This window comes from Paraburkholderia sp. 2C (genome assembly GCF_054589215.1).
In genome coordinates this window covers 173,015-217,166 of record NZ_BAAILL010000032.1, presented here as the reverse complement: position 1 = coordinate 217,166, position 44,152 = coordinate 173,015, and the positions used below count along the sequence as shown (strand labels likewise).

Below are 44,152 nucleotides of genomic sequence, written 5' to 3'. Positions count from 1 at the left end.
CGCCAGGACAGCGACCGGCTCGAGCGACTCTACCGGGAAGACGAGGGCACCGTCTCGCTGCGGCGCCTCGAAGTCGCGCGCGCGACTTACGAGCAGGCGCAGAGCCAGGTGGCGGCGGCGCGTGCGGAAGTCGAGCGCGCGCGCGAACAGCAAGGCGGCAGCGAAACGGAGAATGCGCAGCTGCGCAGCGCCGCCGCTTCGCTCGAAAAGGCACAACTCGATCTCGCCAACACGCGGATACGCGCGCGCTCGGCAGGCGTAATCACGGACCTGCGCACCGAAGTCGGCCAGTTCGCCGCGGCGGGTAGCCCGCTCATGACGCTGATCGCGATTCATGATGTGTGGGTCAGCGCGGACATGACCGAGAACAACCTCGGGCGCCTCGCGCCCGGCACGCCGGTCGCCATCGTTCTGGACGCATTGCCCGGCCAGATCTTCGAAGGGCATATCCGCAGCATCGGATATGGGGTAAACGTGGGGCAGAGCACGCCGCCCGGCACGCTGCCGACGGTGCAGAACAGCCGCGACTGGCTGCGCCCGGCGCAGCGCTTTCCGGTGATTGTCGAATTCACGAAGGACGAACGCGCGAAACTGCACGATATTCGCGTCGGCGGCCAGGCTGAGGTGATGGCGTTCCCCAGTCCCGGCAACCCGCTCAATCCGCTCGGCAGAGTGTTTTTGCGCCTGATGAGCTGGCTGTCGTACGTTTACTGATGATACGGATGCCTATGCAAAATAGCGTTCGACAACGCGGCCGGCGCGTGCTCCGGATGGCGACAGGCACCGCGTTCAGCCTCGCGATCAGTTTTGCGTTGGACTTGCCGATTCCCGTGATCGCGCCGGTATTTGCCGTTTTTCTGCTCGCCACGCGGACCCGGCCGCTGACGTTCAAGGCGTCGCTCGGTCTCGCGCTGGTCGTCGCGGTGACGACCGGCAGCGGCTTGCTGCTCGTTCCGCTGCTTCGCTACTATCCCGCCGCTGGCGTGCTGATGGTCGGCCTCGGGCTGTTTCTGGCGTTTCGCTACGGCCTTCGCGGCGGCAACAATCTCGTCGCCACTTTCCTCGCGGCCGGCTTGACCATGATCTCCGCGGCCGGCGCGGCCGACATGCAACTGGCCGTGACAGTCGTGGGCGCACTGGTGAAAGGGCTGCTCGTGGCGCTAGTCGTTTCGGCATTGAGTCACGCGATATTTCCGGAACCTGCGATCGAGCGATCGCAGCCGCCGCAAGCTCGCATTGCGCGGGACGATCGGACCGTGCGGATCGCGCTGCGAGCCGCACTGGTGGTCATGCCCGCGTGGCTGCTGGCGATGAGCGATCCGGCTGCCTATATGCCGATCATCATGAAGTCGGTCAGTCTCGGCCGTCAAAGCTGCACGACATCCGCACGCGATGCGGCACGCGAACTGCTCGGGTCCACCTTGCTCGGGGGACTGCTCGCCATCGTTTTCTGGTTTGCGCTCAGGCTTTTCGTCAATCTCTGGATGTTTTATCTGTGGATGCTGCTGTTCGGCCTGCTGGCAGGGCGCAAGCTTTATCGACTGAGTCCGACACGGCAATCGCCGGGGTTCTGGCTGAACAGCCTCGTTACGCTGATTATCCTGCTCGGTCAGTCCGTGCAGGACAGCGTGGCGGGCAAGGACGTCTACACCGCGTTCGCCGTGCGTATGGGGCTGTTCATGGCAGTCACGGTCTATGCGTGTTTTGTGCTCCAGCTTTTCGAGCGATACGGCAGAGCGCGCTGAAAACTGCGCAGACGATACCGATGCCTCCGCGATTCGCAACGCGTGCTGCGGCACTCATCGCAACGCCTAGATTTTGAGCGGCGTCACCTTCGTACCGGCGAGCGAGACGTCCGCCATCAAGCCCGAATTCGTCATGACGATGACCTCGACAGGCGCCGTGGCCGTCGTCGTGTCGATCGCTCCATTTGCGCCTATTTTCACCAGTGCCACGGAGGCATCGCCGGCAACTGTCCAGCCCTTTGAGTTCCGGAACTGATCGAGCGCGTCGGACGTCATGAAAAGAAAGATGATCGCCTTTGACTGCGCCCCCACGGTCAGGCCGAGCGAGCCCGATGTCGTGCTGTAGTAGCCGACGGTGCCGCCGCGTATTCGCAGCGCGCCGTCGCCGTGCTGGCCGCCGATGATAAATCCGGCCTGGAGTACGTTCGGGAAGACCAGAACGCCTTGCGCCTTCGATACGAGTTCGCGCGATCCTTTGACGGAGGTAAAGAGGCGCGACAGCGTGCCATCGACGCTTGCGTCGATGGACTGGCGCTGTGCCATATCTGTTGCTGCGCTTTCGCCACTGCTGGAAGTCGTGGTGCATCCGGTGTATAGGGCCGGGACAGCCGCTGCAATCGCGCTCATCAGGAAATCTCGCCGCCGCATGGTCATCCTCCATGTCGGGTTGATACATAATTCATTTAATGCCTATATCCGGTTTTTAAAAAGCATTTTTTATTAAATAGAATTGCGAATTATAGTCGCCTCTTTTAATGAGTTGAGAATGAGATTGAGTGCCGGCAGGAATGTGTGAAAAAGGGATCGCGATTCGCGAAGCGGCTACATGCAAACGCTTTGAATGACTAATTGGACCAAGGTCCAATATCGTTCGCTCAATGCTGTGAGTAGGCTGAAGCAGGATTCGCCGGCGCTGAAGTTCAGCACGAAGCAATGTTCGCAGGTGGACCTCACGAACTCTCCGAGGAGCGCAAAGATGAAGGTCGGAAACTTGCTGCTGGCAGCCACCCTCGTCGTGGTGGCGCATTTGGCTTTCGCTCAACCGCAAACGTCGGTCGACGTGACAAAAGGAACGGGCAATGCGACGGTGGCGGCTACCTCGACAGTGACGGCCACGGTCGTGGCGATTGCGCCGGCCACCCGGACCGTGACTCTGAAGGAGAAGAGCGGCCGGGTGTTCGAGGTTCAGGTCGGCGAAGAAGCGCGCAATTTCGATCAGCTTAAGGTTGGCGATATCGTCACGATGGAATACAGGAAAGCGATTTCGTTAAGCCTCGAAAAAACCAGCGGCCCGCGCTCCGCAACGCAGCAGATCATAGAAAAACGGGCGGCTCCGGGGGAAAAGCCCGGTGGCACCATTGGCAGGGAAGTGACGGTAATGGCGGACGTCATTTCCGTGAATGCCAAGACGAAGACCGTCGTGCTGAAGGGGCCTGAAGGCAATACCGTGGACGTGATCGTGGAGGACCCGGAGCAGATGAAAAATATCCGGAAGGGCGATCAGGTGAAGGTTGTGTACACCGAAGCAATTGCCATATCGGTGACGCCAGGAGCCAGCCAGTAAGGCAATAGTGCCAAGCAGCAGGGCCAAGCAGCAGGGCAATAGCGCGAGCGCGCTAGAAATCGTGCCGGAGAGACACGGCTGCTCCAATCTCGTGGATATGGGTAGCGTTAATGAGCGGATTGGCCATAAAGCGCCAGTTGTCGTCCGGCGCTTCCGGACGCACCGACGAAGCTGGTGTTGCCGGCGCACCATATTGCGTCGAGTTTCGCTTCAGAATCTGGCTCTCGACTGTTGTGCCCGCGTAGCTGGACGCGCCGATGTTCGGCGGCGGCGAAAACGGGACGTTGGCGTTCCCGTACGCAAACTGGTATTGGCTCAGTGCTGCACTGTAATTCTGCTCGGGTTGCTTCGCCGTTTGCGTGGTTGTCTGCTTGGGCGTTGCCTTCGCCGAAGCCGCGTGCTCCGTTCCACGAGCATGCGCGTGCCGTGGCGGCCGCTCAGGCGAGGGGTGCGCGGAAGCGGTAACTGCAGCGGGCCTTTCAGGTAATGTTCCAGCGGCCCCGGCGACGGCGGCACTGGTGAGGCCCCAAAAGAACGCGCCGGCGATCCAATATCCTCGGTTGCGCTTCTTCATGAAAACAACCCCATTGATCGACTGCAAAATCGACATTCAAGAACCTTCTGTTTCGTACACGCGCCTCGATCGCCGAATGCTGTATGGCTGCTTTGCGCGGTAATTCATGCTTGCATGCCCATGAAACAGGCAGCGTAATCATAGAGCACGTTCAATGGACTAAACAGTTCGAGATTTCCCTCGAAATCATGATTTCGAGGCCGAAATACAACAGGGGTTTTCACGGAGTCGCCGCGCGCGTGGCCACGTATTCGCGCGGCGCCATTCCGTAGCGGTCCTTCAACGCGACTGCCCGACACGACGAATCAATCAGGCGATGCTTTCCGGTTGCCGCAATTGCCGCAGAGCCGTCACGAGGTCGCTCGGGTCGGGCCGCTTTGTGTAGTCGGGGCTGACCTCGGCATAGGCAACCGTACCGTCTTGCGCGATCACGTAGCGAGCCGGCATCGGCAGCGTCCAGCTCGGTTCGCCGTTAATGACGGGCAAATCCACATCGAATCCCTTGTACGCTTCGATCAGTTCATCCTGCAGCCGGAAACGGATTCCAAACGTGTCCGCGGTCTTGCCGCCTTCGTCGACGAGAATCGGATAGCTGAGCTTGTTCTGCCGTTGCGACTTCAGGCTGTTCGTTGCGGTTTGCATCGAGACCGAAACGAGATGCGCGCCGAGCGAGCGGATCTCCTGCGCGACTGCTTCGATGGCCTGCAAGTCGATATTGCAGTACGGGCACCAGACGCCGCGATAAAACGTCACGACGAGCGGCCCGTGTTCGAGCAGCGCCGTCGACGAGACGACCTCGCCCTCGGCGGTCTTGAGCGTGAACGCAGGCGCGACATCGCCCACCTTGAGCGACCGCTCGGCCTGACCGGTTGCGATCAACTCGTCTGTGGTCCTGTGAAAGAGTTCGACTACATGGGGCGGCGCCACCTTGCTCTCGAAGTGCGATTTGAAGGCATCCAGTTTCTCTTGCAGTTTCATTTCCGACTCCTTGTGTGCTCGCCGGTATGGCGTGAAGTCATGGTGATTCATTTGCCGGATGGCCGGTAGAATGGCAAAACGACTTTCAGTTATTCGCCATTCAAATGAATGACAAGTTATCTGTACTGCGGCTTTTCACGCGTGTCGCCCGTACGTCGAGCTTTACGCGGGCCGGGCGCGAGCTCGGCATCAGTCAGCCATCGGTGTCGAGGCAGATCTCCGAACTCGAAGTGGACGTCGGCGCCGTGCTGTTCGTCAGAAGCACGCGCGCGGTGAAACTGACCGAGGCGGGCGTCGACTATCTGATGCGCGTCGAAGCGATTCTCGAAGCGCTGGAGGAGGCCGACCTCGTCGCTCGCGGTACCTCCGAGCTGCGGGGTCACCTGCGCGTGGCGCTATCGACGAGCTTCGGCGTTCGCGAGGTGATTCCGCGTATCGGACGCTTCATGGCGCTGCATTCCGCGTTGCACATCGACTTGCTGATGTCGGACGAGCGGCAGGATCTGATCGCCGAGGGCGTCGACGTCGCGATCCGGTTCGGTGCGCTACCCGATTCGACCGCGAGATCGAGGCTGCTCGGACGTTCGCCGCGAATGCTCGTGGCTTCGCCGGACTATCTGGCGCGCGCGGGGCGCCCTGTCGACCCATCCGATCTGAGCGAGCACGCGTTCGTGCTCGGACCGTCGAGCGCGGCTTCATTGGGTTGGACGCTTCGAAAAGACGGGCGCGAATTTGTCTTGCGCGGGCAAGGACCGGCACAGGGCCAGGGGCAAGGCCAGGGACGCCTGACCACTACCGTCAACGAAGGCGCAACGGCTGCGGCGATTGCCGGGCTGGGCATCCTGACCATCGGCTTGTGGGGATGCAGAAGCGAGCTTGCGGATGGCCGCCTTGTACAGATACTCGAAGACTGGCAGCTCGATCCGGTCGAGATTCATGCCGTCTTTCCGCCGGGTCGAGCCGCGCGTCCCGCAGCCCGCGCGCTGATCGACTATCTCGTGGGCGAGATATAACTTCGCGCATGCTTTGGCAGTGCGTCTGATACATGCACCCACGACAGCTTCTGCGAGGTCCATGTGTGATGCCGCGGGGGAACCTGCTCGGGCGTATCGAGGCTGCATGTCGAAACATCGATCTCGCCGGGAAAATCATGGTGTTGGTAAGTCAGGTGTGTGCCGCAGTCCGCACAGAACATGCGCATGACCGACGTGCTGCTGGCCAGGGCCTTGGGTCGGCCGGATACGAATCGAAACGCTGACTGCCTGACGCTGAACCACGCAACGAACGACGCGCCCGATACGCGGCGACAGTCCACGCAGTGACAGATCGTCGAATCGGAAGGCGTACTCAGGATCTCGTAACGAACCTTCCTGCAGAAGCAGCCGCCTTTGAGCATGGTTCCCTCCCTGGCGCGGCGAGCGGATCGGTCGACCGATGTTGTGCGAGGTGCAGTCGGCCTGTTCACCGCGATCAATCCGTCCTGATGAAGTCGATAAACGCACGCAGCGGCGCGGGCACGAGGCGCCGGCCGGGATAGTAAAGGAATGGCCCGGAGAACGGCCGCCACCACGGCTCGAGGATGGGTTCGAGCGCACCGCGTTCCAGATGCGGGCGCAACCATTCTTCGAACAGGTAGACGACGCCGGTACCGGCAATGGCCGCGTCGACGACGAGATCCACGGCGCCGCCGAGCTGAACCAGCAGCGGACCGGACGGTTCGATCCGCACCACTTCTCCGTCGCGCTCGAATTCCCACGGCGGCATCGAACCGCTCGGGAAGCGGCCGCGCAGACATGCATGGTCGAGCAGCTCGCGCGGGTGCGCGGGCCGGCCGCGCCGTGCAAGATAAGCAGGAGACGCAGCGGTTGCGAAGCGCTGGATTCGCGGACCGATCGGCACCGCGATCATGTCCTGTTCGAGCCGCTCGTCGTAGCGAATGCCGGCATCGCATCCGGCTGCGAGCACATCGACGAAATTTTCGTCCGCGACGATTTCGAGCCGTATATCGGGGTAGGCGTCGAGAAATCGCGGCACGATGGACGGCAGGATCAGACGCGCCGCGCTGAGCGGTACATTGAGCCGCAGCGTGCCCGCGGGCCTGTCGCGAAAGCCATTGACGACATCGAGCGCCGCTTCGATTTCGGTCAGTGCGGGGCCGAGCCGCGCAAGCAGGCGCTCGCCCGCTTCGGTGGGCACGACGCTGCGCGTGGTCCGGTGCAGCAACCGCACACCGAGCCGCGCTTCGAGCCGGCGGACCGCTTCGCTGAGCCCCGAGGCGCTCACGCCGGCAAGGCGGGCGCCATCGCGAAAGCCTTTGGCGCGCGCGACGGCCACAAATGCGGTCAAGTCCGAAAGATCGATTTCCATCGTTTGCTTGGTTATGCAGCGTGTTTGAACTACAGGCGCTTTTCGCCCTGCCTCGCGACCGGCGAGATTTCAGGTGCTTCCTCGCAGTCTGCAAGAATTTTGCGGAACTCGTCAAAGACGTCGATCCGTTTCGCGTGCCGCGCGCTGCCAGCCGGTCGTACGCTTCCGCCGGGCGCGGCGGATCGAAAGTGGAATAATCTGCGCAGACGCGCGTTCAATGGATGCGCGACGACCCGTTTCATTCGGCGACGGCGTTCGGCAACGTCGGGAGCATAAGTTGACTGATATCGAGCCTGACCGCTTCGACGCGCATCTCCATTGGTATCCGGTCGCGGCCTCGCGCGAGGTCGGCGAGGGGCGTATTGTGCAGTCCTTTCTCGATGGCCGGGAACTCGCGCTGTGGCGCTCCGCGGACGGCGCAGCGCACGCATGGGAAAACCGTTGTCCGCACCGCGGAACGCGCTTTACTCTGGGATGGGTTGCCGGCGACACGCTCAGTTGTGCATACCACGGCTGGCGCTTCGCAAAAAACGGCGCCTGCACTGACATTCCGGCAAAGCCGAACCTCTCGCCGCCGCGCAGCGCATGCGCGAAAACCTATTCTGTACGCGAAGACGGCGGACTGATCTGGGCGACGCTCGGCGACGCGTCGTGGAGCGGTATCGGCGATTTACAGATGCCGAATGCGTTTTGCCGCAGCTTCGTCGTCTATCGATCGCCGCATGTCACGCGCCTGTTCCTGCACGACCACTTCGCCGCAGCGCGCAGGGGCGGCAGCGCGATGGAGCGGCGTGACGCGTCGGGTACGCGCCATGTGCTTTTTTTGCAGCCGATGGGCGGCGAACGGACCGTCGTCTATCTCTGGATCGATACCGAAGACAAAGCGGGTGGCGCGGCGCGCCATGAGGCGATGTCGCGTGCCGCGCATGCCTTCAAGGCGCTTCGCGCGCGGCTCGAAGCCGACGTGCGGCACGCACCGGCCGGGAGCGGACGATGAGCGAGGCGCATTATCAGGCAGCACGGGATAACCCACCCGTCGATGAATGGTTCGTCGTCTCGGCCGCCACGCGCATCGGCGCGACGCCGCTACGCACACGCCTGCTCGGCCGGCCGCTTGTCGTGTGGCGCGACGCGCTGACAGGCGAGCCCGTCGCCGCGCCCGACGTCGGCGTACAAGATCGTTACCACGCAATCGACCGCTACGGCTGCACGTGGGTCGCACTCGCGGCGCCCCGGCATGCGCTTTTCGCCTTGCCGCAATATGACCAGCCGGGTCGCCGCATTGTCGATTGCGGCGCGTTCGGGGTGCATACGTCGGGGCCGCGTGTCATCGAAAACTTCCTCGACATGGGGCATTTCCCCTATGTGCACACGGGCATCCTCGGCGAGGAACCGCATACCGAAGTGAAGGACTACAAGGTGCACGAGGACGAACACGGCGAACTCTGGGCCACAGGCTGCGCGTTCTGGCAACCGCGCGCCGCGGCAGCCGCGGCCGCAGGCATGGAGGTCGACTACACGTACCGCGTGCCGCAGCCGTTCTGTGCGCTGCTCTATAAGACGAGTCCGCGCCTGCCGGCGGAACGCGATGTGATCGCGTTGTTCGTACAGCCGCTCAGCGAAGTGGAAAGCCGCGCGCATCTGCTGATGCTGCTCTTCGACGACGAACACGACAATACGGCGCTCGTGAGCTTCCAGCAAACCATCTTCGGGCAGGACAAGCCGATCCTCGAAAGCCAGTTGCCGAAGCGCTTGCCGCTCGACGCGCGGGCCGAAGTGTCGACTCGCGCGGATGCGATGTCGATGGCTTACCGCCGATGGTTGAAGGCCAAGGGCCTTGGTTATGGCGTGGAACTTAAACCTCGCCTTGAAGGAGAGAGCACTCCATGATCAGACTCTACCACTACGCGCTCTCGGGAAACTGCTACAAGCTGCGGCTCTTCATGCATCTGCTGGGTATCGGGTATGAGACGGTTGCCGTCGACTTTCATCCGGGGCGAGAGCATGAGTCGGTGGAATTCGCCGCGACCGATCTCTGGGCGCCCTTACCGGTTCTCGAAGACCGCGGCTCGCGATTGCGCGATAGCGAGGCGATTCTCGTCTATCTCGCGAGCCGCTACGACGCGGGTGGCACGTGGTTTCCCGCCGAGCCCGTGGCGCGCGCGCAAGTTGCCGCATGGTTCTCGGTCGCGCGCGATATCACGCGCACGGCGTCGGCAGCCCGGCTGCACGACGTGTTCGGCTACGAACTCGACGTCCAACGCGCCCGCCGCGAGGCGCGCACGCTTTTCAGGCTGATCGACGACCATCTTGCCGAAGGCGAGATCGAAGGCCGGTATTGGCTGGTCGGCGAAACGCCGACGCTTGCCGACATAGCCTGCTTTCCCGACATCGCGTTGTCGCACGAAGGCGGTATCGACCGCGACGATTTCCCGGCGATCCGCCGTTGGGTGGACGGCGTGCGGCACCTCGATGGTTTTGTCGCGATGCCGGGTATCGTGGCGCCGCTTCGTTTGACAATAAATAGATGACCGGTTATCTTGTTATCCGTCGACGCTAACGGGAGATCAACGAAGATGCCGCGTCCCCCCAATCCTGAAGTGCGCTCGCGACTGCTGACGGTCGGGCGCGACGTCGTTCACGACCGCGGTTTCAATGGCTGCGGCGTGCAGGACATCACGGCGGCAGCCGGTGTGCCGAAGGGGTCGTTCTACAACTACTTCGACAGCAAAGAGGCGTTTGCAGCCGAAATTCTCGAAGACTACTGGCAGTCCATCGAAGACCGCCATGGTCCGATTCTGTACGACGCGCGCATCAAGCCGCTCGTGCGCATCCGGAAGTTTTTCCGCGCACTGACGGACGATCACGGCAAGAACGATTTCGCATTGGGTTGCCTGATCGGCAATCTGTCGCTGGAGCTGTCGAATGGCAGCGAAGAGGCGCGCGCCAAGCTTCTCGCGCTGCTTGCGCGCTGGCAGGGGGCCATTGCGGCGTGCCTGCGCGAGGCGCAGGAACGCAATGAACTCGACCGCAAGGAAAACACGCAAGAGCTTGCGGCGATCGTGATCGAGGCTTACGAAGGAGCTGTCATGCGCGGCAAGATCGAACAGAGCGGCGAGGCGTATGACCGCTTCGAGAAGCTCGTGTTGCCGAGGTTGATTCGCTGATTTTTTTTGCCCTTTAATAAAGCGACTGGTCATCTATATTTTGAGTTGGGGCAGCCGTTGTGATCCGGTCGTCCCTGTTTTCCGATGTACTTTCAAGAAGGTGGAGAATTTCATGAGTCAGGCAAACGAGGCAGGGCAGCAGAACATCAACCCGTATGCGGACCCGGCCGATCCAGCATTGCCGCAAACGGGATTCAAGCTGGACCGTTCGAAATCGGCGCTTGTCGTGATCGATCCGCAAAACGACTTCCTGAGTCCTTCAGGCGCGAGCTGGTCGGTGTTCGGGCAGAGCATCACCGAAAACAACACGGTCGAGAATCTGGGCCGATTGTTCAGGATCGCAAAGGAGGTCGGCATTACCGTGGCGGTCTCGCCGCACTACTACTACCCATGCGACCACGAGTGGCATTTCGGCGGGCCGCTGGAGAAGGTCATGCACAACAGCCGCATGTTCGATCGCAAAGGACCGACCACGCTCGAGGGTTTCGAAGGGTCCGGTGCGGATTTTCTTGAAGCGTATAAACAGTACATCCTCGATGGCAAAACCATCATCGCGTCACCGCATAAGGTGTATGGCCCGGAGACGAACGATCTGGCGCTGCAGCTTCGAAAGAAAGGCGTGTCGCAAATCATCCTTGCGGGCATGGCGGCAAACCTTTGTATCGAATCGCATCTGCGCGAACTTATCGAACAGGGGTTCGAGGTCGTAGTCGTGCGCGACGCCACGGCGGGCCCGCGGCTGCCGGATGGCGACGGTTATCTCGCGGCGCTGATCAACTACCGCTATCTGGCTCACGCTTTGTGGACCACGGCGAAGACTGTCGAGGAACTCGCGCGCTGATATGAGCGCGACTTGAGCCGCCGACGTCGCTTCAAGACCCGAAGCCGCGCCCCGGAATCGTTTGACATGCCGCATCTCCCGTTGCGGGAGGCGATGTCGGGTAAGTCTCCTTGCCGAGAATGTACGTTCGGCTCGTCGCGATAAACCCATCGGCATACGTGGCCTCGATAAAGAACGCGCTCCAGCCCGTTGCAGGTTCGCGGATGGGCACATCGATCGTGCCGGCACCGGTCGGCGCGATCGCGGTAGCGGTATATCGAATGCCGCACGCCAGCCGGAAATCGCGTGCGAGCGGATTCGTCGCGCTCCACAAGGCTAGCGTTTGCGGCGGCTCCGACGAATCGAAGCGGATCAGCACGTCGCGGCCCTCGTGGCTTAGCGTCGTGCCGATCGACGGGAACGGCACGGCGTTTTGCAGCCTGTTGACGAACGGCGTCATCGAACGATGCGTTGCATCCTTGATGTCGTGATGCGACGCATTCGGCACCATGCGCAACGTCTTGCTGCCGCTTAGCTGGTCGTAGTAAAGGCCCGCGTTATCGGGCGCAAACAGATCGTCGCCGCTCGCATTGACGATATATTTCGGCACCTCGAGTCTGTGCGCATGGTGCGTGCCGAGATACCGGAGCGGATCGACGATTTGCATCAACGCGTTGAACGGTTCGCTGTCGATTTTCTCGTCGATATGCTCCGCAAAGTACGGAAAAAAGGCGATCGGCCACGCGCCGCCGTACGAGCGATACATATGCTTGAGCACCTCGCGTGTGTCGAGAATATCCACGGCGAATGCCATGATTGCGTCGATTCTCGTGTCGGCAATGACGGCAAGCCAGCTTGCCCATGCGCGTTTCGATATCGCCGAGATAACGAACCTGCGAATACCGAGCGCGCTCAGCTCGCGCTCGGCCAGTGACATCGCGCGAGAAATGGCCGCGACCATCGGCACGTTCAGCGGTAGTGTCGCTCGCCTGGCAGGGTTGTCAAGAAAGAGCGCCCAGCTATGCGCGACGCTGTCGTCTTCGGCGCGTGCGCGGCCGTCGTCGGTATAGACGAGGTTCTGGTTCGGCACGTCGTGGACCACCACCACGGCCGTTCGCGTTTCGCAGGCGATGGTTGCCAGCACGTCGTGCGCATAGTCATGCGGACGCGCCGCGTCTGCTTCGCTTTGATCGTGCCGTGTGCCGCCGTTGATAACGAGCAGTGCGCGCTCGCGTATCGCATCGGGCGGGACATAAAGGGTGACATCGTGTCGCCACTGCGCCGGCTGAACGAGCTGTTCAGGCGACCAGGTCTGCGAAGTCAGCAGATAGGTATGTTGCTCGACATCGGGCAAGCGATTGTGCGCGGTTTTCACATACTGCAGCGGTTGGCGCTCGATCGCATCCCGGTAAGCCGCAATGACGTCTTCGAAGGCAAGGGGCTCGCTGGGCATAGGCTTAGCGGCCGATCATCGTGACCGGCGTTTCGCCCACGCGCGCGAAACCGCGATACATCCCTTCGGTATTGAACGGCAGCGCAACGTTGCCGTTTGCGTCGACGGCAATCAGGCCGCCGCGTCCATCGATGCGCGGCAGTCGATTCGTCACGACATCGTGCGCGGCTTCGTCGAGCGATACGCCGCGGTAGGCGATCTGCGCGGCCACGTCGTAGGCGGCGACCATGCGGATAAACATTTCGCCCGTGCCGGTGGTGGACACGGCACAGGTTGCATCGTCGGCGTAGCAGCCCGCGCCGATCAGCGGCGAATCGCCGACGCGCCCCGGCTGCTTGTTCGTGATGCCGCCCGTCGACGTCGCAGCCGCGAGGTGGCCTTGCAGATCGACGGCAACGGCGCCGACCGTGCCGAATTTGCTATCCGGATCGATCGGTTCGCGCGGCGGCGTGCGGTCCTGGTTTTGCGCGGCCGGCGATTGCGCCGCGGCGAGCGTGGCGCCGTCATGGTCGAGCATCGCGCGTTGCTGACCGCGCGCGAGTTGCCACTGGCGGTGGCGGTCGTCGGTGTGATAGTACGACGGGTCGACCAGTTCGAGGCCTTGCGCCTGCGCGAACGCTTCGGCGCCATCGGCCGTAAACATCACGTGCTCGCTGCGTTCGAGCACGCGCCGCGCGGCGAGCACCGGATTGCGCACGCGCGTCACGCATGAGACGGCGCCCGCTTTCAGTGTGCGGCCGTCCATGATCGACGCATCGAGTTCGTGCCTGCCCGCCGATGTGAAAACCGCGCCGCGCCCTGCGTTGAACAGCGGACAGTCTTCAAGCAGCCGCACCGCTTCGGTCACGGCATCGAGCGCGCTGCCGCCCTCGGCGAGCACGCGCTGCGCGGCGTCGAGCACCGTGCGCAGCTCGGCGTGATAGCGCGCTTCGACATCCGGGGTCATGGACGCAAGCGAGATCGTGCCCGCACCGCCATGAATCGCGATTACTGCGTTCGAGGTCATCGTTTGTTCTTCGACGAGTTGCACGGGTGGGTATCGGTGAGCCAGGTTAGCACGAATCGCCTGGCGCGTCGAAAGTCAAAAATCCGTTTTATTCATTAAATTTCGATGTATTCGATACTTTATTCGCTCGTGCCTTTCGCTCGTCCGCAAGCATTGGCGACGGCATGGCGTTGCAGGGGGAACGCCTATCGCCGTGCGGAATAGGCGTTATGCCGTGCCCGCCGCTACCGTGCCATGACCGCCGCTCCTACATTTCCGGTCATCTGAGTCGTATTGGGAAGAAATCGTCATGCATATGAAAGCATCGATTCGAATGACACGAAAGCGTGCGCACATCGGCGCGCATGACGTGCGGTGATAGTGGTGGTAAGCGGTGGTAAGCGGTGATAAGCGGTGATAAGCGGTAACGCGCGGCTAACCAGCGCCGATAAGAATCGTTCGCATTTGAGCATAAACTGACGTAGCATGGCGGCTCGCGTTTCCATGCGGAACTGAATGCGGCGTCATGCGATGTTGAATACTCTGCTGATAAGCAATGTCTGGTTTTACGTTTTAGGCGTGCCGGCGCTTCTGCTGACAAGTCTTTCAAAAGGCGGGTTCGGGCTGGGCCTCGGTGTCGTCACGGTGCCGCTCATGGCGTTGTATTTGCCGGTGCCGGAAGTGGTGGCGATTCTCTTGCCCGTGCTTTGCCTGACCGACCTGCTCGCGTTATGGCAATACCGCGGTCAATGGAACTGGCCGTTGCTTCGGCTGGCGATACCGGCTTCGTTTATCGGCATCGGTGCCGGAACCCTGGCGATTCATCATCTTGGCGAAGTATGGCTGAGGCTCGCTGTCGGTCTGATCTCCGTCGACTTCGCGCGGCGTCGCCTACTGCGAACGCGCCGCGTCGAGACGACAGAAGCGGTGCCGCGTTTGCGGCCGGCTTCCTGCGTGTTCTGGGGGGCGACATCGGGCTTCACAAGCTTTATGGCCAACGCGGGCGAACCGGCATTGACGATGTATCTATTGCCGTTCAGATTGAGCAATCGCAGTTTTGCGGGCACCACGGCGGCATTCTTCGCCGTGGTCAATCTCACGAAGCTGATGAGCTTTTCGATGCTCGGTCTCTTCACGCGCACCACGTTGCTGACAAGCCTGTTGCTGACGCCTGTCGCGGTGCTCGGCACATACGCAGGCATTCGCCTGAACCACAGGCTCAATGCGGCGCTCTTTCATCAGCTTTCGTGCGCGATTCTGCTCGTGATCGGCGTAAGGCTCATTTATACGAGCCTCAAGATCATTGTGTAGTCTGGCGGCGTGATTCCCAAAAAGGAGCGTGACATGGCGTTGATCGACCATCTCGATCATCTGGTGCTGACGTGCGTGAACGCCGAAGCGACGAAGCACTTCTACACCGAGGTGCTGCAAATGGAACTCGAAACCTTCGGTGCCGGCCGCATGGCGTTCCGTTTCGGCAATCAGAAGATCAACCTGCATGTGCGAGGCTCGGAATTCGAGCCCAAGGCGCACCTGCCGGTGCCCGGCGCGCTGGACCTCTGCCTTATCGCCGCCGTTCCACTCGACGACGTGATCGCACATCTCGAGAAGGTCGGCTGGCCCATCATCGAAGGCCCGGTCGAGCGAACCGGCGCAACGCAACCGATTCGTTCGGTCTACTTGCGAGACCCCGATCTCAATCTGATCGAGATTTCCGAACTGCTGAAATAGCGCGATTTTGCCGATCGCGTGCACGGACAAAAGACACAAAGTGTCCTCCTGCGTGGCACAGATTGGCACCAACCCTGACGCTCCATGCAGCGCTTCTTCAACGCGCTCGCCCCTCGTTTCCGCATGCCGCGCCATAGGCATGGGAAATGCAGACCGCAGTCGAATCCTTACCCACACGCCAGCGCGGCCATGAAATCAAACAGCATCGCGTGCCGCCGGGCGGATTGCGAGGACGCAGACGATGGGCGCGCACGAGCAACTGCAGGATTGGCGCAGCTATGCGCTGAGCCTCGAACAGGAAGCGACTAAAGCCGTAATCGGCCACCACGATACCGTGCGCCTGATCAATATCGCGCTGTTCGCGCGAGGCCATGTGTTGCTCGAAGGCGGTGTCGGCGTCGGCAAAACCACGCTGTTGCGCGCCATTGCGCGAGCGATCGGCGGCGAATTCGAGCGCGTCGAAGGCACGATCGACCTGATGCCGGGCGACCTCGTTTACCACACCTATGTCGACGCGGACGGCAAGCCGCGCATCGAGCCGGGGCCGCTGCTCAAGCATGGCGAATCGTTGTCGACGTTCTTTTTCAACGAGATCAACCGCGCTCGCCCGCAGGTTCAGTCGCTGCTGCTGCGCGCGATGGCCGAGCGCTCGGTCTTCGCATTCGATCGCGAGTACAGCTTTCCGCATATGACGCTGTTCGCCGATCGCAACAAGGTCGAGAAGGAGGAAACCTTCGAGCTTGCATCGGCTGCGCGCGACCGCTTCATGTTCGAGCTCAATATGGCGACGCCCGATGACGACGACGTGCGTCGCGCCCTGGTATTCGATCCGTCGTTTCACGATATCGACGCGCTGCTCGAGCGCGTGACGCCCGAGGTGCTGCCGTGGCAGGAGTTGAACACGATGGCCGCGATCATTCAGGCCAGCGTGCATACCTCCGATGCGATCGAGCGCTACGCACTCGATATCTGGCGTGCTACCGAGTCGCCGCGGCGCTACGGCATCGAACTCGACGATGTCGATATCGACAATCTGATCCTTGCGGGCGCGAGCCCGCGTGGAATGAGCATGCTGCTGCGCGCGGCGCGCGTGGTGGCGTGGCTGGCGGGGCGCACCTACGTCGAGCCCGAAGACCTGCATGGCGTGCTGACACCGGCGCTCGGACATCGTGTGTTTTTCACGCCGATCTATGAGTTGCGTCGCACCGAGCTTGCGCAGGCGCTGACGCGGCAGATCGTCGAGCGCATTGCGGCGCCATAACGCCATGCCGCCGCAACTGAAAGAATTCCATTACAGGCTACCGGTGCGCGTCGCTGGCGCCCGGCCCGGCTCGCATCGCGGCACGAGCGTCGGCGCGGGTCAGGAATTCGTCGCGCACACGCGCCTTTTCGACTATCCGGATCCGCGGCGCATCGATATCCGCGCCAGCATTCGCGGCGGTCACGGCGAGTGGCTCGTGAGGGTTCACCGACAGCGCGTCGCGGTGCCTGTCTATGCGATCGTCGATGTGTCGGCTTCGATGCATTTCGGTCGCGATGCGAACGCGCCCACCAAGCTCGATGCCGCGGCGCAATTCGCCGAAGCGCTCGGCTACAGCGCATTTCGTCATGGCGACCGCGTGGGCATGCTCGCATTCGACGAGGGCGAACGCGAGGACCTCTTTTTGCCGGCGCGCCAGGTGCGTGGAGCCGGCACGCTGATGCGCACGACCTTGCTCGATGCACGGGTTTGCGATTCGCATGCGGCGCCGAAGTCGCGGGCAGGGGGATTGGAGCGAGCCTTTTCGCGCATTGCCGAGCGCGCGTGCCTTGCCTTTCTGGTCTCCGATTTCCAATGGCCGATCGAGACGCTGCCCGACATGCTTCGATCGATGTCGCGCGTATGGCTCGTGCCGATCGTCGTCTGGAGTTCGGCGGAAGTCGAGCCGCCCTCGACCCGCGGTTGGCTCACCACGCACGATATGGAAACCGGCGAACAGCGATCGCTCTGGATAACCGACAAGCTGCGCGATCGATGGCGTGCCGGCATGGCCGCGAGGAAGCAGCACATCATCGACGTTTTTGCAAAAGCCGGTGTGCGTCCGCTCTTCGTGACCGACACGTTCGATGCCGATGCGCTGAGCCGCTACTTCGTGGAGCAGGTCGCATGACGCCGCGACGGAACCGCGGCCGGCACGACACGCCGCAAAGCAACGGTGGCCGGCGCGTCGGCATGGCGGCTCGCGTGCATGCGTTTGCTTATGCGTTTGCGTTCACTTTCGCCATGTTATGCGGGCGCCACGCGGCGAGCGCAGCCGAAGCATCGGTTCAGCAGCCTCCGGCATACGGTCACGTCATTGCCGATGTGCTTGAACAAAAGGTGCTGCTCGAAGATCGGGGGCGTCGCGTGGATCTCGTGTCGCCGCCGTCGGCGGGCCGCATCTCGCTGTGGCTCGAACGCCGTCCTGCATCGATCGAGACCGATCGCGCCGGCCGCCGCTGGCTCGTACTGCACTATCAGATAGTCAATGCGCCGGAGCAACTCGCCGCGGTGACGATACCCGCGCTAAAGCTTCCGCTTGCGTCAGGGGCAACGCTCGATATTCCCGAGTGGTCGGTGACAGTGGCTCCTTTGACGCTGGGCGAACCGCCGAACGTGGGCCGGCTGACGCCGCTGCAAGGAGATCGCATTGTCGCGGCACCGCCTGTGGCGCCGATCCGCCGCTCGATCGCGATCTGGGGTTCTGCAACATTCGGCATCCTGATCGCATGGGGCCTGTGGTGGTTCTGGCGCGAGCAGCGCGAGCGTGCCGCGCTGCCGTTCGCGCGCACATGGCGTGCGCTGCGCGGCCGCGATGCCGCATCGATGGAAGGCGATGCGCAGACGTGGCGTCTGCTGCACGATGCGCTCAACGCGACGGCGGGCCGCGTCGTACGTTCACGTTCGTTGCCCGAACTGCTGCGCCATGCGCCGCACTTGCAGACGCTCGAGCCGCAGATCGAAGCATTCTTTCGTTGTTCGAGCGCGCGTTTCTTTCAAGGCGCGCAACCTGCGCCGCAGCGGGAGCACTTTGCGCTGCGTGAGTTCGCCCGCGCGCTTTATCGCGCGGAGCGGCGCAACCGGCGCTAGTTGAATGCCATGCTCGACTTTACCTATCCGTGGGTGCTCGCACTACTGCCGCTGGCCGCGTTGCCGCTGTTGCGCCGGCATTTCGAATCGTTGCCGTTCTCGTGCGTCGCATGGCTGCCACGCGACCGGGCGGGGCGCTTCGTCAGTATGGTGTGGCGTGTTCTTGCGACGCTGGCCATCGCCTCAATCGTTGCCGGATTGGCGGGCCCGGGCAACTCGAATCTCGAAAGACGCGTGACGGGCACCGGCGGCGAAATCATGATCCTGATGGACCGCAGCGCAAGCATGGATGCCGAACTGGGCCGCGGACTCGCGAGGTTCTCCAACACGCCGTCCACCGGCGAGTCGAAGCGGCAGGTCGCATCGCATGCATTGGCGACGTTCGTCGCGCATCGTCCTGACGATAGCTTCGCCTTCGTGCTGTTCGGTTTGCAGCCGATGCTGGCGGTGCCGTTCACGCGCGATCGCGACGTGGTCGATGCGGCGATGGAAGCGACCAACATCGGCCGCGGCATGCCGGACACGCGGCTCGATGCCGGCTTGTCGTATGCGGTGCAGCTTTTCGAAGGACGGCCGCGCACCGGAGGGCGCGCTATCGTTCTGGTCTCGGACGGCGGGGCACGGCTCGATTCGGCGGCACGGCAGAAGATCGCGGCCGCGCTGGCCAATAACGGCGTCGCGCTCTATTTCGTTTATCTGCGCAGTGGCATCTTTAGCCCCGATCTGAGCAATATCGAGCCGCGTTTCGAACATTCGGCCGAAGGCGAACTGCATCGCTTCTTCCAGTCGCTACGGACCCCGTACCATCTGTATCAGGCCAAGGATGCGGAGCAGATGGCCGCCGCCATGGCCGAAATCGGGCGCCGCGAGAGTCAGCGTTCGGTGTTCGTCGAGCGCCTGCCGCGTCAGGACAGAAGCATAGCGTGCTTTGCCGTCGGTCTTTTGTGCTGTGCCGCGTTGATCTGCATGAGCGGTGTTCAGAAGCGGAGCTTCGCATGAGACGCAAATGGATGCATCTGCTGTTCGGCGGCGCCGCGGTCTGTTGTGCGGGCGTCACCGTGTACTACGCGGTGACGCTGCAGCGGGCGGTCGACATGAGCCATGCCATCGATGCCATGCGCAGCGCGACAGTCGCGCAGCTTTCGAATTCACCTGCCGACGAGGCGCCGCGGGTGCGTCTTGCGCGCGCAGTCGCGTTGTCCGCGGCGGGGCGCGAGGCCGACGCGGGCAAGCTGCTCAATGAACTGCTGCTGGAACCCGGTCCGGTCGACGTCAAGCGGGCCGCGCTTTTCGATCTGGCAAACCTGTCGTTGCGCGAAGCGGCAGGCGACGACGCGCGCGGGCCGCTGCGATCGCTGCCGTTGCTCGAGACGGCGAAGGCACGCTACCGCGATTTGCTGCGCGACGATCCGGCCGACTGGGATGCACGCTACAACCTCGAGCGCGCGCTGCGTCTCGCACCCGAATCGGCCGAAGAGGCCGACACGGACCAGGATATCGAGCAGCGGCGCAGCGTCAGAGTACGCGGTGCGCAGCCACAGGAGCTGCCGTGAAGCCCGGCAAAAGCGGCATGACCGGCTTCACGCGCCGCTACGCGTTGCTTGGCGCGGCCGCGTTGCTGCTGATCGCAGCCGTATGGATGCCGCCGATTGCGCGTGCGAGGCTCGTATCGAGCTACATCGTCACGTTCGACATTACACAGAGCATGGATACCGAGGACGTCACGCTAAACGGGCGCCCCATCAGCCGGCTGGCGTTCGCGAAGAGGGCGATGCAGCAGGCGCTGCAGCGCCTGCCTTGCGGCTCGCGCGTCGGCTGGAGTGTCTTTACGGGCACGCGCTCATTGTTGCTCTTCGTTCCGGTGGAAGTCTGTTCGCATTACGATGCATTACTGTCGTCGCTCGATCAGATCGGCGGACAGATGCGTTGGGCCGACAGCAGCGTGATCGCGCAGGGCGGGCTTTACTCGGCCGTCCATGCGGCGTCGGATGGGCAATCGAAAGCCGCGGTGGTCTTTATCACCGACGGACAGGAAGCGCCGCCCGTTGCGCCATCGGAGACGAGCATTCGCGGCATGACGCAAGGGCAGGCCAATGGCTGGATCGTCGGGGTCGGCGGCGATCAGCCGGCGCCGATTCCGCATACGAATGCGCAAGGCGTGCGTATCGGATTCTGGCATGCCGATGAAGTGATTCAGTCGGTACCTTCGCGTGGCGGTGCGGATACCGGCGGGCACGAGGAATTGTCGGCATTGCGCGAGCCTTATCTTCGCGCGCTGGCCGCGCATGCGGGCTTTGGCTATCAGCGGCTGGACAAGTTCGGCGCGCTATCGACGGCAATGGCCGACCCCAAGCTCGGCCGACGCATGCAGGTGCCGACCGATTTCCGCTGGTGCCCGGCGGCGGTCGCACTGCTGCTGCTCGTCATCTATTTCATTTCCGGACGTAAGCCAAAAAGACCTGTTCCTTAAACCTCGAACGTCAAGGCGTGCTTGGGCGCCGAGGCTTACCTCGCGGAATGAGCCGGCCGAACGCGCTGGATCGTGGTGGGACTCGTGCCGTAATGTTTCTTGAAGACCCTGCTGAAGTGGGCTGCACTCACGAAACCGCACTGCCACGCGATGTCGCTGATACGAACGCGATCGTCGCTATTCGTCAGAAGCTTGTTGGCCCTTGCAAGCCGCTGTTGCAACAGGTAGCGCATGACGGAAGATCCATCGCGCTCGAAGAGCTTGGTCAGATAGCGCCTTGAAACACCCATTGCGGCAGCCACGAAGTCGATATCGATCTGTTCGTTCGCCACGTTGCGTTCGATAAAGCGCTTGGCCTGCTTGAGCAGGGCGTCCGAACTCGTGACGCGCTTCGGCGCCGTCAGGTCGTCGGTGACGATTTCCATCAGATCGGTCAGGTGCTCCGCAACGAGCCTCGCGCCGTACGAACTGCACTGCTCGCCGTAGGCGGCCGCACCCGCAATCAGCGACTTGAGCAATGCGACGTCCGGCGACGTGGCATCGGCCACGAACATTTCGCGGCTCGACAAGACCTTTCCTCTGGTTTCCAGCGAAGCTTTCGATACACGAAGGATCATGCCGCGCGAATCCGCGCGCGCAGTCTGCGTGTATTTGATGCTGCCGTCGAAGAGCAGCAACGAACCTTCGCCGAGCTCGACCTGGTTGCCATCCTGTTCGATCTCGATCGTCCCGCTTTCGATCAGGAACAGCAGCAGCGTGTTCTTGCGCCAGTCGTCGAGACCGGGGCCCGGCGTCCATGTCCATTGCTGACCGGACAGTTCGGCAGCCTCGAAGCGAAGATCGCCCATGTACCAGGACGCCGTCAGCAGTTCGCGCGAGACTCCTCTTTCGAACTGGCACTCCATGCTCCAGTTCGTTCTGACGAGGTCGCACCATTCGCCTTCGGTCTTGGCTGACTTGCTTCGGGTTGCCTGTTTGACGAAATGCATCATGCTACGTACCTGACAACTCAACCAAAACTGCGTTGCATAACTGCCGCATCAAGGCCTTCATGCGGTGCTTCATCTGCCACGGCGCGATGTAAAAGCCGGGTGACGGCATCGCGGCAAGCGGCTTCGGCTTGCAATTTAGACAACGCAGTCAAACAATCCGAAACCGCTTCGTTGCTCAATTGCGCGACGAGCACGCTATCCGTAAGGAGCCGCTGTGCAAGCCTGACCGCTGCCGACCGGCATGCAGGATCGTCTTCCATCTCTCCAAGAGACTTAAGGCAATTGACAACATGTTTGGCGCTAAGGCGGTTGCATATGGCAGCATCCGTCGCAAGACGACGTGCCAATTGGCTCACCGCTGTACGGCATGTTCTTTCGTTATGCAACTTTGCCAACGTGTGCAGGCACACGGCAACATGCCGTCCGTTCAGGTTGTGTCGCAACGGACCGTCTTCCACGACGCGCTTGGCGAGCCGAACCACTGCGCGCTGACAAGCAGAGTCTAAAGCCCATTCGCCTAACGCGCTGAGGCAATTTGCGAGACGTACACCATTCAACTGCTTTACGACCGTTTCATCCGTAACAATGCGCGTGGCCAAGCGCCTTCCCGCAAAGAAAACAGCCTCATTTCCAGGCCATTTACCAAGCGCATACAAAGCGTTGGCAATTGCATGACCATTCATGCGCGACAGCAGACCGTCGTTCGTCACGATCTGTCGGGCGAGATGTGCGCCGGCCTTAACGCAGGCTTCGTGATCGTGCCACTTGCTCAGCGCGTTCAGGCAGCTGCCGATCTCATGGCCGTTCAAGTCGTTCCAGAGCGGCGCATCCATCGTGATCCGTGCTGCGAGATGAATCCCCGTGGCGCGGCAGATCGGTTCCTTGTCCCATTTGCACAAGGCATTCAGACATTCGATGACCTCACGCACGTCGAGCGTTTGACGCAGTGGCTCATCGTTGGCCAGCCTCACGGACAGTCGAAGTCCCGCTCGCCGGCAAGCATCGTCTTTATGCCACTTGCCGAAGGCAGTCAGGCAATCGGCAATCTGGGGACCCGTTAAAGCATCGCAAAGCAGGCTGTCTGTTTCGAGTCGCGCCGCAAGTCTGACCGCCGCTTTCTGGAAGATCTCGTCGTCCCACTTCGCCAGTGCACTTACACATGCGGCGAAGTCCTTGTTGCTGAGCCTGTTGCGGAACGAGCCATCCAGCGCCAACGTTTCCGCAAAGCTTGCAGCGATTTTCTGACTCGCTTCGTCACGATTACGTTCGTTTAACGAAGCCAGTAATAAATGGAAATTTAAATGACCTGATGCGCGCGCGGCGAAGATATCTTTAGAGTTTTCGAAAGCATTTCTTTCGTTATCCAAAGTCTTCGATCGAAGGAGACTTTCAGCTCCTTTCATATCTATTTCTCCCTTTAGGTCCATTGGGCGAAGCTATCTTGGGCCAATGGCTAGCCGGGAGTTTGACCATGCGACGACTTTCTCTTGTCTTTGCGGGCATGCGTGCCCTTTGCTTCTCAAGCATCGTGCTCCCTTGCCGTCAACGCAGGCTAAGGTGGCCAGCAACGCGTAAATGCTTCCGCCGACGTCAATGTTGTCAACGATCAGACTACCCTTCTACGGAGTACCGCATGTCTCTTTCAATATTTAGCAATGTCCCGTCGCTGGTCGCACAGCAGAACCTGAACGCATCCGGAAGTTTGCTTGACCAGTCGATCCAGCGCCTGTCGTCGGGTAAGCGCATCAACAGCGCAGCGGACGATCCGGCTGGTCTGGCGATTGCCACCACGCTGCAAACGCAGATCAACGGCCTGAATCAGGGCATCTCTAACGCAAACGATGGCGTGTCGCTGGTGCAGACTGCCGGCACAGGTCTCTCGCAAATCGTGAATGCCCTGCAGACGATCCGTTCGCTGGCCAACGAAGCGCAGGGCGGTACGGAGACGGCGCAGAACCAGCAGTCCTCGCAAGCGGAAGTGGCGCAGGAGATCGCTGAAGTCAACCGTATTGCTTCGCAAACGACATTCAACGGTTTGAATCTGCTTACCGGCCAACTCGGTGTTGTCAATGTGCAGGTCGGCGCGAACGACGGCCAGACGGTGGCGATCAATCTGAGCCAGAGCGTCTCGGCCGGATCGCTCGGTGGCGGCATCGCCGAGTCCGGTGCGATTCTCGGGACGGTATCGGGTCTCAACCTGAATGCCGACGGCACCGAAAATACCAGCGGCAGCCCTGGCACGATCCAGTCGATCAACGTCGTCGCGAACGGCAATGGCGGCTTCACGTTCACGGACCAGAACGGCGATGCGATTTCGACGGCTGCGTCGGCGGCCTTGTTCACCACGACGACGACCAACGGCATTTCGTCGCTGTCGCTGAACAGCACGGGCGCACTCACGCCGGCGAACGAGCTGGCGGCGATTTCCGCCGCCGTTGGTGCTGGTTCGGGCGCTGCGAACAACACGGTGTTCGGCACGATTTCGGACATCGACATCGATCCGACGACCGGTCTCGATGCCACGGGGACCACGCAGAACGCGATTACCTCGATCACGGTCGAAGCGAACGGTTCCGGCGGTGTGAAGTTCGTCGACCAGAACGGCCAGGCGGTTCCGGCCGCTGCCCAGGCGGCCCTTTTCAACCTGACGACGACGGCTGGCGGCGGTGTAAGCGCCATCTCGTTTGCCACCGTGCCCAGCAGCACGATCGGGTCGACTGCAGCGGGCACGCAGCCGTCAAACAGCGTGCTCTCGTCCGTCAACGCGCTCAATACGCCGACCTCGGTGGCGGATATCGACATCAGCACCACGCAAGGAGCGAACAATGCAGTGCTGTCTATCGACAACGCACTGGCCACCATTAACAACCTCCAGGCATCGCTCGGGGCCGCGCAGACTCGCTTGACCGGCATCTCGCAATCCCAGCAGGACGAGTCGACCGACCTGTCCAGCGCGCAGTCGACGATCCAGGACGCCGACTTTGCGCAGGAAACGGCGAACCTGAGCAAGGCGCAAGTGCTGCAGCAAGCCGGTATCTCGGTGCTCGCGCAAGCGAACTCGCAGCCGCAGCAAGTGCTGAAGCTTCTGCAATAAGATTCGCCGCCGGCGGATTCGAAGGACAGTAGAAGTCAGCTTTTAGCAAGCAGCACGCAGTAACGCACGCGGATGAGCCGGCAATGCATGCAGTAAAGGCTCATCCGCGAAACGTGAACACATAAGCATTGCGACGTCCTATACCGCGAATGCGGGAGTGAGCGGCCAGACGGGCCGCATGGAGCTTTTCATATGTCGACTTCACCCGTTGCCTCGGCGGCAGCCGCTGCTGCCGCCAAGGCAGCCGCCCAGGTTCAGCAGGCCGCCCAGGCGCTGATTGACGAATCGACCGGCAGCACGGTCGATACGCAATCGCTCGTGGCGGCGCTTGTGCAAGACAAGGTCGCCGGTCAGTCCGCCGAGTTGACCACGCAGGCAGGCATAGACAAAAGCGATATCGCCGGGCTCGCTTCGCTGTCCGCTACGTTGAGCGGGCTGCAGACGGCATTGAGCCCGTTCCTGAGCGGCGATGCGCTTTCATCGTTTTCCGCGACGCTAAGCGGCGATGGGATTACCGCGAAAGCCGGCCAGGGTGCAGTGGCACAGACCTATCAGCTCGACGTGACGCAAGTCGCGCAGTCGCAGATCCTCACGTCGCAACCATTCAGCACCAGCGACGCGGCCGCGATGGGCAGCGGCACCATCACGATTTCGCTTGGCAGCGGGACGAGCGCGAAGTCGTTTCAGGTCAGTGTCGACTCGTCGGACGACAGCCTGGAGGACATCAAAAACGCGATCAACTCGGCATCGGGCAACCCAGGCATCAAGGCGAGCATCATCCAGGGCGCGAACGGCGCGTCGCTGAGCCTGCAATCGACTACACCGGGCGCGGCGAACTCGATCAATGTCAGCGTCAACCAGCAGACTCCCACCGCGCTTTCCGACCTCGATGTGACATCGGGCACCAGCACGGACCCCGGCCCTCCCGTCGGCGCGTCGGAGGTTACGGCGGGTAACAGCTTCTGGACACAAACGCAGGCTGCGCAGGACGCGCAGCTGACCGTCGACGGCCAGCTCGTCACGAGTTCGACCAACACGATTTCCGGCGCGATTTCGGGCGTGACGTTGACGCTCGATCCGACCAACTCGAAGACGGTCGGATCGCAGACGCTGACGGTCGCGCCCGACGAAAGCTCGGTCGAAGGCGACCTGTCTTCGTTCGTATCGGCGTATAACGCCGTCATCGATCAGCTGAATTCGCTTGCCGCGCCGGGCACCGCAGGCGTGCAAGGCACCGGCGGCACGCTACTCGGCGACGAAATGATCAACCAGCTGGGCGCGGCACTCGGCAGCATTGTGGGCGCAAAGGTGTCGAGCGGCGGTTTGTCCAGCACGCTCGCATCGCTGGGCATCAATTTCCAGGCCAATACGGGCGGCGAGCCGTTCGCGCAGCTGCAGATCGGTGACAACGCAGCCGGTCAGTCGCTCGACGACGTGGTGTCGAGCGATCCGGCGATTCTGAGCGCGCTCTTTAACGATACGAACGGCCTTGCGCAGCAGCTCGATTCGATTGCGGCGACGTATACGGACCCGTTCAAGGGTCTCATTACGCAGCGCACGACCGACCTGACCGCCGATATCACCAGCCTCGTGAAACAGCAGGACGATCTCGACGACTTCGCCAAGCAGTTGACCTCGCAGTTCAACGACCAGTTCACCTCGCTGAACACGATCATGGCGCAGGCTCAACAGAACCAGCGCTTCCTGACGCAGCTGTTCGGCGGCGCCAACAGTAATGGCGCGCTTGCGCAGAACAGCACCTAAGTTCTTGCGGCGGCCGACCCGGGTTATGTGTGTGTCGCCGCCGTTCCCTTTCCCTGTTCCTGTTGCGGGCCAGTCTGGCTTACTGCGCGGCCCACGACCACGTCGAAATCAGCCACTTGTCGTCGACCTTTTCAAGCGTGGCGGTAATCGTGCCGCGAATATGCGTGGACTTGTTGCGCTGTTTGAAGCGGTAGACGGCCGGCAACACAATATAAGCGTGGCCGTCGATCACTTCGATATCGCGCGGCTTGAGCAACTGCATCGCAAAGTCGCTGATGCCGTTGCGCTCGGAGTCGGCCGCATACGCTTTCGCCCATGCGCCGATTGCTTCCTCGGGCGCACCCGTGAACACGTACGGCGGGAGGTCGTCGACGAGCACGACCGATGGCGCAAAATTCTCCGCGAGCCTGGCCGGATCGATATTCTGGTTGGCTTCCTCGATGGTTTGCTGCATGCGCTTGAGCACGTCCGACTGGTCCGACGCGAAAGCGGAGTTGATGGACCACGACAAGGCGGCGACAAGCGCGCCTAGAAACGCGCCTGCAACGAGGATTTTTCGCAACATCGTGGTTCCCTTCCTGTTATGAACGATGCTGCATGATGGCCCGTATTCGCGCTTTCACGACGAGGCGCATGCGAAGCGATATCGCGCCGGCGCGAATCGCCGTGCCGCCCTCAACCCTTGCCGACAATCAGGAACAGATTGAATCCAATAAACGTCAGTGCGACGATCGCGCCGCAAACATACTCGAGTATCAGTGAAAACTTCTTGCCGCGGTTCGTCGTGATGCTCGCCGTGATCGTGACGATGGTGGCAAACACGATGTCGATGAGCACGACAATGTTGAGGCGGTCGACAATCGTCAAATGATGCTCGTGGCCGAGCACGTTCGCCACCGCGCGAAAGTTCAGCACGACAGCGAAAAGCGCGCCGGCAAGCAGCGTGACGCGCGATTCGATCAGCGGGCGTCCATCGTCCTTGTGAAGCAGGAAGCTGACGGTACACAGCAAGAACGCCGCGTATAACGGAGCGGCCAGATTGAGAAACAAGGCAAGGCTCGCGCGCCGCAACGTGATCGTCATTTCGAGCTTCGTGTAATCGGAGCCCTTGCCGCCGGCGGGATCGCCGAACTCCGTCGCATAGTGGGTTTCGCCGACGTCGATGCGCTGATCGGTGATACGCCAGCCCTGCGGGCTCGCGGTCGGCAGATAGCCGGTGTTCACGACATCGGCGTCGTACACCATGCTCGACGTATCGTCGACGCCTTCTTCGAGCGTCAAATGCAAGACCTGTTCGTCGAACGGAAAGTTGCGCAAGTCCCAGTCTTGCCTGAATTTACCGATGATTTTGACTTGCCGCCAGTACAGGTCGCCGCGCTTCGTGGAGCTTTCCAACCGCTTGGTGATGCCGTCCGAATGGACAAATTCCATCGTCTGCAGCGGGTTTTTCGTGGCGGAGCGTCCCACGCTCCAGATCCAGAAGTCCGCCGCATAGGTGCTTTCGGCGGTATCGACCGCATAGATCGCGGTGACGAACATGCCGACCTTGTAGTGTTGCGGCTCGGGCTTCGGGATGGCCTGGCCGGTTGCGACCGACGGCAGTGCGAGCATCGCAAGCAGTGCCAGCGCACCGCGAGCGAATCGCGCGAACGGACCGCACCGGCGCGCCAGGTTGATTGCAGAACGTCCCATCCTCGGTTCCTCGACGATTCACCGCGGGAAAAACGCCGCTCCAATCCCGGATGTAAAGGGATTGAGGAACCCGTGTCAACCCGGAATAATGCTTGAAGGGCGGGGCCGTTCTGCTTTGTTTTGCTTTGTTCTGTTTCTATCTGTGCCCTGGCGCACAGACAGCCGGGGCAGGGCGCTTCACCACCGGATCAACGCGGCCCCCCACGTAAAGCCCGATCCCATCGCGGGCATCAGAACCAGATCGTTCTCCTTGATGCGCCCGTCGTCCACCGCTTCCGCAAGCGCGAGCGGAATCGATGCGGCGGAGGTGTTGCCGTGACGGTCGACGGTCAGCACGACCTTTTCCTTCGGCAGGTGGAGCTTTTCCCCGAGGGTTTGCACAATGCGCTGATTCGCCTGGTGCGGCACGACCCAGTCGAGGTCGGCCTGCGTCAATCCGTTGGCCGCGAGTGCTTCCTGCGACGCTTCGGCCAGATTGACGACGGCATGGAGAAACACCTCGCGTCCTTCGAGATGCACCTTGCCGGCCGTCCGGGTCGACGACGTTCCGCCATCCGTACGAATCTTGTCCTGATGCCGCCCGTCGGAATGAAGATGCGTGGACAGGATTCCTTTGCGATGCCCGCTTGCCTGGCGCTCGGCCCGCAACACGACGGCGCCCGCTCCATCGCCGAAAAGCACGCAGCTATTGCGATCTGTCCAGTCGATGAGGCGCGAGATCGTTTCCGCGCCGATGACGACGGCCGTACGCACCTGGCCGAGCCGGATCATGTTGTCGGCAACGGACAGTGCGAAGACAAATCCGGAACAGGCCGCCTGAACGTCGAACGCCATGCCGCCGTTCATGCCGATGGCGGCCTGTACGCAAACGGCGGTTGCTGGAATCGTGTGATCCGGCGTGCATGTCGCGAGCACGATCAGGTCGACGTCCGCACCGCGGATGCCCGCCTGTTCAAGCGCCGCGCGTGCCGCGCGCGTGGCGAGATCGGACGTGTTTTCTCCTTCCGCCGCGATCCGTCGCTCCTTGATGCCGGTGCGCTGCACGATCCACTCGTCCGATGTGTCGACCATCGTGGCGAGTTCATGGTTCGTCATCCGGCGTTCTGGCAGCGCCGAGCCGCAGCCGGCGACGCGGGCGGTCCATTTCGTCGTTACGGCTTCAACTGAATTCCGGATGTCAGGGCCGGTCACTTCCGTCATCTTCTGTACTCCGATGAGTAGCGTTATGGCGCGGGGTGCTTACCAGTTTCCGGCGCCGCCGGCCGATCCGCTCAACGACGCGCCGTCTTGCGATCCTGCCGCGGCGGCCGGGCGGATCAGCGAAACGAGATGCTCGGCGAGCGAGGCGAAGGTCGGATAATCGAACAGCACGGTCTCGTCGATTTTTATGCTGAGCCGTTCCTCGAGAAAAAAAGCCAGTTCGACCGAGTGCATCGAGTCGAAGCCCGCCTCGGCGAAGGTCTGGTTCAGATCGGACGGCACCTTCAGGTTGTTCGCTTCGGTCCACTCCTGGATCCAGGCAAGAATCTTTTCCGTGTTGACGGTGACACCATCCACCGAGGTGGCTTGAAGTTGGTCGCTCATGGCTTCTATTCCCGAAGGTCAGGGTTAAGGAAAGAAAAACGTCTAGGCTTCCGTCACGCGCAAGGGCGGTTCTTCGCCAGCCGTCGCACCGTCGAGAAAGTTTGCGAGGCCTTCGGCGGAAGGCGTGCGGACGATGGAGTCGTGGTCGTCGTCGAATACCTTCACGGTGATTTCACCGGTTGTCAGCGAGCGCAACTGGTCGGCCACCTGCGCGCCGGAAGCGCCGCCTTTTCCACGCGTAGCCAGCGCATAGCCGATGCGCGTGCGGGTCTGCCCGGGACGATGCCGCGCCACCGCCGCGGCGCTCGCAGCGTGAAGACGCGCGAGGTGCGCAAAGACATCCGGATGCGCACGGCGGCGCACATAGGAAAGGGCAAAGTCGCTATCCAGCAGCGCATCGAAGCGGCCGTCGGCCAGCAGCCTGTCGACCAGACGCGAGCCTTCGTCGCGATCGAAATCGTCGACGATGTTTCTCAATCGTGTCGCGAATGTGCCGTTGTAAAGCGGACTATCGACGATCAGCAGCGGCGGCGCATCCGATCCTTGCGCCTCCCATTGCACGGCCATTTCGTGCGCGACCAGACCGCCGAACGACCAGCCGCCGAGCAGGTCGGGCACTCTGCCCACCGCCTCGACGAATGCGCGACGATAGAGCGACGCGAGCTGTTCGATGGAGAGATAGCCGACCTCGCGGTCGTGGTCCGCATACGGATGCCGGACCGCGACGATAGACGGATCGCCGGGCCATGCCGACGCGAGATCCTGATAAGCGAGGACGTCGCCGCCGATCGGATGCACGAGCGCGATGACCGGCCCCGCGCCCTCGCGCAGCGAGACCGCGAGCGCGCGTTCGTCGATCTCGCTAAGGAGCGTCCCTGGGCTTGATCCGCGAACGTCACAGCCCTGAGTTGACGAAGCCGGTGGCGACGATGCGAAGTAACCGCAGAGCGTGACGAGCGACGCGCCTCGCGCCAGCATCGACATCGGCGGCATTTTTCCGAACGTCTGGTGCAGGCGTACGCGCAGCTCGGTCAATGCGAGCGAGTCCATGCCCAACTGCACGAGCGGCAGGTCGTCCACGAGGCTCACCGCGTCCGACGCAACGGAAGCGGCGATCGAGCGTATCGTCGCCAGAAGCTGCTCATCCTTCGCGCCTGGCAAGGTCGATGCATTCGCGTTGCTGCGCGCGGCGCGCGCGGACGCCGGCGCGTTGCCGACGGCTGTGCCGATCGCCGCGATTTCCTGCCGGAGCCTCTCTACGTTGCGCGCAGGGGCAGACTGCTTGGGTTGCGGGAACGGCAGTTCGAAACGCTCTTCGTCGAACCGATAGGTCGGCCATTCCGCGGGCCGCGGCGCATTTCCGTACAACTTGGCCCACGCGACGGCATGCCCCGCGCTATAAAGGTGTGCGCAGGCGTGCGCGAAGCCGGTCGTTTCGGTTTCCTCATCGCCGTCCGGTCCGTCGGCGAGCGACGAGATCGCGCATTGCCAGTCTCCCGACGCCTTGGCGCGCGCCAGCTTCGAGAGCGCGGCGCCCGGCCCGACTTCGATAAAGGTCGTTTTGCCGTCGAACGCGAGATGCAGCGCTTCCGAGAATCTCACCGGCTGTTCCACGAGGTCCAGCCAGTGTTCGACGTGTGCAACCTGTGCCGTTGCAAGCTGCCCGGTCAGCGTCGACAGGATGGGGATACGTGCCGGCGCGAGCGTCAATGGCTCCAGCGCACGCCGGAACGCGTCGCGCATCGATCGGAGCAGTGGGGAATGGCCGGGCGTGTCGTAGGTCTTCAGCAAGGAAACGCGCTTGCCCGCCGCGGTCATGGCGTCCTGCACACTTGCCACCGCGTCCGGCGTGCCGCTCACCACCGTTTGCTCGGGTCCGTTTATGCCCGCCACGAACAGGTCCGTGCCGAACTCGAACTGCCGCGCAAGCTCTTCGACGCCAGCAGCGACCGCGAGCATTGCGCCGCGCGGCGTCTCGGTATCGAACAGGCGGCCGCGCGCCTCGACGGCTTTCAGACCGTCCGCGAGCGTCATCGCGCCGCCAATGACGGCCGCCACATGTTCGCCGAGCGAATGCCCGATCAGAAGATCGGGCTGCTGCCCCAGTTCCATCCATGTACGGGCCAGCGCATAGCAGACGACGAAATGCGCGAGCTGACCCGGATGATGGCGCACCGATGCCGGATCGCGCCCAACAATCGCATCGAGCACGTCGCGCGCAGTGTGTGCTTCGAGTTCGCTAAAACAGGCGTCGGCGAACTGCCGGAAGATCCAGTTGCCGTTGTAGAGCTGCGCGCCGACGCCCGGTTGCCAGGCGCCTTGTCCCGGGAACAGAAAGGCGAGCCGCGGCTTGCTGGGCGCGTCGCCTGCGTGCCATTTGCCGGATGGGCTTGCGCCGAGGAAGTCGTCGATGGCTTCGATAAAGTCTTCCTTGCTGGTACCGACGAACGCAACGCGATGGGCGAAGTGTTCGCGTCTCACGGTGGCCGTGTAGCAGACGTCGCGCAGCGGTGTCGCCGTATTCGCGAGCGATTCGCGGTAGGCTAACGCGAGCCGTTCTCTGGCCTGCGGCGAGCGGCCCGACAGCGTCAGCACGCGTTCGCGCTCGACATTGGCGACCGAATCGTCTTCGTTCTCATGTGCCGCGAGGAGCAGGTGCACATTGGTGCCCGTAATGCCGAAGCCGCTGATGCCGACCACCGGGGTTTCGCCATCGAGCGGCGTACCGTGCCGGGGAATGTCGAGCTGCGCGCCGTCCCAGCGGAAGCGCGGGTTCGGCGTCGAAAAATTCACCTGAGCGGGCACGTAGCGATGACGCAGAATAAGCATCGCCTTGATGATGCCGGCCATGCCGGCGGCGCCTTCGAGATGACCGACCTGGGCCTTCACGGAACCGACCAGCATCGGCTTTTGCCTTTGAACCGGTGCGGAGTACACATTGCGAAGCGCCGACAGTTCGATCGGGTCGCCTAACGACGTTCCCGTGCCGTGCGCTTCGACGTAGGCCACCTCTTCGGGACGCACGCCGGCGCGTGCCAGCGCGTGCCGGATGACCGCTTCCTGCGCAGCGCCATTGGGGGCGGTCAAGCCATTGCTCGCGCCGTCGCTGTTGATCGCGGAGCCGGCCAGTACCGCATCGATGCGATCGCCGTGCTTGAGCGCATCGTCAAAACGCTTGATGACGACCACACCGCCTCCTTCGCCGCGGATATATCCGTCCGCGTCCGCGTCGAAAGGGCGGCAGTGTCCGGACGCGGACATCGCCTGCAGCCGCGCCACGCCGATCGTCTCCTCGGGCCCGAGAATCAGGTTGACGCCGCCCGCGATGGCGATGTCGCAATCGTCGGCGCGCAGGCTTTGCGCGGCAAGATGAATCGCGACCAGCGACGACGAACAGGTCGTGTCGACGAACAGGGCGGGACCGCTAAAGCCGAACAGGTGCGCGACGCGTCCCGGCGCCATCGCGCGCAGATTGCCGAGCTTCGAATACGTGGTGATGCCGGTGGGGTCGCCCGACCATATCGTGCGGCGGCCGTAGTCGGCTTCGCCGGTCGTCATGAAAAGGCCGACGCGCTTGCCGCGTAACTCGCTTGGCACGAGCCCGGCGTTTTCGAGGGCCGTCCACGTGAGTTCGAGCATCCAGCGTTGCTGCGGGTCCGTCTCTATCGCTTCCGCTGCGGACGTGCGGAAGAACTTGCGGTCGAAGCGAAACGGATCGTCGACATAACCGGCCACGCGCGAGTATGTCGTGCCAGGCGCGTCGGGGTCCGGCGAATAATAAGCGTCGATGTCGAACCGCTCGCGCGGCGTTTCGCCGATCGCCGAACGCCCCGAGTTCAGAAACGCCCAGTACGCGGCCGCCGACGAGCCGCCTCCGGGAAACCGGAACGACATGCCGATAATGGCTAGCCGCCCGGCGTTTGCTTTGGAGTAGTCCATACTGTTCTCGCTACACAACGGCGCACTTAGGCGCGCACACAGGGGTGCGCACAACGGCGCACACAAGGACACGTACATTCATCGTTCACACCCGGCGCGCTGCGTCAAGATCGTCGCTGCTGCTGGCCTGTACGAGCACGGCCATATTGCCGGGCAGATGCAGGTTGTTGCGGATCTTCGCGTGTGCTTCAGGCAGCCGGTTCCACGGGAAGACCTCCGACAGGCACGGGTCGATGCGGCCGCTCATCACAAGCCGGTTCGCTTGCGCGGCCTCCTTCAGGCTTGCGAAGTGACTGCCCTGAATCCGCTTCTGGCGCATCCAGATGTAGCGCGCGTCGCAGGTGAGGTCGTAGCCGCTCGTCGCGGCGCAAAACACGACCATGCCGCCGCGCTTGACGACATAGCAGGAAGCAGCGAACGTGTTGCGGCCTGGGTGTTCGAACACCATGTCGACGTCACGCTTTTCGCCTAGCGCCTGCCAGATGGCCTTGCCGAATTGCTTCACGCCGTCGATATACGCGGCGTATTCGGCAGTCGCGTCGATGGCGGGCGGCGCGCCCCAGCACGAGAACTGCGAGCGATTGATCACGCCCACCGCGCCGAGGCTTCTGACGAAGTCCGCCTTCGAATCGTCCGACACCACGGCGACCGGACGCGCGCCCGCCAATGCGGCCAGCTGGATCGCCATCGTGCCGAGCCCGCCCGCGGCGCCCCAGATCAGGACCGATTGTCCGGGCCCGAGCACATGCGGCTTGTGGCCGAACAGCATGCGATAGGCGGTCGCGAGCGTCAGCGTGTAGCAGGCGCTGGCCGACCACGTCAGGTGTTTGGGACGCGGCATCAATTGAGTCGCCTGAACCCGCGAGAACTGCGCGAACGAACCATACGTCGTTTCGTATCCCCAGATGCGTTGCGACGACGAAAGCATCGGGTCGCCGCCGTTGCACTCCTCATCCTCGCCGTCGATCTGCGAGCAATGCGCAATCACTTCGTCGCCGACTTTCCAGGCACGCACGTTGGACCCGACTGCCCACACGATGCCGGCAGCGTCCGAACCGGTGATGTGATAAGGGTCGTCATGCAGGTCCAGTACCGAGAAGGGCTGGCCGAGCGCGGCCCAGACGCCGTTGTAGTTGACACCCGCGGCCATCACGTGAACGAGTACTTCGTTCGCGCCGATCGACGGCACGTCGACAATTTCGCGCGTGAACGCTGTTTGCGGTTCGCCGTGGTTTTCGCGGCGTATCGTCCATGCGTGCATTTTGCGTGGCACGACGCCTAACGGGATCGGCTGGCCGATCTCGAACAGCTCGGGTCGCTCGCTCGCGGCCTCGACAACCATGTCTAACAGTTCGGTATCCATATCTGTATCGCCAGAATTTCTGATTGCCGCGTGCAGGTTGGGCTTCAGGCGGCTGCCATGCCGCCGTCCACGGACAGCGCGGTGCCTGTGATGAATGAGGAAGCGTTACTGGCAAGGAACACGACGGCCTGCGCCATTTCACCTTCCGTGCCGAGCCGCCCGACCGGATGAAACCCCTTGATCTGATCGGTCATTCCCGTTTCCTCGAGAAATTTTTCGACCATCGCTGTGGCGACGAAAGCCGGGCAGATCGCATTGACTCTGATCTTCTGTTTCGCATATTCAAGCGCCGCGGCTTTGGTGAGCCCGATAATTCCTGCTTTGGAAGCGTGATAGCCGCATCCGCCGAATGCGGAGGCGACAAGGCCGTAGGTCGACGACATATTGACGATCGATCCTCCGCCGGCCTTGAGCATCTCGGGGATCTCGTATTTCATCGACAGGAACATCCCCTTGAGGTTGGTGTCCACGACGTAGTCCCACGTCGACTCGTCGGTCTCGGCAACAGGTTTGCCGAAGACCTCGACGCCTGCATTGTTGAACGCAATGTCAAGCTTGCCGAAGGCGGCGACGGTTTGCGCGACGGCGTTCGCGCAGTCGTCGGCGCGCGAGACATCCGTTTTGACGAAGATCGCCTCTCCGCCTGACTCGCGAATCTCGTCGACCACGCTTTGCCCTTCCTCTTCGCGCCGCGACGCGACCGCGACCTGGGCGCCTTCTTTCGCAATCAGCAACGCAGTCGTTCGCCCGATCCCCGAACTTCCCCCGGTCACGAGGGCGACCTTCTCCCGAAGCTTCAACAAAGGATTCTCCTGGTTATAGGTGCTGCGAACGGTCCTCGATACGAACCGGCAAAGGAGTGCGTGAATGATTCTATTAGCGGTGTTAAGACAAGCGATTGAACTTCACAAAAGTTCAGATTTGTTGGATAGAGAGACGAACCTCTTGCGACTTCGAATCGAGTACGATGGCTTAGCCGTGATGCTTGCGGATTGAATTGTTGAAAGCCAGGCACAATGAGCGTGCTTAAGGCATCAGTCGCTCAATCGATGAATATCGTTTGAATGACTGATTAAAAATTCGAGGCAGCCTGAATGCGGGAATCGAAAAGGGAATCGAACCGGATGCTGGACTCACACGGCGCGCTCGAGCATCGAAGCTCGCGGTACGAACGTGGGATGGCGATCATCCATACGATAGGCGACGAAGGGTTCGATAGTCTCAGCGCCGCATTGGATCGCCTCGATCCGGACTTCAAGCGCCTGCTCGTCGAAGGCGGTTATGCGGACATCATTGCCCGGCCCAAGCTTGCGCTCAAGCATCGCGAGCTCGTTACCGTCGCCGTGCTGGCCGCCGTCGGCAATGCCGATTCCGCGCTTAAATATCATGCGAGCGGCATGTTGAATACAGGATGGTCTGCCGAAGAACTGCTTGAGACCATCTTGCATACGTCGATCTATGCCGGTATTCCAGTGGCGATAGCCGGTATTCAAACTGTCTTGGCGATGCTTTCAGAGCGAGGCATCGAGGTTACGCATAAGAAACGTGCGCCGGCGCGCGAGACGGCGTTGCGCGAATCGCACGACGTTGCGCGGTTGCTGCGCGGCGAACATGAACAATTTGATTGGCTGCCGGCGGAAATACGCGAACTGTTCACCCATGTCGTGTATGGCGCGGCATTGGAGAGGCCGGCGTTAGCGCTCAAGGATCGCCAGCTTGCGACATTGGCGATTGCCATGGCCAGGCAAAACCAGTGGTCTGCTGTCAGGTTGCATTTGAAGGCCTGCCTGCGAGTGGGATGGACGCGCAGCGAGCTGACCGAAGTGCTGATCCAGCTGACCGGCTATATCGGCTGGCCGGTGGTTTTGCCGGTCACAAGAATTGCACTTGAGGTCTTCGACGAAATTGCAGGTGAAAACGTATCCGATGGAGTGAGGCGGTCCCAGCCGGCCGAACCGGTTGTGGCGCGAGATACGCGCTCGCCTGCGGAAAATCTGTCTGCGTTTGCTTTATCCAGGGACGTGGCGGACCTGTCGCCGCTCGTTGCGCAGTATCTGCGGGAGATGGGCGCGCCGACGAAGCGGTTCGATGCGATCGAAGAGGCGCGAGCAGCCCGGCTTGCGGATATCGCCTGTCTGACATGCCTTGCGCGAAACGCGGACGCCGAGGTGCTTGCCGCCCATGTAAAAGAAGCGCTATCGCTGGGCGCATCGAGACAGGACGTCGTCGACGCCATCGTAAAGGCGTTGCCTCATGCCGGCGTATTAGCCGTGCAGTATGGCTTCAATGTGGCAAGCAAGGTTTTCGGAACGGCTAGTGCAAGCGGGCGCACAGAAAGTCAGACCGCCTGACTGAATAATGAACAGGCGCTAAATCGGCGAAAAAAGGAAATCAGACGATGAACGAGGCTGGTGGCTACGATCTTGAAGACCTGGTGGTGGGCATGAATGCACGCTTCACGAAGATGCTGTCCGAGCGGGATGTCTTTCTGTTCGCCGGTGCCTGCGGCGACCGGAACCCCGTCCACCTCGACGAAGAGTATGCAAAGCGAACGCGATTCGGCGGCCGTATCGCGCACGGCATGCTGTCGGCTTCCGTGATTTCCGCGGCCATTGCCGCGCGTCTGCCTGGTCCCGGCTCCATTTATCTGGCGCAGAACCTGAGCTTTCGGCGCCCCGTCAAGATTGGCGAAACGGTTTGCGCAACGGTCACGGTCAAGGAAATACTGACGGGCCGGCGGCGCGCCGTGCTCGAGACGAAATGCGAGGTGAACGGCATCGTCGTGGTGGATGGCGATGCCGTTGTGATGCCTACGTCGTGCGCCGAGCGTGCGAAGGAGCAGTCGCGAATCCAGAGTCTGGAGGTTGCTGGCTTTGCGCAGACCGCCGACTACGCAGCCGCCAAACCGCCGTCGACCCGATAGATCGCCGCCGAAAAAGTCATCACGGAAAGCACGAGCAGCATTGTCGCAAGCGGAATCGTCAGCAGGCTGGCGACCAGGTTTAGCACGAGCGCCGAGTAGATGCTCGACGGCCCGAACATTACCTGCAGAATGGGAATGCCCATAAAGGCGGCGTCCGTGGCCGCAAACGAAGCCTTTGAGCGTCGCAAACGACCAGCGTGGTTCGCAGGCCCGCAATCTTGCCGGATTCGCCGCGGTTGAAACCGATCAAAAGGCCGGCAGCGATCGAGCGTCGACCCGTATCGATACGTATCGATACGTCTAGCCAATCGAGCGTGAGCGGCATCGCTCCCATGCGGCACCTCCTTTTTACAACGCATGATCGCCCTGTCCGCGCGCGGCGTCCGATCAGCATAAAAAAAGGTGATGCATGCAGTCGGCGCCCGAATGGATGGTTTCGGCGATGTGCCGCGCCCGCTGCGACGTAGGCGGCCGCGCCAAATTTGCTTCAGCGCGGCCGCGCTAATCGATGCGAGCGTGTCGCAAAACGCGCGCAGCGGGGCTCGTCGCATCGCTGCGCGCGCATGGCCGGTGCCGCATGAACGGGCCCCGGCTTAAAGACCCTGCACATCCGTTCCCTGACGTTGCGCAGCGGAACCGCTGCCGAGCGGTGCATCGGACCAGTATGGCTGCCGGTTGTAGTACTGATGCATCTGCGTGCCCCACGCGGTATCGGCCATTGACGGCCAGTGGTCCTTATCGAAGCCCGGGTCGTCCTTGATGCGTTGCGCCGCAATATCGACGCGGAAGCATTTTTCCGCGGTGTCCAGCGTTAGCGCGCTCCATGGAATCGCATGCAGGGTCGAGCCCATGCCGAGAAAGCCGCCCTCCGACAGCACGGCATAGGCGACGCGGCCGCTGCGCACGTCGAGCATGATGTCCGAGATCTTGCCGACGTGCTCGCCGTCGGAAGTCATCACCTTGTTACCGTCGAGCGTCGCCGCGGCCATGACGTCCGGGCCCGGGCCTTCGCCCACTCCACCACCTACGATTTGTGCACCCGATTGGGATGCGCCTTGCGGGTTAAGCGTGCTCATAATTTCCTCCCTCCTTTGGGAACGATGTTGCGTGATGGATTCCGCAATCGCTATGCCTAACTGGCGGCTGCGGTCATACCCTGGACCGTACGCGCGCTTGCCGATGCCTGGCGTGAAGTAGCGCGCCCGTTTCGCGCAAGCCGCTTTCAGCCTGTCGACGCTTGGGTGCACTCGTCGTAGCGCGTACGCTTGATCTGTATATGCGATGCCCCGGTGCGGCCGTTTCGCCGCTTCGCCTGTTGTTTCCCTTATTGCCGCTGCCCCGGCGCGGTCGCGTGTATGCTTCGGGTGCGCGCGGGGCGCGCCGCCTGGCATGGGCTGCCGCGCGCCAGTCGAAATCCGCAACGAAGGCGATAAGAGGAGAGATCCATGCCGAGCGAGTCCTCGTCACCGCGAGAGGCGTCGATCCGCAATGCGCAGAATGCGCCCGCCGCGTCGCCCGATTTTCCGGTGGTCGGCATCGGCGCGTCCGCGGGCGGGGTCGAAGCGCTGCTGAGCTTTTTCGAGCATGCGCCGGCACCGATGGGACTCGCGCTTGTCGTGATCCTGCATCTGCCGTCCGAGCCGGTCAGCCATATCGACGAGGTGCTGCAACGTGCGGCGCGCCTGCCGGTCACGCAGGTCACGAGCGCGACGCCGATCGAAAAGGACCACATCTATATCATTCCGCCCGGCAAGCACCTGTCGGCGGCGAACGGCTATCTGCATGTGACCGAACGCGCGCAGCAGGCCGCGCCGATTGCGATCGACTTCTTCTTCCGCACGCTCGCCGATGCGCACGGCACGCGCGCAATGGGTATCGTGCTGTCGGGCTCCGGTTCGGACGGCGCGGTCGGCTTGAGCCGCATCAAGGAAGCGGGCGGCATGACAATCGCGCAGGAGCCGTCCGACGCGATGTACCCGGAAATGCCGCATCACGCGATCGCGACCGGTCACGTCGATTTCGTGCTGCCGGTGGCCAAGATTCCGGGCAAGCTGCTCGAGCTGTGGCGCAATGCGCAAAGTATCCAGCCGATCGCGATGGAAGCCGAAGAAGAGGCCGAGGGCGCGGCCGAACCGTCGCACGACGAATCGGAACGCGCGCTGCACGACGTGCTCATGCATCTGCGCGTGCGTACTGGGCACGACTTCCGCCACTACAAGCGCGCCACCGTGCTGCGCCGCATCGAACGCCGGATGCAGGTGAACGGCGTGCGCGACCTGCAGGCGTATCGCGCCTTGCTGCGCGCGACGGCGGCCGAGACGAGCGCGCTGCTCGCGGACATGCTGATCGGCGTCACGCAGTTTTTCCGCGATCGCGACGCGTTCGACGCGCTGCGGCGCGAAGTCATTCCCGGTGTGTTGCGGCCGTCGTTCGGGGATACCCAGGTGCGCGTCTGGGTAGCCGGTTGTTCGACCGGCGAGGAAGCGTATTCGATCGCGGTGTTGCTCGCCAGCGAACGCGAAGCGGCTAATTCGGCGACGTCGGTGCAGATTTTCGCCACCGATATCGACGAAGCGGCGATCGTGCGTGCGCGCGCGGGCGTTTATCCGGCCTCGGCCGCCGCCGATATTCCGGCCGCGATGCTCGGCCGGTACTTCGTGCGCGAGGGCGCGAACTTCCGGATCGCCAAGCCGATACGCGAAAAGATGTTGTTCGCCGTGCATAGCCTGCTGCGCGATCCGCCGTTTTCGCAGCTACATGTCATCTCCTGCCGCAACGTGCTGATCTATCTCGACCGGTCCGTGCAGCGGCAGATTCTCGAGCTGTTTCATTTCGCGCTGCGCCCGGACGGTTATCTGTTTCTCGGCACGGCGGAGTCCGCGGATGCAGCCGACGACCTGTTTATGGTCGTCGACAAGAAGAACCGCATCTATCGCGCGCGGCCCGCGCTCGGCCGCATGAAGGCCGCGGTCGGCTTTCCGCTGCTGGGCGTCTCCGAACAGGCCGCGCGCGAGGAAAAACCGTTGGCGCCGCCGGCGGGCGCCGCACCCGTCGTGGACCGCCGCGCGTTTTCGTTTTCGGCGCTGCACCAGCGCGTGCTCGAGGAATACGCGCCGCCGAGCGTGATCATCGACCGCGACTCGAAGATCGTGCATCTGTCCGATACCGCGGGGCGCTTTTTGCATCACGCGGGCGGCGAGCCGTCGAACAACATCATGGAGCTCGTGCTGCCCGAGCTGCGCCTCGACCTGCGCACCACCCTGTTCCGTGCGCTGCAGACCGGCGCGAGCGTCGAAGCGCGGCGCGTGAAGCTGGTGCGCGGCGACGCGGCGTCGTGGATCAACATGACGGTGCGGCCGTTTCACGATGCCGGTCTCGATGCGGACTTCTTCCTCGTGCTGTTCGACGAGGTGCAGGAGCGCATGACCGATGAGGGCGAAACCGACGGCGGCGGCCGCGACCCGGTTCTGATCCAGCTCGAACACGAACTGCGGCACAGCCGCGAGCAGCTCGCGACCACGATCGAGCAGTACGAGACGTCGGTCGAGGAACTGAAGGCGTCGAACGAAGAACTGCAGGCGATTAACGAGGAGTTGCGTTCGGCCACCGAGGAACTCGAAAGCAGCAAGGAGGAGTTGCAGTCGGTCAACGAGGAACTGACGACGGTCAACGCCGAACTGCAGAACCGGATGGAAGATACAGCCAAAGCGAACGACGACCTGCAGAACATCATCGTGTCGACCGATATCGCCACCGTGTTCGTCGACAAGAAAATCCAGGTGAAACGCTTTACGCCGAGCGCGACCCGTATTTTCAAGCTGATCGATACCGATATCGGCCGCTCGCTGTTCGACATCACGCATTCGCTGCGGTATCCGACGCTGGCCGAGGACGTCAAACAGTCGTTCGAGGCGCTGAAGCTGATCGAACGCGAGATCCAGAGCCACGATGGCCGCTGGTATCTGCTGCGCCTGTTGCCGTACCGCACGGCCGACGACCGTATCGACGGCACGGTGCTCACGCTGATCGACGTGACCGAGCGGCATGTCGCCGAGGAAGCGGCGCGGCGCGGCGAAGAACGGCTGCGCCTCGTCGCGCAGTCGACCAACGACTACGCGATCATCGTGCAGGACCCGCAGGGGAAGATCGTTTCGTGGAACGCGGGCGCCGAACGCATCTTCGGTTACGACGAAAAGGACGTGGTCGGCCGCAACGTTTCGCTGATCTACGAACAGAACGACGGCGCGCAGCAGATGGCCGCCCGCCAGCGCGAGAACGCGCAGCGCGACGGGCGCGCCGACGACGAAGGCTGGTATGTGACGAGGGACGGCAAGCGCGTCTACTGCAGCGGCGTCGTCACGCCGATTGCCGATGCGTCGTTCACGGGCTTCGCGAAGATCGCGCGCGACCTGACCGAGCGCAAGCGCCGCGAGGATGCGAACCAGCAGGCGCTCGAGCACGAACAGCAGCAGCGCGAAAAGGAAGTGCTGTCGAACCAGCTGAAGGACGATTTCATCGCGGTGCTGTCGCATGAGCTCAAGCATCCGCTGAATCTGATCGGCGTGAAGGCGGAGATGCTGCCGCGGCTGCCGGAGACGCGCGGCATCGCGTCGGTGCGCGAGACGGCCGAATCGATCCGGCGCGCCGTGCGCAGCCAGGCGCAGATCATCGACGATCTGCTCGACCTGTCGCGCATCCGCACCGGCAAGCTCGCGCTCGAAGTGAGCCGCGTCGATCTCGCGGCGATGATCGAAGGCATTGCCGATGCCGTCGAAGAAGATGCGCATGCGCGCGGTATTGCGCTGACCGTGGAGCTCGATGCCAAGCCGGCGCTCGCGATGGCCGATCCGGTGCGCTGCGAGCAGATTATCTGGAACCTCGTCAGCAACGCGTTGAAGTTCACGGGCGCGCATGGGCATATCCATATCGGGCTCACGCGTGAACAGGCGTTGTGGCGTATCGATGTGACCGACGACGGCGAGGGCATCGAACCGGCGCTGCTGCCGTACGTGTTCGAGATGTTCCGGCAGGGCCGCGCCTTGCGCGATGTCGGCAAGGGCGGCCTCGGTATCGGTCTCGCGCTGGTGCGGCAGCTCTCGGAAATGCACGGCGGACGCGCCGCGGCGCGCTCGGACGGCCAGGGGCAGGGTACCGCGATGACCGTCTGGCTGCCCGTCGCGGGCGACGCCGACGGCTCGGCCCGCTTGACGGCGCGCATGCCGGGCAGCATCGCAGCGCTCAACGTGCTCGTGGTCGAAGACGACCCAGAAACGGCTGCCGCGCTGTCGGAACTGCTCGCACTCGAAAACGCGTCGGTGCGCGTCGTGCCGAATGCCGCGCAGGCGCTGGCGGCGCTTGCGCGTCAACCGGTCGACGTAATGCTCGCGGCGTTCCCGCCGCGCGATATGGACGGCGCCGCGTTCGTGCGCAGCGTGCGCGCCGGGCGCCCGTCGCCGCAGCTGAAAATCGTCGTGATTGCGCCGCACAGCCGCGAGCAGAATGCCAACGCGAGGTTACCCGAAGGCGTCGATCTGCAGCTCGTGAAGCCGCTCGATTTCGATGAGTTGCTGATGGCGCTGCTGCGGGTGAGCGGGCGCGACGGGACGTGATGCGGCAAACGCCGCGCGCGATGCGTGACGCGCGGCGCTTGCGATGCCGGGCGGCCCCAGGAGCCAGGCGCGCCCCGGACCGCTCAGGCGGGCTGCCGCGTGCCGCGCAGCGTCGCGAACACGGCAAGCAGATCTTCGAGCATCACGGGCTTCTTCAGATGGGCGTCGAAGCCTGCCTGCTTCGCGCGCGCGACGTCCGCCTCATGGCCGAAGCCGCTTAGCGCAATGC

General features: G+C 62.5%; 41 protein-coding genes (1 of these 41 only partly in view). 22 read left to right on the top strand and 19 right to left on the bottom strand.

Features of this window, described 5'->3' with window-relative positions; all coding sequences use genetic code 11:
• Positions 1 to 714, top strand: a 714-nt coding sequence (locus ACYPXD_RS09150; RefSeq protein ID WP_459709998.1) for an HlyD family secretion protein, incomplete at its 5' end; no start/stop codon positions are given.
• A 14-nt stretch (positions 715 to 728) separates the two neighbouring features.
• Positions 729 to 1,745, top strand: a complete 1,017-nt coding sequence (locus ACYPXD_RS09145) for a DUF2955 domain-containing protein (RefSeq protein WP_459709996.1) — start codon at positions 729 to 731, stop codon at positions 1,743 to 1,745.
• Between the two features lie 66 nt (positions 1,746 to 1,811).
• Here the strand turns inward: ACYPXD_RS09145 and ACYPXD_RS09140 are convergent, their stop codons facing one another.
• Positions 1,812 to 2,393 carry a BPSL1445 family SYLF domain-containing lipoprotein gene (locus tag ACYPXD_RS09140; RefSeq protein ID WP_459711409.1) on the bottom strand — a complete coding sequence of 194 codons (582 nt, stop codon included), beginning with the start codon at positions 2,391 to 2,393 and terminating at the stop codon, positions 1,812 to 1,814.
• Between the two features lie 328 nt (positions 2,394 to 2,721).
• On the opposite strand from ACYPXD_RS09140, the gene ACYPXD_RS09135 reads away from it, so the two are divergent.
• A complete protein-coding gene (locus ACYPXD_RS09135; protein WP_459709994.1) occupies positions 2,722 to 3,309 on the top strand; it encodes a hypothetical protein in 588 nt (195 codons plus the stop codon).
• A 52-nt stretch (positions 3,310 to 3,361) separates the two neighbouring features.
• Here the strand turns inward: ACYPXD_RS09135 and ACYPXD_RS09130 are convergent, their stop codons facing one another.
• Positions 3,362 to 3,919: a hypothetical protein gene (locus ACYPXD_RS09130; RefSeq protein WP_459709992.1), complete on the bottom strand. Its 558-nt coding sequence runs from the start codon at positions 3,917 to 3,919 to the stop codon at positions 3,362 to 3,364.
• A gap of 273 nt (positions 3,920 to 4,192) precedes the next feature.
• On the bottom strand, positions 4,193 to 4,861 hold the full coding sequence (locus ACYPXD_RS09125; protein WP_459709990.1) for a peroxiredoxin-like family protein: 669 nt from the start codon (positions 4,859 to 4,861) through the stop codon (positions 4,193 to 4,195).
• Between the two features lie 104 nt (positions 4,862 to 4,965).
• Between ACYPXD_RS09125 and ACYPXD_RS09120 the strand changes: the two genes are divergently transcribed.
• Positions 4,966 to 5,874, top strand: coding sequence for a LysR family transcriptional regulator (locus tag ACYPXD_RS09120; protein WP_459709988.1), 909 nt, complete (start codon positions 4,966 to 4,968; stop codon positions 5,872 to 5,874).
• Here the strand turns inward: ACYPXD_RS09120 and ACYPXD_RS09115 are convergent.
• Entirely contained in the window at positions 5,853 to 6,257 is a 405-nt protein-coding gene (locus ACYPXD_RS09115; protein ID WP_459709986.1) for a GFA family protein, read from the bottom strand. The two genes, ACYPXD_RS09120 and ACYPXD_RS09115, sit on opposite strands and share 22 nt — an antisense overlap.
• 74 nt (positions 6,258 to 6,331) lie before the next feature.
• Entirely contained in the window at positions 6,332 to 7,228 is an 897-nt protein-coding gene (locus ACYPXD_RS09110) for a LysR family transcriptional regulator (RefSeq protein ID WP_459709984.1), read from the bottom strand.
• 277 nt (positions 7,229 to 7,505) lie between these two features.
• On the opposite strand from ACYPXD_RS09110, the gene ACYPXD_RS09105 reads away from it, so the two are divergent.
• The 5 genes from ACYPXD_RS09105 to ACYPXD_RS09085 all read left to right on the top strand — a co-directional run bounded on the left by ACYPXD_RS09105 (position 7,506) and on the right by ACYPXD_RS09085 (position 11,236).
• On the top strand, positions 7,506 to 8,225 hold the full coding sequence (locus ACYPXD_RS09105; protein WP_459709982.1) for a Rieske 2Fe-2S domain-containing protein: 720 nt from the start codon (positions 7,506 to 7,508) through the stop codon (positions 8,223 to 8,225).
• The gene (locus ACYPXD_RS09100) at positions 8,222 to 9,118 is read left to right on the top strand and encodes an aromatic ring-hydroxylating dioxygenase subunit alpha (protein ID WP_459709980.1); all 897 of its coding nucleotides are present in this window, start codon (positions 8,222 to 8,224) and stop codon (positions 9,116 to 9,118) included. Before ACYPXD_RS09105 ends, ACYPXD_RS09100 begins: the two co-directional genes overlap by 4 nt.
• Complete coding sequence (locus tag ACYPXD_RS09095; RefSeq protein WP_459709978.1) at positions 9,115 to 9,759, top strand: glutathione S-transferase family protein; 645 nt, start codon at positions 9,115 to 9,117, stop codon at positions 9,757 to 9,759. The genes ACYPXD_RS09100 and ACYPXD_RS09095 overlap by 4 nt, the downstream gene beginning before the upstream one ends.
• 45 nt (positions 9,760 to 9,804) lie before the next feature.
• Entirely contained in the window at positions 9,805 to 10,395 is a 591-nt protein-coding gene (locus tag ACYPXD_RS09090; RefSeq protein ID WP_459709975.1) for a TetR/AcrR family transcriptional regulator, read from the top strand.
• 112 nt (positions 10,396 to 10,507) lie between these two features.
• A complete protein-coding gene (locus ACYPXD_RS09085; protein WP_459709973.1) occupies positions 10,508 to 11,236 on the top strand; it encodes a cysteine hydrolase family protein in 729 nt (242 codons plus the stop codon).
• A 31-nt stretch (positions 11,237 to 11,267) separates the two neighbouring features.
• Here the strand turns inward: ACYPXD_RS09085 and ACYPXD_RS09080 are convergent, their stop codons facing one another.
• Both ACYPXD_RS09080 and ACYPXD_RS09075 read right to left on the bottom strand, forming a co-directional pair.
• Positions 11,268 to 12,668, bottom strand: coding sequence for a PhoPQ-activated pathogenicity-related family protein (locus tag ACYPXD_RS09080; RefSeq protein WP_459709971.1), 1,401 nt, complete (start codon positions 12,666 to 12,668; stop codon positions 11,268 to 11,270).
• Between the two features lie 4 nt (positions 12,669 to 12,672).
• Entirely contained in the window at positions 12,673 to 13,674 is a 1,002-nt protein-coding gene (locus tag ACYPXD_RS09075; protein WP_459709969.1) for an isoaspartyl peptidase/L-asparaginase family protein, read from the bottom strand.
• Between the two features lie 510 nt (positions 13,675 to 14,184).
• On the opposite strand from ACYPXD_RS09075, the gene ACYPXD_RS09070 reads away from it, so the two are divergent.
• From ACYPXD_RS09070 to ACYPXD_RS09035, 8 genes are all read left to right on the top strand, one after another.
• Positions 14,185 to 14,964 carry a sulfite exporter TauE/SafE family protein gene (locus ACYPXD_RS09070; RefSeq protein ID WP_459709967.1) on the top strand — a complete coding sequence of 260 codons (780 nt, stop codon included), beginning with the start codon at positions 14,185 to 14,187 and terminating at the stop codon, positions 14,962 to 14,964.
• Positions 14,965 to 14,997: 33 nt separating this feature from the next.
• A complete protein-coding gene (locus tag ACYPXD_RS09065; RefSeq protein WP_459709965.1) occupies positions 14,998 to 15,384 on the top strand; it encodes a VOC family protein in 387 nt (128 codons plus the stop codon).
• A gap of 241 nt (positions 15,385 to 15,625) precedes the next feature.
• The gene (locus tag ACYPXD_RS09060) at positions 15,626 to 16,645 is read left to right on the top strand and encodes an AAA family ATPase (RefSeq protein WP_459709963.1); all 1,020 of its coding nucleotides are present in this window, start codon (positions 15,626 to 15,628) and stop codon (positions 16,643 to 16,645) included.
• 4 nt (positions 16,646 to 16,649) lie between these two features.
• Positions 16,650 to 17,534, top strand: coding sequence for a DUF58 domain-containing protein (locus ACYPXD_RS09055; RefSeq protein WP_459709961.1), 885 nt, complete (start codon positions 16,650 to 16,652; stop codon positions 17,532 to 17,534).
• A complete protein-coding gene (locus ACYPXD_RS09050) occupies positions 17,531 to 18,493 on the top strand; it encodes a hypothetical protein (RefSeq protein WP_459709959.1) in 963 nt (320 codons plus the stop codon). Before ACYPXD_RS09055 ends, ACYPXD_RS09050 begins: the two co-directional genes overlap by 4 nt.
• On the top strand, positions 18,494 to 19,492 hold the full coding sequence (locus ACYPXD_RS09045; RefSeq protein WP_459709956.1) for a vWA domain-containing protein: 999 nt from the start codon (positions 18,494 to 18,496) through the stop codon (positions 19,490 to 19,492). It begins immediately after the preceding gene.
• Entirely contained in the window at positions 19,489 to 20,046 is a 558-nt protein-coding gene (locus ACYPXD_RS09040) for an MxaK protein (RefSeq protein ID WP_459709954.1), read from the top strand. The genes ACYPXD_RS09045 and ACYPXD_RS09040 overlap by 4 nt, the downstream gene beginning before the upstream one ends.
• Entirely contained in the window at positions 20,043 to 20,963 is a 921-nt protein-coding gene (locus ACYPXD_RS09035; protein ID WP_459709952.1) for a vWA domain-containing protein, read from the top strand. Before ACYPXD_RS09040 ends, ACYPXD_RS09035 begins: the two co-directional genes overlap by 4 nt.
• A 35-nt stretch (positions 20,964 to 20,998) precedes the next feature.
• Here ACYPXD_RS09035 and ACYPXD_RS09030 read toward each other — a convergent pair whose 3' ends face one another.
• Both ACYPXD_RS09030 and ACYPXD_RS09025 read right to left on the bottom strand, forming a co-directional pair.
• On the bottom strand, positions 20,999 to 21,955 hold the full coding sequence (locus tag ACYPXD_RS09030) for a helix-turn-helix domain-containing protein (protein ID WP_459709950.1): 957 nt from the start codon (positions 21,953 to 21,955) through the stop codon (positions 20,999 to 21,001).
• A gap of 17 nt (positions 21,956 to 21,972) precedes the next feature.
• Positions 21,973 to 23,358 (bottom strand): hypothetical protein, encoded by a 1,386-nt coding sequence (locus ACYPXD_RS09025; protein WP_459709947.1) that lies wholly within the window; start codon positions 23,356 to 23,358, stop codon positions 21,973 to 21,975.
• A gap of 230 nt (positions 23,359 to 23,588) precedes the next feature.
• Here ACYPXD_RS09025 and ACYPXD_RS09020 point away from each other — a divergent pair, with 230 nt between their 5' ends.
• The gene (locus tag ACYPXD_RS09020; RefSeq protein ID WP_459709945.1) at positions 23,589 to 25,049 is read left to right on the top strand and encodes a flagellin N-terminal helical domain-containing protein; all 1,461 of its coding nucleotides are present in this window, start codon (positions 23,589 to 23,591) and stop codon (positions 25,047 to 25,049) included.
• 192 nt (positions 25,050 to 25,241) lie between these two features.
• Positions 25,242 to 26,813, top strand: coding sequence for a flagellar filament capping protein FliD (gene fliD / locus ACYPXD_RS09015; protein ID WP_459709943.1), 1,572 nt, complete (start codon positions 25,242 to 25,244; stop codon positions 26,811 to 26,813).
• Positions 26,814 to 26,892: 79 nt separating this feature from the next.
• On the opposite strand, the gene ACYPXD_RS09010 is transcribed toward fliD, so the two are convergent.
• The 7 genes from ACYPXD_RS09010 to ACYPXD_RS08980 all read right to left on the bottom strand — a co-directional run bounded on the left by ACYPXD_RS09010 (position 26,893) and on the right by ACYPXD_RS08980 (position 36,194).
• On the bottom strand, positions 26,893 to 27,378 hold the full coding sequence (locus tag ACYPXD_RS09010; protein WP_459709940.1) for a DUF4440 domain-containing protein: 486 nt from the start codon (positions 27,376 to 27,378) through the stop codon (positions 26,893 to 26,895).
• A gap of 110 nt (positions 27,379 to 27,488) precedes the next feature.
• The gene (locus ACYPXD_RS09005; protein ID WP_459709938.1) at positions 27,489 to 28,505 is read right to left on the bottom strand and encodes a ligand-gated ion channel; all 1,017 of its coding nucleotides are present in this window, start codon (positions 28,503 to 28,505) and stop codon (positions 27,489 to 27,491) included.
• Between the two features lie 177 nt (positions 28,506 to 28,682).
• Positions 28,683 to 29,705, bottom strand: a complete 1,023-nt coding sequence (locus ACYPXD_RS09000) for a beta-ketoacyl-ACP synthase III (RefSeq protein ID WP_459709936.1) — start codon at positions 29,703 to 29,705, stop codon at positions 28,683 to 28,685.
• A 39-nt stretch (positions 29,706 to 29,744) separates the two neighbouring features.
• Positions 29,745 to 30,089 carry an acyl carrier protein gene (locus tag ACYPXD_RS08995; protein ID WP_459709934.1) on the bottom strand — a complete coding sequence of 115 codons (345 nt, stop codon included), beginning with the start codon at positions 30,087 to 30,089 and terminating at the stop codon, positions 29,745 to 29,747.
• A 42-nt stretch (positions 30,090 to 30,131) separates the two neighbouring features.
• Positions 30,132 to 34,028 carry a type I polyketide synthase gene (locus ACYPXD_RS08990; RefSeq protein WP_459709931.1) on the bottom strand — a complete coding sequence of 1,299 codons (3,897 nt, stop codon included), beginning with the start codon at positions 34,026 to 34,028 and terminating at the stop codon, positions 30,132 to 30,134.
• 85 nt (positions 34,029 to 34,113) lie between these two features.
• A complete protein-coding gene (gene ccrA / locus ACYPXD_RS08985) occupies positions 34,114 to 35,391 on the bottom strand; it encodes a crotonyl-CoA carboxylase/reductase (RefSeq protein ID WP_459709929.1) in 1,278 nt (425 codons plus the stop codon).
• Between the two features lie 44 nt (positions 35,392 to 35,435).
• Positions 35,436 to 36,194: an SDR family NAD(P)-dependent oxidoreductase gene (locus ACYPXD_RS08980; RefSeq protein ID WP_459709927.1), complete on the bottom strand. Its 759-nt coding sequence runs from the start codon at positions 36,192 to 36,194 to the stop codon at positions 35,436 to 35,438.
• 375 nt (positions 36,195 to 36,569) lie between these two features.
• Between ACYPXD_RS08980 and ACYPXD_RS08975 the strand changes: the two genes are divergently transcribed.
• Entirely contained in the window at positions 36,570 to 37,742 is a 1,173-nt protein-coding gene (locus ACYPXD_RS08975) for a carboxymuconolactone decarboxylase family protein (protein WP_459709924.1), read from the top strand.
• Between the two features lie 47 nt (positions 37,743 to 37,789).
• Complete coding sequence (locus ACYPXD_RS08970; protein WP_459709921.1) at positions 37,790 to 38,314, top strand: MaoC family dehydratase; 525 nt, start codon at positions 37,790 to 37,792, stop codon at positions 38,312 to 38,314.
• On the opposite strand, the gene ACYPXD_RS08965 is transcribed toward ACYPXD_RS08970, so the two are convergent.
• On the bottom strand, positions 38,281 to 38,457 hold the full coding sequence (locus tag ACYPXD_RS08965; RefSeq protein ID WP_459709919.1) for a hypothetical protein: 177 nt from the start codon (positions 38,455 to 38,457) through the stop codon (positions 38,281 to 38,283). The genes ACYPXD_RS08970 and ACYPXD_RS08965 overlap by 34 nt on opposite strands.
• 450 nt (positions 38,458 to 38,907) lie before the next feature.
• On the bottom strand, positions 38,908 to 39,390 hold the full coding sequence (locus ACYPXD_RS08960) for a PRC-barrel domain-containing protein (protein ID WP_459709916.1): 483 nt from the start codon (positions 39,388 to 39,390) through the stop codon (positions 38,908 to 38,910).
• Positions 39,391 to 39,759: 369 nt separating this feature from the next.
• Between ACYPXD_RS08960 and ACYPXD_RS08955 the strand changes: the two genes are divergently transcribed.
• Positions 39,760 to 43,923, top strand: a complete 4,164-nt coding sequence (locus ACYPXD_RS08955) for a CheR family methyltransferase (protein ID WP_459709913.1) — start codon at positions 39,760 to 39,762, stop codon at positions 43,921 to 43,923.
• 83 nt (positions 43,924 to 44,006) lie between these two features.
• Here ACYPXD_RS08955 and ACYPXD_RS08950 read toward each other — a convergent pair whose 3' ends face one another.
• Positions 44,007 to 44,152, bottom strand: partial view of a CheR family methyltransferase gene (locus ACYPXD_RS08950; RefSeq protein WP_459709910.1) — the 3' end only. 3,967 nt of this gene lie beyond the right edge of the window; the window shows 146 of its 4,113 coding nt (coding positions 3,968-4,113); its start codon lies off the right edge, out of view; the stop codon is at positions 44,007 to 44,009.

Coding starts and splice junctions, on each gene's coding strand:
- ACYPXD_RS09070 (WP_459709967.1), top strand. CDS start 14,185: ATGTTGAATACTCTGCTGATAAGCAATGTCTGGTTTTACGTTTTAGGC.
- ACYPXD_RS08990 (WP_459709931.1), bottom strand. CDS start 34,028: ATGGACTACTCCAAAGCAAACGCCGGGCGGCTAGCCATTATCGGCATG.
- ACYPXD_RS09110 (WP_459709984.1), bottom strand. CDS start 7,228: ATGGAAATCGATCTTTCGGACTTGACCGCATTTGTGGCCGTCGCGCGC.
- ACYPXD_RS09050 (WP_459709959.1), top strand. CDS start 17,531: ATGACGCCGCGACGGAACCGCGGCCGGCACGACACGCCGCAAAGCAAC.
- ACYPXD_RS09005 (WP_459709938.1), bottom strand. CDS start 28,505: ATGGGACGTTCTGCAATCAACCTGGCGCGCCGGTGCGGTCCGTTCGCG.
- ACYPXD_RS08995 (WP_459709934.1), bottom strand. CDS start 30,089: ATGAGCGACCAACTTCAAGCCACCTCGGTGGATGGTGTCACCGTCAAC.
- ACYPXD_RS08965 (WP_459709919.1), bottom strand. CDS start 38,457: ATGGGCATTCCCATTCTGCAGGTAATGTTCGGGCCGTCGAGCATCTAC.
- ACYPXD_RS09080 (WP_459709971.1), bottom strand. CDS start 12,668: ATGCCCAGCGAGCCCCTTGCCTTCGAAGACGTCATTGCGGCTTACCGG.
- ACYPXD_RS09100 (WP_459709980.1), top strand. CDS start 8,222: ATGAGCGAGGCGCATTATCAGGCAGCACGGGATAACCCACCCGTCGAT.
- ACYPXD_RS09125 (WP_459709990.1), bottom strand. CDS start 4,861: ATGAAACTGCAAGAGAAACTGGATGCCTTCAAATCGCACTTCGAGAGC.
- ACYPXD_RS09055 (WP_459709961.1), top strand. CDS start 16,650: ATGCCGCCGCAACTGAAAGAATTCCATTACAGGCTACCGGTGCGCGTC.
- ACYPXD_RS09065 (WP_459709965.1), top strand. CDS start 14,998: ATGGCGTTGATCGACCATCTCGATCATCTGGTGCTGACGTGCGTGAAC.
- fliD (WP_459709943.1), top strand. CDS start 25,242: ATGTCGACTTCACCCGTTGCCTCGGCGGCAGCCGCTGCTGCCGCCAAG.
- ACYPXD_RS09020 (WP_459709945.1), top strand. CDS start 23,589: ATGTCTCTTTCAATATTTAGCAATGTCCCGTCGCTGGTCGCACAGCAG.
- ACYPXD_RS09075 (WP_459709969.1), bottom strand. CDS start 13,674: ATGACCTCGAACGCAGTAATCGCGATTCATGGCGGTGCGGGCACGATC.
- ACYPXD_RS09000 (WP_459709936.1), bottom strand. CDS start 29,705: ATGACGGAAGTGACCGGCCCTGACATCCGGAATTCAGTTGAAGCCGTA.
- ACYPXD_RS09040 (WP_459709954.1), top strand. CDS start 19,489: ATGAGACGCAAATGGATGCATCTGCTGTTCGGCGGCGCCGCGGTCTGT.
- ACYPXD_RS09030 (WP_459709950.1), bottom strand. CDS start 21,955: ATGATGCATTTCGTCAAACAGGCAACCCGAAGCAAGTCAGCCAAGACC.
- ACYPXD_RS09140 (WP_459711409.1), bottom strand. CDS start 2,393: ATGCGGCGGCGAGATTTCCTGATGAGCGCGATTGCAGCGGCTGTCCCG.
- ACYPXD_RS09085 (WP_459709973.1), top strand. CDS start 10,508: ATGAGTCAGGCAAACGAGGCAGGGCAGCAGAACATCAACCCGTATGCG.
- ccrA (WP_459709929.1), bottom strand. CDS start 35,391: ATGGATACCGAACTGTTAGACATGGTTGTCGAGGCCGCGAGCGAGCGA.
- ACYPXD_RS09135 (WP_459709994.1), top strand. CDS start 2,722: ATGAAGGTCGGAAACTTGCTGCTGGCAGCCACCCTCGTCGTGGTGGCG.
- ACYPXD_RS09025 (WP_459709947.1), bottom strand. CDS start 23,358: ATGAAAGGAGCTGAAAGTCTCCTTCGATCGAAGACTTTGGATAACGAA.
- ACYPXD_RS09145 (WP_459709996.1), top strand. CDS start 729: ATGCAAAATAGCGTTCGACAACGCGGCCGGCGCGTGCTCCGGATGGCG.
- ACYPXD_RS09130 (WP_459709992.1), bottom strand. CDS start 3,919: ATGTCGATTTTGCAGTCGATCAATGGGGTTGTTTTCATGAAGAAGCGC.
- ACYPXD_RS09060 (WP_459709963.1), top strand. CDS start 15,626: ATGGGCGCGCACGAGCAACTGCAGGATTGGCGCAGCTATGCGCTGAGC.
- ACYPXD_RS09010 (WP_459709940.1), bottom strand. CDS start 27,378: ATGTTGCGAAAAATCCTCGTTGCAGGCGCGTTTCTAGGCGCGCTTGTC.
- ACYPXD_RS09115 (WP_459709986.1), bottom strand. CDS start 6,257: ATGCTCAAAGGCGGCTGCTTCTGCAGGAAGGTTCGTTACGAGATCCTG.
- ACYPXD_RS09095 (WP_459709978.1), top strand. CDS start 9,115: ATGATCAGACTCTACCACTACGCGCTCTCGGGAAACTGCTACAAGCTG.
- ACYPXD_RS09090 (WP_459709975.1), top strand. CDS start 9,805: ATGCCGCGTCCCCCCAATCCTGAAGTGCGCTCGCGACTGCTGACGGTC.
- ACYPXD_RS08955 (WP_459709913.1), top strand. CDS start 39,760: ATGCCGAGCGAGTCCTCGTCACCGCGAGAGGCGTCGATCCGCAATGCG.
- ACYPXD_RS09120 (WP_459709988.1), top strand. CDS start 4,966: ATGAATGACAAGTTATCTGTACTGCGGCTTTTCACGCGTGTCGCCCGT.
- ACYPXD_RS08960 (WP_459709916.1), bottom strand. CDS start 39,390: ATGAGCACGCTTAACCCGCAAGGCGCATCCCAATCGGGTGCACAAATC.
- ACYPXD_RS08975 (WP_459709924.1), top strand. CDS start 36,570: ATGGCGATCATCCATACGATAGGCGACGAAGGGTTCGATAGTCTCAGC.
- ACYPXD_RS08970 (WP_459709921.1), top strand. CDS start 37,790: ATGAACGAGGCTGGTGGCTACGATCTTGAAGACCTGGTGGTGGGCATG.